47 protein-coding genes and 1 pseudogene (1 of these 48 running past the window's edge) are annotated in these 57671 nt (G+C 69.0%); 16 read left to right on the top strand and 32 right to left on the bottom strand.

The annotated features are described in order from the left end of the window. Positions 1-252, bottom strand: partial view of a peptide deformylase gene (gene def, locus HUA75_RS44925; RefSeq protein ID WP_141647652.1) — the 5' end (the start) only. Its footprint begins 258 nt before the window's first position; the window shows 252 of its 510 coding nt (coding positions 1-252); it begins with the start codon at positions 250-252; its stop codon lies beyond the left edge, outside the window. Positions 253-394: 142 nt separating this feature from the next. On the opposite strand from def, the gene HUA75_RS44920 reads away from it, so the two are divergent. Then, positions 395-877 carry a nuclear transport factor 2 family protein gene (locus tag HUA75_RS44920; protein WP_141647653.1) on the top strand — a complete coding sequence of 161 codons (483 nt, stop codon included), beginning with the start codon at positions 395-397 and terminating at the stop codon, positions 875-877. A gap of 4 nt (positions 878-881) precedes the next feature. Here HUA75_RS44920 and HUA75_RS44915 read toward each other — a convergent pair whose 3' ends face one another. Continuing rightward, positions 882-1337: a hypothetical protein gene (locus HUA75_RS44915; protein WP_174489960.1), complete on the bottom strand. Its 456-nt coding sequence runs from the start codon at positions 1335-1337 to the stop codon at positions 882-884. Beyond that, positions 1334-1792, bottom strand: coding sequence for a MarR family winged helix-turn-helix transcriptional regulator (locus HUA75_RS44910; RefSeq protein WP_141647655.1), 459 nt, complete (start codon positions 1790-1792; stop codon positions 1334-1336). The genes HUA75_RS44915 and HUA75_RS44910 overlap by 4 nt, the downstream gene beginning before the upstream one ends. Positions 1793-1899: 107 nt before the next feature. Between HUA75_RS44910 and HUA75_RS44905 the strand changes: the two genes are divergently transcribed. Continuing rightward, on the top strand, positions 1900-2550 hold the full coding sequence (locus HUA75_RS44905; RefSeq protein ID WP_246137690.1) for a hypothetical protein: 651 nt from the start codon (positions 1900-1902) through the stop codon (positions 2548-2550). Positions 2551-2620: 70 nt separating this feature from the next. Here HUA75_RS44905 and HUA75_RS44900 read toward each other — a convergent pair whose 3' ends face one another. From HUA75_RS44900 to HUA75_RS44890, 3 genes are all read right to left on the bottom strand, one after another. Beyond that, positions 2621-3205, bottom strand: a complete 585-nt coding sequence (locus HUA75_RS44900; RefSeq protein ID WP_246137691.1) for a hypothetical protein — start codon at positions 3203-3205, stop codon at positions 2621-2623. 131 nt (positions 3206-3336) lie between these two features. Beyond that, complete coding sequence (locus HUA75_RS44895) at positions 3337-3954, bottom strand: DUF2378 family protein (protein ID WP_141647656.1); 618 nt, start codon at positions 3952-3954, stop codon at positions 3337-3339. Between the two features lie 39 nt (positions 3955-3993). After that, positions 3994-5106, bottom strand: coding sequence for a 3-oxoacyl-ACP synthase III family protein (locus HUA75_RS44890; protein ID WP_141647657.1), 1113 nt, complete (start codon positions 5104-5106; stop codon positions 3994-3996). A gap of 530 nt (positions 5107-5636) precedes the next feature. On the opposite strand from HUA75_RS44890, the gene HUA75_RS44885 reads away from it, so the two are divergent. After that, the gene (locus tag HUA75_RS44885; protein WP_174489959.1) at positions 5637-7334 is read left to right on the top strand and encodes an MASE1 domain-containing protein; all 1698 of its coding nucleotides are present in this window, start codon (positions 5637-5639) and stop codon (positions 7332-7334) included. A gap of 198 nt (positions 7335-7532) precedes the next feature. Here the strand turns inward: HUA75_RS44885 and HUA75_RS44880 are convergent, their stop codons facing one another. The 3 genes from HUA75_RS44880 to HUA75_RS44870 form a co-directional block, all read right to left on the bottom strand. Further along, the gene (locus tag HUA75_RS44880; RefSeq protein WP_141647659.1) at positions 7533-8060 is read right to left on the bottom strand and encodes a hypothetical protein; all 528 of its coding nucleotides are present in this window, start codon (positions 8058-8060) and stop codon (positions 7533-7535) included. 665 nt (positions 8061-8725) lie between these two features. Beyond that, positions 8726-9346, bottom strand: a complete 621-nt coding sequence (locus HUA75_RS44875) for a vegetative protein (RefSeq protein WP_246137692.1) — start codon at positions 9344-9346, stop codon at positions 8726-8728. 161 nt (positions 9347-9507) lie between these two features. Then, on the bottom strand, positions 9508-9684 hold the full coding sequence (locus HUA75_RS44870; protein ID WP_174489958.1) for a hypothetical protein: 177 nt from the start codon (positions 9682-9684) through the stop codon (positions 9508-9510). Positions 9685-9882: 198 nt separating this feature from the next. On the opposite strand from HUA75_RS44870, the gene HUA75_RS44865 reads away from it, so the two are divergent. From HUA75_RS44865 to tkt, 3 genes are all read left to right on the top strand, one after another. After that, positions 9883-10731, top strand: coding sequence for a MoxR family ATPase (locus HUA75_RS44865; RefSeq protein WP_141647660.1), 849 nt, complete (start codon positions 9883-9885; stop codon positions 10729-10731). 5 nt (positions 10732-10736) lie between these two features. Next, positions 10737-11945: a VWA domain-containing protein gene (locus tag HUA75_RS44860; protein WP_174456217.1), complete on the top strand. Its 1209-nt coding sequence runs from the start codon at positions 10737-10739 to the stop codon at positions 11943-11945. 149 nt (positions 11946-12094) lie between these two features. Further along, positions 12095-14155, top strand: coding sequence for a transketolase (gene tkt / locus HUA75_RS44855; RefSeq protein ID WP_174489957.1), 2061 nt, complete (start codon positions 12095-12097; stop codon positions 14153-14155). Positions 14156-14808: 653 nt separating this feature from the next. On the opposite strand, the gene HUA75_RS44850 is transcribed toward tkt, so the two are convergent. From HUA75_RS44850 to HUA75_RS44815, 8 genes are all read right to left on the bottom strand, one after another. Continuing rightward, positions 14809-16260: a hypothetical protein gene (locus tag HUA75_RS44850; protein ID WP_174489956.1), complete on the bottom strand. Its 1452-nt coding sequence runs from the start codon at positions 16258-16260 to the stop codon at positions 14809-14811. Positions 16261-16489: 229 nt separating this feature from the next. Further along, positions 16490-17113, bottom strand: coding sequence for a GNAT family N-acetyltransferase (locus HUA75_RS44845; RefSeq protein ID WP_141648926.1), 624 nt, complete (start codon positions 17111-17113; stop codon positions 16490-16492). Positions 17114-17156: 43 nt separating this feature from the next. After that, positions 17157-18050: a tRNA pseudouridine(55) synthase TruB gene (gene truB, locus HUA75_RS44840; RefSeq protein WP_174489955.1), complete on the bottom strand. Its 894-nt coding sequence runs from the start codon at positions 18048-18050 to the stop codon at positions 17157-17159. Positions 18051-18095: 45 nt separating this feature from the next. Beyond that, positions 18096-19244, bottom strand: a complete 1149-nt coding sequence (locus HUA75_RS44835; RefSeq protein WP_174489954.1) for an AAA family ATPase — start codon at positions 19242-19244, stop codon at positions 18096-18098. 142 nt (positions 19245-19386) lie between these two features. Beyond that, positions 19387-20820 carry a S28 family serine protease gene (locus tag HUA75_RS44830; protein WP_174489953.1) on the bottom strand — a complete coding sequence of 478 codons (1434 nt, stop codon included), beginning with the start codon at positions 20818-20820 and terminating at the stop codon, positions 19387-19389. Between the two features lie 156 nt (positions 20821-20976). After that, positions 20977-23055 carry a M36 family metallopeptidase gene (locus HUA75_RS44825; protein ID WP_174489952.1) on the bottom strand — a complete coding sequence of 693 codons (2079 nt, stop codon included), beginning with the start codon at positions 23053-23055 and terminating at the stop codon, positions 20977-20979. A 124-nt stretch (positions 23056-23179) separates the two neighbouring features. Continuing rightward, positions 23180-23938 (bottom strand): hypothetical protein, encoded by a 759-nt coding sequence (locus HUA75_RS44820; RefSeq protein ID WP_174489951.1) that lies wholly within the window; start codon positions 23936-23938, stop codon positions 23180-23182. A gap of 69 nt (positions 23939-24007) precedes the next feature. Further along, positions 24008-26251 carry a DPP IV N-terminal domain-containing protein gene (locus HUA75_RS44815; RefSeq protein WP_174489950.1) on the bottom strand — a complete coding sequence of 748 codons (2244 nt, stop codon included), beginning with the start codon at positions 26249-26251 and terminating at the stop codon, positions 24008-24010. 76 nt (positions 26252-26327) lie between these two features. Here HUA75_RS44815 and HUA75_RS44810 point away from each other — a divergent pair, with 76 nt between their 5' ends. Beyond that, positions 26328-27233, top strand: a complete 906-nt coding sequence (locus HUA75_RS44810; protein ID WP_174489949.1) for a LysR family transcriptional regulator — start codon at positions 26328-26330, stop codon at positions 27231-27233. 35 nt (positions 27234-27268) lie between these two features. On the opposite strand, the gene HUA75_RS44805 is transcribed toward HUA75_RS44810, so the two are convergent. The 3 genes from HUA75_RS44805 to HUA75_RS44795 all read right to left on the bottom strand — a co-directional run bounded on the left by HUA75_RS44805 (position 27269) and on the right by HUA75_RS44795 (position 29529). Beyond that, entirely contained in the window at positions 27269-27541 is a 273-nt protein-coding gene (locus HUA75_RS44805) for a hypothetical protein (RefSeq protein ID WP_141647901.1), read from the bottom strand. Between the two features lie 135 nt (positions 27542-27676). Continuing rightward, entirely contained in the window at positions 27677-28561 is an 885-nt protein-coding gene (locus HUA75_RS44800) for an AraC family transcriptional regulator (RefSeq protein WP_174489948.1), read from the bottom strand. A gap of 32 nt (positions 28562-28593) precedes the next feature. Continuing rightward, the gene (locus HUA75_RS44795; RefSeq protein ID WP_174489947.1) at positions 28594-29529 is read right to left on the bottom strand and encodes an NAD(P)/FAD-dependent oxidoreductase; all 936 of its coding nucleotides are present in this window, start codon (positions 29527-29529) and stop codon (positions 28594-28596) included. Between the two features lie 291 nt (positions 29530-29820). Between HUA75_RS44795 and HUA75_RS44790 the strand changes: the two genes are divergently transcribed. Then, positions 29821-31392, top strand: a complete 1572-nt coding sequence (locus tag HUA75_RS44790) for an LVIVD repeat-containing protein (protein ID WP_174464293.1) — start codon at positions 29821-29823, stop codon at positions 31390-31392. Positions 31393-31416: 24 nt separating this feature from the next. On the opposite strand, the gene HUA75_RS44785 is transcribed toward HUA75_RS44790, so the two are convergent. The 3 genes from HUA75_RS44785 to HUA75_RS44775 are packed head-to-tail and all read right to left on the bottom strand — an operon-like array spanning position 31417 to position 36369. Then, on the bottom strand, positions 31417-32760 hold the full coding sequence (locus HUA75_RS44785; protein ID WP_174489946.1) for a hypothetical protein: 1344 nt from the start codon (positions 32758-32760) through the stop codon (positions 31417-31419). After that, the gene (locus tag HUA75_RS44780) at positions 32757-34931 is read right to left on the bottom strand and encodes a hypothetical protein (protein WP_174489963.1); all 2175 of its coding nucleotides are present in this window, start codon (positions 34929-34931) and stop codon (positions 32757-32759) included. Before HUA75_RS44780 ends, HUA75_RS44785 begins: the two co-directional genes overlap by 4 nt. After that, complete coding sequence (locus tag HUA75_RS44775; protein WP_174489945.1) at positions 34921-36369, bottom strand: hypothetical protein; 1449 nt, start codon at positions 36367-36369, stop codon at positions 34921-34923. Before HUA75_RS44775 ends, HUA75_RS44780 begins: the two co-directional genes overlap by 11 nt. Positions 36370-36704: 335 nt before the next feature. Between HUA75_RS44775 and HUA75_RS44770 the strand changes: the two genes are divergently transcribed. Then, positions 36705-38084, top strand: a complete 1380-nt coding sequence (locus tag HUA75_RS44770; RefSeq protein WP_174489944.1) for a hypothetical protein — start codon at positions 36705-36707, stop codon at positions 38082-38084. Positions 38085-38122: 38 nt separating this feature from the next. Here the strand turns inward: HUA75_RS44770 and HUA75_RS44765 are convergent, their stop codons facing one another. The 5 genes from HUA75_RS44765 to HUA75_RS44745 form a co-directional block, all read right to left on the bottom strand. Continuing rightward, a complete protein-coding gene (locus HUA75_RS44765) occupies positions 38123-40150 on the bottom strand; it encodes a response regulator (RefSeq protein ID WP_174489943.1) in 2028 nt (675 codons plus the stop codon). Next, the gene (locus HUA75_RS44760; RefSeq protein WP_174489942.1) at positions 40147-42702 is read right to left on the bottom strand and encodes a response regulator; all 2556 of its coding nucleotides are present in this window, start codon (positions 42700-42702) and stop codon (positions 40147-40149) included. The genes HUA75_RS44765 and HUA75_RS44760 overlap by 4 nt, the downstream gene beginning before the upstream one ends. After that, complete coding sequence (locus tag HUA75_RS44755; RefSeq protein WP_141647791.1) at positions 42699-43076, bottom strand: response regulator; 378 nt, start codon at positions 43074-43076, stop codon at positions 42699-42701. The genes HUA75_RS44760 and HUA75_RS44755 overlap by 4 nt, the downstream gene beginning before the upstream one ends. Before the next feature lie 145 nt (positions 43077-43221). Further along, positions 43222-43659 carry a helix-turn-helix domain-containing protein gene (locus tag HUA75_RS44750; protein ID WP_174456196.1) on the bottom strand — a complete coding sequence of 146 codons (438 nt, stop codon included), beginning with the start codon at positions 43657-43659 and terminating at the stop codon, positions 43222-43224. A 58-nt stretch (positions 43660-43717) separates the two neighbouring features. Continuing rightward, positions 43718-44089, bottom strand: coding sequence for a helix-turn-helix transcriptional regulator (locus HUA75_RS44745; protein WP_141647789.1), 372 nt, complete (start codon positions 44087-44089; stop codon positions 43718-43720). Between the two features lie 231 nt (positions 44090-44320). On the opposite strand from HUA75_RS44745, the gene HUA75_RS44740 reads away from it, so the two are divergent. Both HUA75_RS44740 and HUA75_RS44735 read left to right on the top strand, forming a co-directional pair. Further along, positions 44321-45499 (top strand): serine/threonine-protein kinase, encoded by a 1179-nt coding sequence (locus HUA75_RS44740; RefSeq protein ID WP_174489941.1) that lies wholly within the window; start codon positions 44321-44323, stop codon positions 45497-45499. A gap of 142 nt (positions 45500-45641) precedes the next feature. Further along, complete coding sequence (locus tag HUA75_RS44735; RefSeq protein ID WP_174489940.1) at positions 45642-47042, top strand: serine/threonine-protein kinase; 1401 nt, start codon at positions 45642-45644, stop codon at positions 47040-47042. A gap of 123 nt (positions 47043-47165) precedes the next feature. On the opposite strand, the gene HUA75_RS44730 is transcribed toward HUA75_RS44735, so the two are convergent. Together HUA75_RS44730 and HUA75_RS44725 are read right to left on the bottom strand one after the other, a co-directional pair. Beyond that, positions 47166-48140 carry a zinc ribbon domain-containing protein gene (locus tag HUA75_RS44730; protein ID WP_141647786.1) on the bottom strand — a complete coding sequence of 325 codons (975 nt, stop codon included), beginning with the start codon at positions 48138-48140 and terminating at the stop codon, positions 47166-47168. Continuing rightward, entirely contained in the window at positions 48137-49090 is a 954-nt protein-coding gene (locus HUA75_RS44725; RefSeq protein ID WP_174489939.1) for a hypothetical protein, read from the bottom strand. Before HUA75_RS44725 ends, HUA75_RS44730 begins: the two co-directional genes overlap by 4 nt. Before the next feature lie 136 nt (positions 49091-49226). Here HUA75_RS44725 and HUA75_RS44720 point away from each other — a divergent pair, with 136 nt between their 5' ends. The 4 genes from HUA75_RS44720 (at position 49227) to HUA75_RS47390 (ending at position 52701) form a co-directional block, all read left to right on the top strand. Then, positions 49227-49517 (top strand): hypothetical protein, encoded by a 291-nt coding sequence (locus HUA75_RS44720; protein WP_174467653.1) that lies wholly within the window; start codon positions 49227-49229, stop codon positions 49515-49517. A 137-nt stretch (positions 49518-49654) separates the two neighbouring features. Further along, complete coding sequence (locus HUA75_RS44715) at positions 49655-50338, top strand: hypothetical protein (protein WP_141647784.1); 684 nt, start codon at positions 49655-49657, stop codon at positions 50336-50338. 318 nt (positions 50339-50656) lie between these two features. Beyond that, complete coding sequence (locus HUA75_RS44710) at positions 50657-50830, top strand: hypothetical protein (protein ID WP_174456191.1); 174 nt, start codon at positions 50657-50659, stop codon at positions 50828-50830. 89 nt (positions 50831-50919) lie between these two features. Beyond that, positions 50920-52701 carry a CBS domain-containing protein gene (locus tag HUA75_RS47390; RefSeq protein WP_371746344.1) on the top strand — a complete coding sequence of 594 codons (1782 nt, stop codon included), beginning with the start codon at positions 50920-50922 and terminating at the stop codon, positions 52699-52701. Positions 52702-52716: 15 nt separating this feature from the next. Here HUA75_RS47390 and HUA75_RS47385 read toward each other — a convergent pair whose 3' ends face one another. Beyond that, a complete protein-coding gene (locus HUA75_RS47385) occupies positions 52717-54099 on the bottom strand; it encodes a PfkB family carbohydrate kinase (protein ID WP_371746343.1) in 1383 nt (460 codons plus the stop codon). Between the two features lie 157 nt (positions 54100-54256). On the opposite strand from HUA75_RS47385, the gene HUA75_RS44690 reads away from it, so the two are divergent. Further along, a complete protein-coding gene (locus HUA75_RS44690) occupies positions 54257-55450 on the top strand; it encodes a hypothetical protein (RefSeq protein WP_174489938.1) in 1194 nt (397 codons plus the stop codon). A 25-nt stretch (positions 55451-55475) separates the two neighbouring features. Here HUA75_RS44690 and HUA75_RS44685 read toward each other — a convergent pair. Further along, a pseudogene (locus tag HUA75_RS44685) lies at positions 55476-57671 on the bottom strand (hypothetical protein); the annotation flags it as partial.

Below are 57671 nucleotides of genomic sequence, written 5' to 3'. Positions count from 1 at the left end.
CAACGTGACGTTCTCCTTCCGCTCCAGGATTTGTGGGTTGACGATTTCGAAGGACGTCCCGTCCTCACGCCCCACCAGGGCCACGCGCAGCGACACGCCCACCTGATTGGCGGCGATGCCGATGCCTTCGGCTTCCTTCATGGATTCGGCCATCTCCTCCAGGAGCGTCTGGAGCGAGGGACCGAAGTCCGTCACGGGCTTCGTGGGCGAGGTGAGGACCTTGTGCGGCCAGATGACGATGTCGCGAGCCATGGGGCGCAATTTGCCATGTGCCCCCCACCCGGTGCCACGCCGGAAGGCTCCAGATGAGGTCTTCGCCACCTCGGCCGTCCCCTCCCGAAAACTCCCGGGACGCCCCAGCATGGGCGAGCACAGGTCTGGTAGACCTCCCCGCATGAATCCGCACTCCCAGCTCATCGTCGACTTCTACTCGGCGTTCCAGCGCCGTGACTCGAAGGCCATGAACGCCTGCTACCACCCGGACGTGGAGTTCTCCGACTCCGTCTTCATTGGCCTGCGCCACGGGAGCACCACCGCCATGTGGACCATGCTCTGCGAGCGCGGCAAGGACCTGCAGGTCACCTACCGCGACGTCCAGGCCGATGACCGCACCGGTCGCGCCCACTGGGATGCCCTCTACACCTTCGCCACCACCGGCCGGAAAGTCCTCAACCGCATCGACGCGGAGTTCGAGTTCCGCGACGGGAAGATTGTCCGCCACCAAGACCGCTTCGACTTCTGGACCTGGTCTCGTCAGGCACTCGGGCCCACGGGGCTCGTCCTCGGATGGACGCCCTTCCTCCGGAACAAGGTCCGCACCCAGGCCCGACGCACCCTGGACAAGTACATGCGCGACCACAACCTCACGGGCCCCTGACCCTCTACCGGAGCGCGCTCCCTCCGATTCCTCGAAGGGCGGCCCCTGCTCGCAGCGGCTTCAGGTCCGGTGCCACCCAGGAAGCTCGTGCCTCGGCCGAGTCCAGCGTCTCCTTCTGGTAGTGCCTCGCCAACAGCTTCGCGTCGGCCAGCTCCGGGGTCGTCTCCAACAAGGCCTCCAGGGACGCGCTCCCCGGTGACTCGTCCATCGCCCCCTGGACGAGCTCCGCCCAGCCCCGGGTCAGCGTCTCGTGATACTTGCCCGCCGCCCCGAGCGTCGTGGCGTAGCGCCGGATGAGGTCGCGCAGCCGCGCCAGCCCCGCCTCGAAGCCTTCCGCGCGCAGGCACAGCCAGGCCAGCCGCAGGTGCTCCCGGTGACGGAACCGCTCTCCCGGATAGGTGGCCGCCTCCACCGCCGCGAGAAAGTCCGCGTCCCCCAGGTCGCCCCCTTCCACGCTCACGGTTTCACCTTCGGCTTCGACTTGCGCTCCGGGCGGGCCACGTGGTCCACCTCGGCGAGCGCCTCGAGCCCCGTCGTCAGGCCCTCCACATCCTCGTCGCCCAGCCGCTCCAGCACCGCGGCCTCCAGGACTTCCAGCCGGCGGTGGACCCGCGTGGCCAACGCCCGGCCCGCTCCCGTCAGCAATACCTGGAACGAGCGACGGTCCTCGGGCCTCGCCTCCCGCTTCACCAGACGCTTCGCTTCCAACCGGTCCATGTAGCTGGTCAGCGTGGAGCGCTTGTGTGCGAAGGCCGCGTGCAGCTCGCTCAGCGAGGTGTCCCCCGCTTCCAACAAGTACGCCAAGAGGTGGGCCTCCCCCTGCGAGAGCCCCAAGGGAGGCTCGACCGCCTCCAGGAACAGGCCGATGCGGTGGGTGGCCCGGTGCACTTCCAGGACGAATCGGAGCCGCTTCATGGCGCTTCTCTAACAACCGCTCCGTTTTCGGAATTTCCGAAAACGAAATGAATCGTCCGGCAGCCAACCCGTGCCCAGCCCCCCACCCGATGCTCTATCCTCCAGGAATGCTCCCCGAGAACGCGCCCGTGGACCTCCTGGACCTCTGGCTCCTGGAGGCAGCCCTGGAGCTGCCGACGCCCCTTCAGCTGCTCGTGTCGCCGGACCCCGCGGGCTCACTCAACATGCGCGATGACCCTCGCTTCTCCCACGAGGAGCTGTGCGAGCGCCTGGCCGGACTCGCCGAGCGGGACCTCATCCGCATCCACGAACACCCGGACGGCATGGAGGAGCTCTTCACCCCCGAGGCGATTTCCCAGGCCATCCTCCGGCCCCGTCCGCGCTCCATCCAGGTCTATGAACTCACGCCCTCGGGAGGTGCGCTCTGGGAGACCCAGGCCCGGCCCGACTGGAGCCGCTACGTCAACGCCGGCGAGGAGCCCAGCGTCAACGACGCCCCGGAGTCCTGGGTCATCGAAGCCCTGAGTCTCGACATCGCCGAGGCGGAGTTTCGCTTCCACGAGGAGCTCGGCGATGGAAACCGCCCCGTTCCCGAGTCGAAGCGCGGCGAGGCGCTCACTCCCTGGAATGTGACGTACTGGAAGACGCTGCCGCGCGGCTATCGCCTCCACTACACCAGCGTCCCCCAGCCACCCGACCCGGTCCGCACCGCCGCCTCGCACCGCCGAGAGCCCTGGTACACCCCCGTCCGACTGTGACGAAGGGTGGACCCTTGCCTCTCAAGGGGCTCAACCCGGCACTCTCGACGCACGCGAGGGCGCGGGCGGCTCAGGGCGCGGGGGCCTTGGCTCCGGCGGCCTTCGGGGCCTCGGCCCGGTACACGTAGAGCGTGTAGTTCGAGCCCGTCGCATAGCCAGGCAGCTTCCCAGGGTTGAACACACTGGTGCTCGACACCGTGCCGCCCGCGTAGCCGCTCGGCGCCTCCACCAGCTTCAGCGCACACCCCGCCAGCACGAGCCCCGCCACCGGCACGTCGTTGCTCACGAGCGTGCACGTCCCAGAGGCCGTGAAGCTCCCTTCCGGCAGATTGAAACGCATGTGCGCCGGTATCTGCTGCCCCGCCGGAAAGCGCGTGTCGGTGATTCGCAGGCACGCCGTCGCCGACCCCACGCTCTTCTCTCCCCGGCTCACCCACTTGCCGTCGCGCTCGCGGCTCTTCGGCACGTAGATGCTCGCGCCCAGCTTCACCGTCGTCTCGAACGGCGCCGCCGCGCACACCGCCGCGTCCGGGGGCTTCGTCGGGTCCTCCTGCGTGCGGAACTGGTAGACCTCCTCCGCCGCTCGCGCCTCGGGGACTCCCGCCAGCATCACCCACGCACCCAGCACCACCGCACCACCGTGCCACCGCGACATAGGTTCCTCCTCTTGAGAGTCCTGGAGCCCGCACGCATCCGGGTCCCTGCCCGCCGACAGCCTCTACCCGTTGGCCCATGAGCCCCTGGCGCGCACGGCCCCTCCTTACCGCGCGCGCCTGGAGGCCGCTGCTACTGCCAGGACAGCGTGTACTCGGCGTCGAGCGGCCCCGTCTTCTTGCCGCTCACGTGCACCTGCGTTCCGCCCATCGCCTCGATGACCGCCTGGAGCACACCCTCGTGATAGGCCGGCGTCATGAAGTCGCGCTTCATCGTGAAGACGCCACTCGTATCGCTCGTCCACGTCACGCCGCGCTCACCGTAGCTCACCGCCGCCCGGTAGCCCGAGTGCAGGTTGCCCAGCATCCGCTTCGGGCTGTTCCCGGCCAACAACAGCAGCGTCTTGCCCGCCGCCGAGGACAGGAAGTCCGACGTCGCCTGTACGCCCATCCTCCGCAACGCCGGGTCGAACCCACCGAGCTGCGGCCCCATCACCTGCGCCGCCGTGAAAGACAGCCGCAGGAACGCCGCCACCGGGTAGTTGAAGAAATCGACGTACTTCTTTTCTCCCGCGACGGCGAGGCACTGCTGTACCGCGCTTTCGCCACCAAGCACCTTCACCGCGCCAAGCACGCCATTGAAAAACAATCCGCGCGCGGTGTCTTCGCGCGTCGCCAACGAGACTCGCTCCTCCAACTCGCGCGCGAGGTGGGGCTCGAGCACGTCCGACTTCTGCTTCATGTCTGTCATCAAACGGTGTCTCCACGGGGGGAAGGAGGCACTCGAAGTTTACAGCCGAATCAACTGCGCGCCGTAGTGGATATTCGCTCCAACGGCCGCCACCAACACAATGTCCCCCGCACCCAGTCGAACGCGACCCGCCTCCAGGTCCTCCGCCAGCAGGATGAGCATCCCCGCCGCCGACGTATTTCCATACAAGTCAACATTGCAAGCGACAGTCTCGGGCGAAAGCCCCGCGCGCGACACGAAGGCATCCATCACCCGCTTGTTGGGTTGGTGAAAGTAGTACCGCTTCACCTCACCCTTCAGCTCGGGTCTGGGATTCAACACCGTGTCCAGGCACTTCTGCATGTACTCCGGATAGCTGCGCGCCACGCGAAACCCATCCACCACGAAGGCCATGTCCGCCGGACGCGACCGCCCTGGCTGGTAGGGAAGCTTCAACACCCCGCCCCCCTTGCGGATGACCAGGTCCCCATGCGCGTTGCCCGAGAAGGAGGCGAGGATGCCCGCCCCCGCCGGCGCGTCCTGCTTCGTCTGGAGCACCACCGCGCCCGCCCCGTCCCCGAACACGTACATGGAGAGGTAGCCCTGGAGCGTCTTGGCCCGACCCGGCCCCGGAGGCAGCTCGTCCAGGTACACCTCCCGGTTCACCAGCGGCGACGTGAAGGCCGAGGCCACCACCGCCACCGTGCGGAAGCGGCCCCCGTCCATCATCTTCTTCACCAGGTCCAACACGTACGTCGTGCCACCACATCCGTCATCCACCACCAACGCGAAGGCGTCCTCCCGCAGCCCCAGCCGGTGGTGCAGCTGCATGGCGTCATGGTTGAAGTGCGGCGCGTCCGGCGTACACGTGACGACGAAGAGCGCGTCCAGCTCCCCCGCCTCCACGCCCGCGCCCGTCAGCGCCTTGCGCAGCGCCACCTCGCACATGTCCGTGTTCGTCGCGGGGTAGATGTGGCCGTCATCCTCCGGCGGAGGCACCGCGCGTCCCGTCGCCTCGTCGATGTCCCAGAGGAAGCGCCGCTCACGGATGCCCAGCTTCTCCTCGATGCGCTCCGCGGGCCACCCAGGAATGGCCCGGGCGATGCGCGCATTGCTCACCCGACGCGATGGAACGAAAGCCCCGGCTCCGACGACACAGACATTGGGTGTCATTTCATGGCCTCGTCTTTTCACCGCCACGCCGGATGGGAGGGATTCCCTGGCCTGTTCTGTCGAGCAGGATTCACGCCAGAAACGAAGCCCTTGAAATGACGGTGCACCGCGTCGGAAGCAGCTTCAGTCTTGAAGCTTCTTGCGCACATCCGACTCAGCAATCCCACGGATTTACTGAGAGGAGGCCCGTGCTTCAAAAATGAAGCGTTTCGCACCAAATCCGAAGCAAGCCCGGCGATACATTTACTTTCCGTGCGCGGATGCTCCACGCAAAGCGGGCGGTGACCTCAGGGAAACCCCTGTATTGCAAGTGATTGCGTACTCTGAGTGCCGAGACATCCTGGACCCACCCCACTGCTACGCGCGTGGAGGTCTCCTGATTTCCAGACCGAGCCGGAAGCCGTCCGCATCCAGGAGGTCGGGTGCTTCCCGGCGCAGGCAGGCCCATGCCAGTCTCCGTCGACCGAAAGGCGTCGGAACCCACCGCCTCGTCGCGACGCATGTCCCGAGCGAGGCCCGACGAATGGGACGTGCCCTCGTTCAAGTCCTATCCCCGTCGCTGGCAGCCCCTCCTCCGGCTCGTGCTCTTCACCGCGACCTATGCGCTCGGCGTGCGGCTGGGCGCGGTGCTGGCCTTCCCTCCCGAGTTGGTCTCCGCCATGTGGCCCCCCAGCGGCGTGGCGCTCGTGGGGCTCCTGCTCACGCGACACCGGGAGTGGCCGCTGCTCGCCCTCGCCGCCATCCTCGTGGAGCCGCTCGTCGTCGGCGACTCCCACGGACCCATCACCTCCACCAGCTTCGTCATCGCCGCCGGCAACCTGCTCGAGGCCATGGTGGGCGCCGTGCTCCTGCGGCGACTGGTGCGACTCCACCCGGCGATGGACCGCGTGCGGGACGTGCTGGGACTGGTGGGACTGGCCGCCCTCGGTAGCACGCTCATCAGCGCGACCCTGGGCATGGGGATGATGCTGTCGGCCCTGCGCCTGGCACCCAGTGACTTCTGGCCCTCGTGGCGGGTGTTCTGGGTGGGCAACGCCATGGGCGTGCTGCTGGTGGCGCCCCTGCTGCTCACCTGGCTCTCACGGGGACTCGACGGGTGGAACCGGCAACGACGGCTGGAACTGGCGGCCCTGCTGCTGCTGCTCGGCGTGACCACCCAGTGGGTGTTCAGCATGCCGCCCACCGCCGCGCCTCCCGCCACCTTCCACCCCGTCACCTACCTGTCCTTCCCCTTCCTGCTCTGGGCCGCCCTGCGCTTCGAGGCCCGGGGCACCACCATGGCCACCGCGGTGATGTCCTCGCTCGCCCTCTGGCACACCGCCCACGGCAACGGCCCCTTCGCCCAGTTCGCCTGGCACAACGACAGCCTCACCTTCCTCCAGTCCTTCCTCGCCGTGGCCAGCGTGTCCGGACTGCTCCTCGCCAGCGCCCTCAGCGAGCGCCGTCGCGCCCAGGAAGAGGTGAGCCACCTCAACCAGGAGCTGCGCCAGTCCCTGCAGACGCTCGCCGCCACCCAGGCCACCCTCGTGCGACGCGAGCGCATGGCCGCCCTCGGAGAGCTGAGCGCCACCGTGGCCCACGAGGTCCGCAATCCCCTGGGCGCCATCTCCAACGCGCTCGCCGCCATCCGCCGACTCGCGCCCCAGACGGCCCATGGGCCCGCGGGCACCTTGCTGGTCATCATGGATGAGGAAGTCCAGCGCCTGGACCTCATCGTCAATGACCTGCTCGACTTCACCCGCCCCATGGAGCCACGACTGCGGACCCAGGCGCTCGGCCCCGTGGTGGAGGGCGCCTTGAGCGCCTCACTGCGCTCGGGGCCCTCGGGCATCAACGTCTCGCGGACCCTGGACGAGCCGCTGCCTCCCATCGACCTGGATGCCCACCTGCTCCACGTCGCCCTCACCAACCTGTTCACCAATGCCGTGCAGGCCATGCCCTCGGGCGGCAGCCTCGTCACTCGCATCGAGCCGGAGACGCGCTCCGGGACTCTTCACGCCCGGCTCACCATCTCCGACACCGGGCACGGGATTGCTCCCGAGGTCCAACAGCGCATCTTCGAGCCCTTCTTCACCACTCGCGCCAGTGGCACCGGACTGGGACTCGCCATCGTCCGCCGCATCGTCGATGGACACCACGGAGAGGTCACCGTCGACAGCGCCGTCGGCCAGGGCACCACCTTCACCGTGTGGCTCCCGTGCGCCAGTGCACCCCAGGCCGCGGCCTGAGTGAGTGGCGGTCCACGTTGTCGTCGTGAGACCAGGCCACCGGGGCGCACCGCGCTCCTGCTCGACGGCCCTGCGCACGGCGCGGACGTCCTCACGCCTCCGTACTCCTGCTTGCGAGCCGGTCCGGACACCGTGTTTCGCACGGTGTCCGTGTCCCGACTCACGAGCGCCCCGTGACAGGGCGCCCGTCACTTCACTTCAGAACGGGATGTTGTCGTCATCGCTCGGCGGCGGAACGTCATCCTGGTAGCCGCCACCTCCACGGCTGCCGTAGCCGTCCCCGCCCCCACGATTGCCGTAGCCCTCGTTGCCACCACCACCGCCACCACCCTGCTGCCGGGCCATCTCCGCCTCGATGGCGCTCAGCAACTGGCGCTCCTTGTCGTGCCAGCGCGACTTGCTCGGGTCGTTCAGCGAGCGGCGCGCGCCGTTCGCATAGAACTCGAGGTCCTGCATGCTCGCGCCCGCGACCGGCGCGCCCTTGCTGCGGCCGTAGTTCGGGAAGACCATTCCGTCCCCGCCGCCACCACCGCCGCCGCCGCCACTGGGCGCCGCCGCGCGACGAGGCGCCGCCGACGCCGCATCCGGCGTTCCGCCGATGGACAGCTCGCCCATCCTCAGCGTGAAGCCTTCTTCATTCTTGAACGCCGTGCCGACTCGCACCTGTTCCACTCGCCCATCAGGGCGCCGCACCGCCACGGTGACTGGATAGCCTTGCTCACTCATGGCGCCCGAATCCCATCACGGGACCCTTACTGTCAACGGGAGCGCGCGCCCCGCTGTCCGCCATCCACACGCCCGCCTGGACGACGCTCTCCCGCCCTGAAGAAACAGGGGCTTCCCGGGGTGTTCGGCACACGCCGGCTCGCAGGGCAGGAGCGCGACACACCCATTCGCGTCCTCTCCCTTGCACCCGAGCACATCGCCTCACAGGGCGGCTCGCGGCTCAGGACGTCGGTGGGCCTGTCGGGCGTCGTGCTTGCGAGCACGCCTCCGCTCGGGCTGGGGGTGGACCGCCTCAGAACACGGCCGCGTCGCATGGACGGACGCGACCCGCGCGGCCTCGGCTCCGCTTGAGCCTGGGTGGACGCCTCAGGACACAACCGCGTCGTCTGGACGGGCGCGACCCGCGCGGCCTCGCCTCCATTCGGGGCGGGAGTGGACTGACTCAGGACGACAGCCGCGTCGCATGGACGGGCGCGACCCACGCGGCCTCGGCTCCGTCATTGTGGAACAGGCCCCACGGACCGGAAAAACTCACGGCCTGGATACACGCCTCGCGCAGCGGCCCTCCTCAGGGACACTCGAACGGGGCGGCGGGCTCCCTCACTTCAGGAGCCCACCTCGAATGGACAGCGAGTGGAGCGCGAACCTTCCGCGACTCCCCTCAGCTACGCCATCCTGCCCTTCTTGCCACGCGCCGCCGTCTTGGACCGGGACGCGCCACGCTTCGCGGCCACCGGCTGGGCCTCCTGCAGCGCCTTGCTCGCCGCACGACCGCGCGGCAGCTTCACGTCCTGCACCGACTGCGGCCGGGCGTCATCCACCCACGCCGTCGGACGACGGTCCGTGCGCATCAGCAACCGCAGCTTCTGGTAGTGCGCCGAGCAATACCCCTTCGAACGGCTGGGGCGCTTGCACCCGATGATGGCGCACGAACGCGAGCCATCCGCCGTCTTCGCTCCACGCGCCACCGCAACCGGCGCCTTCGCCGCCGCGCCACGCGTCGCCACCAACGGCAACTCCACCTGCGCCGTGGGACGACGTCCCGGCTTGCCACGCTTCACCGCCGGCGCCGGCAACACCGCCGCCTGCCGCGTCGTCGCCGCGGGACGCACTCCCGCCAGCGCTCCCAACCGGCTGGTCAGCGGCGCCAGGCGGAACGTCACTGAACGCAGCATGTCCAGGGCCTCAAGGCCCTCCTCCAACCGATTCACCGCCTGCTGCAAGGGCACTAGCTGGGACTGCAGCTCGCGCCGGAACATCTCTCCAAGCTCGTTCGCAATGGACATGTGACGGGAGGATATACGCCGTCCTGGGTTATCGGCGGGAAATCCGCTGCACGACGCGCGCCAACGGTCATCCCCCGAGCGATTTTCAGCCCCAGCCCCCTCCCCAGGGTCCTGCTCCGAGCAGAAGTCTCAGACCCGGGGGCCATCCTGAAACAGACGTATCAGCCTGGAACATGAGGCGACGGCACCGTCTCCACCACCGGCTTGGGCATCACCGAGGCCTGGGTCTCCACCGTCACGGGGCGCTCGGGCAGCAGGGCGGTCGCCGTCGGGCAGGAGCGCACCATCGAGGAGAGCGCCCACACAAACAACAACGTGACGACGAACGGGTGACCCACGACGGATGCCTCCAAGCACTCGGATTCCCACCAAGAACGCGACCCACCGCATTCCTTGGCCTTGCTGGGATACGAACGAGGATAGGGAAAGGGTCTGACGTGCCCCGGAGGGAGGGACAGCGGCCCGCCGAGCAGCCCCCTCCCAGGGATGGACCCGAGCCCCCGCGGCGACGTCGTGGATGTTAAAGGAGCCGGGACATGACTCCGGCCCCTCCTTCCGTCCGCTTCCGAGGCACCGATTCCTACCTGACCCACGAGGGCCTCCAGGCCGCCGTCAACTGTGCCCTCACCCTCCAGCGCCCCCTGCTGGTGAAAGGCGAGCCGGGCACCGGCAAGACGCTGCTGGCGGAGGCCATCGCCCAGGCCCTGGGCCACAAGCTGCTCACCTGGCACGTCAAGAGCACCACCCGCGCGCAGGACGGCCTGTACGTCTACGACACCGTGCAGCGCCTGTATGACTCGCGCTTCGGCGACGGCGACGTGCGAGACATCCGCCGATACATCCGCATGGGCCCCCTGGGCGAGGCGTTCTCCGCCCCCGAGCGCGTCGTGTTGCTCATCGACGAGGTCGACAAGGCGGACCTCGAGTTCCCCAACGACCTGCTCCACGAGCTGGACCGGATGCGCTTCCGCGTCACCGAGACGAACGACGAGGTGGCCGCGAAACACCGCCCCATCGTCGTCATTACGTCCAACAACGAGAAGGAGCTGCCGGACGCGTTCCTGCGCCGCTGCGTGTTCCACTTCATCGACTTCCCCGACGCGGAGCTGATGCGCCGCATCGTCGACGTGCACCACCCGGGGCTCGACGCCGCGCTCACCGACCAGGTCCTCAAGGTCTTCTACGAGCTGCGCGGCTTCACCCGCCTGCGCAAGCGCCCCTCCACCAGCGAGCTCATCGACTGGATTGCCGTGCTCAAGGCCCAGGGCATCAACGACTTGAAGCTGGACGAGAACCTGCCGTTCCTCGGCGCCCTGCTGAAGAAGGAGCAGGACCTGGTCTCCGTGGCCGAGGCCTTCGGACGCGGTCGGCGCTCGCGGGCCTGAAAGCCATGTTCCTGCCATTCTTCTACGAGCTGCGGCGACGGGGCGTGAAGGTGGGCGCGCAGGAGGCGCTCGCCCTGGCGGGAGCCCTGAAGGCGGGCCTCCATGACAGCAGCCTCGACGGCTTCTACCACGTGGCGCGCGCGCTCCTGGTCCACTCGGAGACGCAGCTCGACTCGTTCGACCAGGCGTTCCTCTCCCACTTCCAGGGCGTGGAGACCGCGGGCCTGGAGCTGACGCAGGAGCTGATGTCCTGGCTGGAGGAGGCGCGCGAGCGGCCCCAACTGACGCCCGAGGAGATGGCGCTCCTGGAGGCGCTGGACCCCGAGGAGATTCGTCGCCTGTTCGAGGAGCGCCTTCGCGAACAGAAAGAACGCCACGACGGCGGCAACCGGTGGATTGGCACCGGCGGCACGTCACCGTTCGGCAACAACGGCTTCTCGCGCGGCGGCATGCGCGTGGGGGGCAAGGCCGGCGGCAAGCAGGGCATGGCGATGATGCAGGCGGGAGCACGCAAGTACGCGGGGTATCGCGACGACCTGGTGCTCGACACGCGGCAGATGGCCGTGGCGCTGCGCAAGCTGCGCGCGTTCGCTCGAGACGGAGCGCCGGACGAGCTGGACATCGACGAGAGCATCTCCGCCACCGCTCGCAACGCGGGCGAGCTGGAGGTGGTGACGCGGCCTCCGCGCAGGCCCAACACCCGCGTGGTGCTGGCCATGGACGTGGGCGGCTCCATGGACCCTTACGCCGCGGTGATGAGCCGGCTGTTCTCCGTCGCGAGCCAGGCCACGCACTTCAAGGAATTGCGAACGTATTACTTTCACAACTGCGTCTACGGAAAGCTCTACGCCACGCCCCAGCTCACCGGCGGCATGACGGTGCCGGAGCTGGTGGCGCAGGTGGGACGGCACCACAAGCTCGTCCTGGTGGGCGATGCGTCCATGGCGCCGTACGAGCTGGCCATCCGCACGGACGCCGAGGGGCGCTACAAGGCGGACGGACAGGAAGGGCTGACGTGGCTGATGCAACTGGCCCAGCACTTCGAGCGCAACGTGTGGCTCAACCCGGAGCCGATGGGCTCGTGGCGCTCGGGCTCCATCGCGATGATTGCCCAGGTGTTCCCCATGTTCTCCCTCACCGTGGAGGGGCTGGGTGAGGCGGTGGCCCACCTGACTCGCGGACGCACCGTGAAGGGCGCGGCGGCGCGGCGCTGAAGTCGCTCGCCTCCCCCCTCCGGGGCGGGGAATTCCCGGGGCCCGTGGACTGAAGGACTGCGGGCGGCCAGGGGCGCTCGTTTCGTGCGGCGCCCCGGCGTCAGTTACGGCATGGTGCGCCGCGCGTGAGCCCGGAGCACGAGGACCTTATGACGACCGACAATCAGCAGGACGTGCTGAGCATCAACACCATCCGCACCCTGGCCATGGATGCGGTACAGCAAGCCCACTCGGGCCACCCGGGGGCTCCCATGTCCCTGGCCCCCGTCGCCTACCAGCTCTGGCAGCAAGAGCTCCGGTATGACCCGTCCCACCCCATCTGGCCGGACCGCGACAGGTTCATCCTCTCCAACGGCCACGCGTCCATGCTGCTGTACGCGCTGCTCCACCTGGCCGGCGTCAAGCGCGTCACCCGCGACTACAAGGTCGAGGAGGCCCTGAGCGTCTCGCTCGAGGACATCCAGAAGTTCCGCCAGCTGGACTCCGCCACCCCCGGCCACCCCGAGTACCGGTGGACCAGCGGCGTGGAGACCACCACGGGTCCCCTGGGCCAGGGCGTGGCCAACAGCGTGGGCATGGCCATCGCCAGCCGCTGGCTCGCCGGCCACTTCAACAAGCCCGGCTTCGAGATGTTCTCCCATGACGTCTACGCCATCTGCGGCGACGGCGACCTCATGGAAGGCGTCGCGTCCGAGGCCGCGTCCATCGCCGGCCACCTCCAGCTGCCCAACCTCTGCTGGCTCTACGACTCCAACCACATCTCCATCGACGGCAGCACCGACCTGGCCTTCACCGAGGACGTGGGCCGCCGCTTCGAGGGCTACGGCTGGCGCGTGCTGCGCGTGCCGGACGCCAACGATTTGACCGTCCTGGGCGAGGCCCTCCACACCTTCAAGACGCTGCGGGGCAAGCCCACCCTCATCATCGTCACCACCCAGATTGCCTACGGCGCCCCCAAGCTCCAGGGGTCGTCCAAGGCTCACGGCGAGCCGCTCGGCGACGAGGAAATCAAGGGCACCAAGCGCAACTACGGCTGGCCCGAGGACGCGAAGTTCCTGGTCCCCGAGGGCGTGCGCGAGCGCTTCCAGGACCGCATGGGCGCCCGCGGCAAGAAGCTGCGCGAGGCGTGGGATGCGCGCTTCGTCGAGTACCAGAAGCAGTTCCCCGAGCTGGCCGACGAGCTGACGCGCATGCAGCGCCGTGAAGCCCCCAAGGGCTGGGACTCCGAGCTGCCGACGTTCCCCACCGACGCCAAGGGCATGGCCACCCGCGAGTCCAGCGGCAAGGTGCTCAACGCCGTCGCGAAGAACTACCCGTGGCTGGTGGGTGGCTCGGCCGACCTCAACCCGTCCACGAAGACGTACATCACCGGCTCCGAGTCCATGAAGCCCGGCGAGCACGCCGGCCGCAACATCCACTTCGGCGTGCGCGAGCACGCGATGGGCTCCATCGTCAACGGCCTGTGCCTGAGCAAGGTGCGCGGCTACGGCGCCACGTTCCTCATCTTCAGTGAGTACGAGCGCCCCGCCATCCGCCTGTCCTCGCTGATGGAGCTGCCCGCGCTGCACATCTTCACGCACGACTCCATCGGCCTGGGCGAAGACGGCCCCACGCACCAGCCCGTGGAGCAGCTCGCCAGCCTGCGCGCCATCCCCGGCCTCATCGTGCTGCGTCCCGCCGACGCCAACGAAGTCGTCGAGGCGTGGCGGGTCATCGGCCAGCAGAAGAGCCACCCCGTCGTCCTCGTCCTCACCCGCCAGGCCGTGCCCACCGTGGACCGCACCAAGTACGGCGCGGCGTCTGGTGTCGCCAAGGGCGGCTACGTGCTGGCGGACGCGGAGGGCGGCAAGCCGGAGGTGGTGCTCATCGGCACCGGCAGCGAGGTGTCCCTGTGCCTGGACGCCCACGACAAGCTCACGGCCGAGGGCATCAAGTCCCGCGTCGTCAGCCTGCCCTCGTGGGAGCTGTTCGAGAGCCAGTCCCAGGAGTACCGCGACAGCGTGCTGCCTCCCACCGTGCGCGCGCGCGTCGCGGTGGAGAAGGGCGCGGCGTTCGGCTGGGAGCGCTGGGTCGGCTTCGAGGGCGGCATCGTCGCCATGCGCAGCTTCGGCGCGTCCGCCCCCATCAAGGCGCTCCAGCAGAAGTTCGGCTTCACCGTCGACAACGTGGTGAAGGTGGCCAAGGACACGCTGGCCAAGGCCAAGGCGTAGTCACCGTCACCCGCGCGCCCGACGCGCGACGCTGAAAAAGACGAGGGCCCCGGACCATCCCCCAACGGTCCGGGGCCCTTCTTGCTTCAGTCCTCGCCACTGTCCTTCCAAAAGAAAGGGACTCGGGCCATCCCCCAACAGCCCGAGCACCCGATGCCCCTCTTAAAGAGAGGCTCCGCATCAAGAAAAGGCCCCCGACTCATCCCCCAACAAATCGGGGAGCCCGAACAGCCACTCCCGTTGCCGCACGAGAGCCGCGTTGCTCAAATCATCGTGGGTTCACGGGAGCCCCTTGCCCGACTCGAAGCCCCCCGGCTCCGGTCGCTCCCACGTCCCACCCAAAAGTCCGCACCCCTTCGCCCCCCGTCCCCGCCTCACCCTGGTGCGGTCGTCGTGCCACGGTGCCGCTGACTCCCTGACTTCATTGCATCGTGCATGCCGAGCCTCGGTACACGCACTCGCGCCGCATCTCCCGGCGCCATCCCCTCCACCTCGCCCGGACACCTCGGGGCTCCCTCGGACCGAGGCCTGGCTTGTGCCTCGACAGGTCCAGGTGGTGGGTCGCTCCTTCCGACCACCTGGACTCCTCGGAGGCAGGGGCAACGGCGCGGCGGTTCTCGTCCGCGCCGCCGCGCCCGGACTTCGCTTCGGAATCAGGCAGTGATGAAGCGCGGGGGCGGGCGCACCACGCTGAGCTGCTCCATCTCCTTCACCATCTTCTGGAAGTCGGAGTTCGCGATGCCCGTCTCGCCCTTGGCCAGCGACTGGGTGGCGTACTTCTCGTAGGTGTCCACCACCTTGCGCGCGTCCGGGCTGAGGCGGTCGTAGTTCTGGCGCGCCCACTTCTGGAGGTCCGCGTACTCCAGCCCGGCGGCCTGGCCGTCGAGGTCACCGGCGCCCTTGCTGATGGCGTTGGTCAGGTCCCTGGCGGAGATCTTCCCGTTCTTCCCATCCAGCGTCTCCAGCGCGGTGCGCATGGACGCGTCGTGGAAGGTCTTGTGCTGCGAGGCGTCCTTCACCATCGCGTCGAAGCCCGGCTTGTCCAGGCCCTTGGGGCCCGCCGTCTTCGAGTGCTTCTCGTACGTCTCCATCACCTTCTGCGCCTCGGGCGTCAGCCGGTCCTTGTTCTTCGCCGCCCACTTCTGGAACTCGGCCAGCTCCTTGGTGGAGTTGCCGTCCGCGTCGCCCGCGCCCTGCTTGATGGCGCCGAGCAGGTCCTCACCGGAGATGGGCCCGTTCTCCTTGTCCAGCTTCGCCAGCGAGTCGCGAGCGCTCACGTCGCCCACGCTCTTGAAGTCCTTCATCATCTTGGACCACTCGGTGGAGCTCAGGTCCTTGTCGCCCGTGGCCATCGCCTTGGTCGCGTGCTTCTCGAACTTGCCCATCACTTCCTTGGCCTCGGGCGACAGCTTGTCGCCGTTCTTCTTGGCCCAGTCCTGGAAGGCCTTCAGCTCGTCCGCGGTGTTGTTGTCCGCGTCCTTCGTGCCGCTGCGGATGGCCTTCGCCATGTCATCGCCGGAGATGGGCTTGGGCAGCTTGTCCAGGCCCGCGAGCGCCTTCTCCGCGCCCTTGTCGCCCACGCCCTTCATGTCATTGATCATCTTCCGCCAGTCGCCGTCCTGGTGGCCGTTGGCCTTCCTTTCCGCGGCGAACTTGGAGAAGCGGTCCATCACCTGCTTCGCCTCGGGCGTGAGGCGGTCCTGGTTCTTCTCCGCCCACTCCGCGAACGCGCGGTACTCGCCCTTCGCCGCCTGGCCGTCGTGGTCACCCGTGCCGCGCTGAATGGCCTTGGTGAGCTGGTCCGCGGTGATGGGGCCCTTCGTCTGGTCCAGCTTGTTCGTCTCGCTCAGCGCGCCCAGGTCCAGCGGGCTCCACTCGTTCGGCAGCGGCTTGGACGGGAAGCACCCACCCTTGTCGAAGCTGTCGCCACCCGGACGGCCCGCCTGCTGGTGCGGCGCGTGGTGCTTCATCATGTGGCGCAGGTCCTTCAGCAGCTGGTGCTCCTTGACCAGCGCGCGCTCCAGCTTGCCCTCCAGCTTCTCGAGCTTCGACTCGGTGCGAGCCAGGGTCTTCTGAGCGGAGTTGAAGGAGGTGGCGACGGACATTTGGTTTCTCCGAAGTAAGTCGTTGTGAGCACCCCTATTGCTCGCGGCGTGCCACACATCTCCTCCGGTTACCCACCTTCACTTCCGGCCTGTATTCAAGGGGTTAGGCGGCACCAGCCCCTCCACGAGGGGTGGTGACAACTGTCACCACCGATGACAGTCGTCACCAGGGGGAAGGCCCCCCAGGTGGTGACCAGAGTCACCGGATCCCCCGAAGTGGTGACTGGAGTTACCGGATCCGCTTGCTCGCGGCTCGACGCGGCGCGCGCGCCGGCGAGGCCAGGGCCTTGCGCACGCGCTGCTTGCCCTGAGGCCGCTCGGCCACGAGCTCGAACCCCTGTTTTTCAAAGAACGGCACCGTGCCCGTGTACGCGGACGCATTGGATGTACGCGCGGACCCCTTGGGAGGTTTCACGGGATATCCCTCCACGGTGCGCGCGCCCCGCTGACGCATCACGTCCAGCGCGGCCTTCAGCAGCACCGTGGCGACGCCCTGGCCCCGGAAGTCCTTGTGGATGAAGAAGCAGGGCACCGACCAGACGTCGTCCGCGTCGTCACACCGGAGGCTCGGTGCGCGGTCCAGGCGCGGGAAGCTCCGGCGCGGCCCCAGCGTGAGCCAGCCCACGGGGTGTCCGTCCACGAAGGCCAGCAGGCCCTGCGCCTTGCCCTCGTCCACCAGTGCCTTCATCCGCTGCTTCGCGGGCGCGCCCTTCACGTCCGCGAAGCGCTCGCCTTCTTCCAGCCGCCAGAACATGCACCAGCAGCCCGCGCACGCGCCGTTCTTCCCGAACAGCGTCTCGAGCGCCGGCCACAGCTTCGGCGTCAGCTCCTGAATCTCGATGTCGAGGGACATGCGCGAGAAGGTAGTGGGCGCGAAGGCTCGCGGCACCCCTTCGTTACAGGCCGCCTCTCAGCTCTGTGTCGCTCCACAGAGCGCCCTCACGCTCGCGCAGCAGGAACGTGAGCCGGCCCTGATGGAAGCCTCGCACCGGGGCCTCGGGGTCGGGGAAGCCCGCCGGCAGGCGCCAGTCCGGAGGCAGCGTGCCGCTCAGGGGGATGGACCGCTCGCGACGCAGCTCGCCCACCTCCAGGTCCGTGAGGGGACGCACCCGCGCCCAGGGCAGCAGGGCCCGGCCCTGTGAGCCCACGCGCGTCCCCGGCGCCGGGTCCGTCCACGGCCCTATCGCCGTGCGCCGCAGCGTGGACAGGTGCGCGCCACAGCCGAGCGCACGCCCCACGTCCCTCGCGAGCGAGCGGACGTAGTAGCCCCCTCGACAGGTCAGCGTCAGGCGACTGGTGCGCGGCAGCTCGTGCGAGAGCCACCGGGCCGAGTGCAGGTACACGCGAGAGGGCGGCAGCTCCACCACCTCGCCCCGGTGGGCCTTGCGATACGCGGGCTCGCCTCCCACCTTCTTCGCGCTCGTGGCCGGTGGCACCTGCTCGTGCCAGCCCACGAAGGGCGCGAGCGCGGCATCGAGCAACCCGGGCGTCAGGCGAGACACGTCCCCCTGGAGCACGGGCTTGCCGTGCAGGTCTCCCGTGTCCGTCTCCGTGCCCCAGACCACGTCCGCTTCGTACGTCTTGGGCACCGCGTGCAGCAGCTCGAACAGTCGCGTCGTCTGCCCCACCAGCACCAGGAGCAGCCCTTCCGCGAACGGGTCCAACGTCCCACCGTGGCATATCGGCAGGCGCTTGCCCGGCACGGCCCGCGCCTCCTCCAGGAAGGACTGCACCACCGAGAAGCTCGTGGGCCCCACCGGTTTGTGCACACTGTAGAGGCCCGGCGTCATGCGTGCTCCCGATGGAGAACACGCGTCATGGACTCCGCGACGTGCTCAACCACCCCGGTCCTCTTCTTCCTCGTCCTCTTCCTCGACGAAGTCGGAGGAATCGCCATCCAGGGCTCCCTCCACCTGCGTGGCTCCGTCCCGCTTCACCAGATACACAGGCGAACAGCGTGAGGCCTGCGCCACCGTGCGCGCCAGGGGCTCCGCGTGCGTCGTCACCCAGACCTGGCTGTCCCTCGCCGCCCTCAGCACGAGCCGCCCCAGAGGCTCCAACAGGTCCGGATGCAGGCTCGTCTCCGGCTCGTTCAACGCGAGGAACGGCGGAGGGCGCGGACTCAAGAGCGCCGCCAGCAAGCAGAGGTAGCGCAACGTTCCATCGGACAGCTCGGACGCGGCCATGGGCCGGCTCAACCCCGGCATGTGCAGGAACAGACTGAAGCGTCCCTCACTGGAGCGAACCTCCAGCCGAGCTCCCGGGAACGCATCGTCGATGCCCTGCTCCAGACCGCGCGTGTCCCCAATCCGGAGGATGGTCAGCAGCGCCGCCGCCAGGTCCGCGCCGTCATGCGCCAGCACCGGCGTCCTCACGCCCACGCGCGGATGCCGCATGGCCGCGTCCGGGTCCGTGCGGAAGTGGTGATAGAAGCGCCACGCGGAGAACGTGCGCTGCACCTCCGACAAGCGCGGGAAACGGTGTGGCTCGCCCAACTGGTCCAGCACCGACTCCGAGTTCCAGAGCTGCGTGGGAAACGTCACCCGCTTCCCGTCGGCGTCCCGCATGAAGGCCGTGCGGTCCTTGCGCTCCATCAGCACCACCTTGCGCCCCCCGGACCAGGCCCACAGGTGCTCCGACTTCACCTCCGGGTCCAGCTTGAAGGGGTCCGTGGAGCGCGGGAGGTTGGGGACGATGCCGCAGCTCAGCTCGTACGCCAGCTCGCCCATCTCCACCTGCACCGTCAGCCGCACCGGCTGCTTCGCGCCCCGCGAACCCGCCCACAACACGCTCGGCGTGCCGCCCTCTTCCGCCAGGGTGCGCGCGAGCCTCCCCTCCGACGCCGCCACCAACAGGTACAGCGCGCGGTACAGGTTCGTCTTGCCACTGCCGTTGGCTCCGACAATGACATTCACCGGGCCCAGCTCCAGGGAGAGCTGACGCACCGAGCGGTATCCGGAAATCCGCAAGCGCTGGATGGGCATCGAGCACCCCACCCTAGCTCGCCCACCTCCCACCGCAACGGTGCTCTGGAGGTCCGTCACACTCGCGACGGACCGGGCACTCCACCCGAGGGAGCACGCCATGTGGACAGGTGCCCCTCGGGTCCTTCAGCCGGCGCGACGACTACCGACGACGCAGCAGCTTCTCGTAGCTCCGGCTCAGCTTGCCCGCGGTGACAGCGGGCACGTGCACCGGCGCATCCGCCCACTCGGCCAGCCGCTCGAAGTAGAAGGTGCGCTGCGGCTCGGGCAGCGCGGTCAGCGTCCCGTAGAAGCCGATGCCCGCCGGGTCCACGATGCGGTACGAGTCATTCCTGGAGCTCACGCCGAAGGCCGAGGCACTCCACGGGCTCAGCGCGCCGTCGACGATGAGCACGCGCCGGGCATGCAGCCGCGTCCACAGCTCCAGCTTGAGCAGCGGCACCGGGTTGTAGACCTTCACCACGCCCGCGGGCGGCAGCGCCGTGGGCACCTGCCCGCCCGGGTAGCGCAGCAGCGGACGCAGCTCCAACTCCGGGAACAGCGGCGCGCCCAGCTCCGTGGCGCACTGGTAGCTCTCCGGCTCAATCGCGCTGTACAGCGACTGGTCTGAGAAGGTGTACGCGGGGCCCGCCACCAGGTCCACGAAGGCGAACAGCTCCTCGGCCGACACCGTGGGCTCCGGAATCGTGTCGCAGTCGTACGGCGCCAGCCCCATGTACTCCCAGAAGTTGAACGGCAGCCGCACCACGCTGAACTCAAACGCCTTGTCCACGCCCAGCGTCTCGAAGGTGAAGCCCCACTCCACCTGCGCCGCCAGCAGCGGCGTCAGCTCCTCGCGCCGCTCCAGCGCCGCCCGCTGCACCGCCTTCAACCTGTCGCGGCACGTCGCGTCGCCCACGGTGGCCAGGAAGTGCGGCGTGCGGACATCCTGCAACCCCAGGCTGTGCCGCTCCGCGTAGGGAATCGTTGCCTCCACGTCGTTCGGATAGAAGTAGCGGTGCAGGAGGGCCGCCGTGCCGCCCCGGAACACCCCCGTGGACAGCCAGCGCGCGCCGTAAATCGTCTTGAAGACCTCCACCACGCGGTGCGCGTCCGCCGCGGACTGCCAGACGTCCAGGAGCTTCCAGTCACGCGAGGCCGGCGTCGAGGTGCCGTAGAAGCGGTGCTCCACCGTCACCTGGTTGCCCTTCAAGAGGTCCACCGGCTCCGCGGCGATGGGCTCCGCGAAGATTTCCGCGCCCTCCGTGTCGATGACCATCGGCGCCGTCACCGAGCGGTGGAACAGCGTCATGCGCTGAAGGAACTTCTCACCCTCCGGATGGCGGTGGTCCGCGGGTTGCTCGAAGTCGAGCGTGAAGAAGCGAAAGTCATCAATCTGCTCGTCCCCCAGAATCGTGACGCCCGGGAGCGCCTCCAGCCGCGCGCGGATGTCGTCGTCGATGGCTCGCGCCTCCGACAGCGTCTCTCCCGAAGGCGCGCCCTCGCGTCCCGCCTCCGACGTGTCGCCACAGGCCGCCAGCAGCGATACCGCCAGCGCCCCCACCACGCCTCGAAACCGATACGTCACTCCCCACATGTCCCGCTCCTCTCGATGAACAACGTCACTCGGGTTCAGTCAGGAACCAGCCCGGACATTCTCACAATTCGAGAATTATAGGCTACCCATGAAAATACACTCCGGGTGTGGAGCACCGAAGGACCTCGGGAGAGGTCCTCCGGCGGGACGGCGTGGCTACGGGGTGGGTGGCGTCTCCGGACGGCCCAGGATGAGGCCGCACGAGGGGGGCACGGCGAAGCCATTCCTGGCGGAGTCGACGGCATTCGTCGCGTTGGAGCCCAGGCCGATGGCGGCGAACGCGTTCCACATCCGGCAGACGTCTTCCCCACCATGCAGGGTGGTGGCGGCGCTGATGATGCCGTCGCGTGTCTGGAGGAAGGTGGGGTTGCAGGCGGTGCGCTTCAGGCCCTCGGTGAAGTACAGCAGCATGCGCTGGTTCCCCGCGTTGCCCGTGGCGTCGTAGAGGTCCGTGCTGAAGCCCCACTGCGTCACCAGCGCCCAGTACACCTCCCACAGCGCCTGGGCGAACACGGAGCCCACGCCGTGCGGGACGGTCATCGTGTTGATGCTCTCGAAGGTCCAGGTGTTGACGAGCGCGGACGTGCTGTAGCGCTGGGTGCGAAGGCCCGGGCCGGTGATGGCCTGGTTCAGCACGTACGTCCCGATGCCACGTCCCTGCGGGCCGGTGTCCGACGCGCGCGCGGTGTAGACGAGCGCCAGGAAGTCGCTGAGGCCCTCGCCCGGCTGCTGCCGGTTGGTCAGGCACGACACGTTGCTGGGGCCGCCGACGAGGCGGTTGGAGATGCCGTGGCCGTACTCGTGGACGATGACGCCGCTGTCCAGGTCGCCATCCTTGTCCGGCGTGGGCGCCGTCCAGAGGTACATCTGCATGCGCGGGCGGAAGCCATCCGGAGGCGTGAGGAAGTTGGCGTTGTCGACGCCACCACTGTCCTGCGCCTCGGCGCGCACGTCGTCATTGCCGAGCCCGCCTCGGGCGTAGTTGTTGACCTGGAAGTTGCCGGCCAGCTCGTCGAAGCCGTACTGGTACTGCACGTCGTGGACGAGGTTGTTCCAGTAGAAGAGGTTGGCGACCGCGGCGGCGAAGGACGTGCTCGGCGCGCCCGTCAGGTTGATGGCGAAGTCGCACGCCAGCCCGGCGCCGCAGTTCGGGTCGCTCGCGGGCGGCTGACCATTGTTGTCCCGGTCCTCGTAGGCGTGGACGTTGTTGCCGCGGGGGGCGAGGAACTCGGCGCCCGTGACTCCGTTGGTGTCATGCCAGCCGAAGGGCGAGGCCAGCGAGTGGGCGGGGTTGGTGACGAGCGTGCGCCCATCCGCGGGAGGAACCGGCGTGACGTGGTGCGGGCTCTCGGCGGGCCTCGGGTACACGCGGTACGAATCCCCCGCCACCCAGTCGAAGCGCGTCCAGACCTCGCCCGTGCCCGCGTCCACCGTCAAGTCAAAGGCGTGCCGGGCATCCAGCGTGTGGACCTGGAAGCGCCAGACCAGACGCGACTCTCCACGACGCAGCGGCAGCACCGCCAGCGACGCGTCGATGGGCTCGCTCGACAGCCCCCGCGCCTCCACGCGAGTGCGCCGCGTGGGACCGGGCTCGGCCTTCAGCTCGCGGGGCGCCGCGAATCCCTGGAGGCCCAGGTGCCGCGCCGCGCTCGCCACCGCGTCGGCCGCGCCAATCCGAGGCTCCACGCTGGAGAGCGTGGACTCCAGCGCGGGCTGGAAGTCGCTGTGCACCGCGAGCACGCGCCCTTCCCGGTCCACGTTGACCTGGAGCTGCGCGTTGTAGACGGGCAGGTCCCGGTATCGCTGTCGCAGATACAAATGCGTGGCACCACTGAGGCGTGAGTAGACGCGGTCGGTCACCTCCAGGTTGGCCAGGTCGGACAGCTCCAGGCCCAGGGCCTCGCGATGTCGTTGGACGAAGTCCAGGCCCACCGCCAGCGCGTCTCCGCTCGCGGGACCCGAGAGCGCGCCCACCAGGTTGATGAGCGAGCGCACCCGCCCGTTGGACGCATCCACCTCCACGCGCAGCTCCGGCACGGACTGGCGCAGCGCCGCTTCCGCCGCCTGCTGCGTCGGCGCGAAGGTGAAGCGCGTCCGGGCGTTGTAGGAGAGGCGCGCGTCGTGGTGCCGCTCTCCCTGGGGCTCCGGCACCACGGCCAGGGCGAGGGGGGACAGCAGCGCCCCCGTGAGAGCTACCGCGTGGAAGAGGCAGCGTCGGGCGTGTCTTGGGGACATGTCGTGCTCCTGCGTCACGGACCACCCCGGGATGGGGCGTCACGCGGAACAAGGACACGGCCCGTCGACCTGACTCAACAGGGGGACCGGGCGAGACCATCGACTTCCGAGCGCGCGCTACGGCTCAATCGCCGCTGAGGTCGCTCCATTGGTCATCACGCGTCTCGGGTTTGCCCTTGGGGCGGAGGTGCGCGAAGGACAGTGTCATCTCCACGGCGAACTCGCGCTTCTCCGGCGGCTTGCCCAGGTAGATGTACTTGGTGCGGTTCGTGATGCAGGCATCCAACATCTTCACCGAGGTGATGGGGGTCACCTTCCCCTTGACGCCCTCCCCGTTTGCGTCGAACCGCGCCCGCAGCCGGAAAATCCGGGGGATGCCGCCGTCGCGGAGGATGGCCTCCCTGCCGCAGTAGTCGTAGTCGCGCAGGTGCTTGCTCAGCATGACCGCGCCCCACGCCTCATTCGTCTTGGGCAGCGGCGGGCGCTTGATGGGCTTCTCCACCATGGGCGGCAGCGGGGGCTGCGTCACGATGGGCGGGGGCTCCGGAGGCCGCGGAATGGGGGGCGGGGTGATAGTGGGAGGCGGCGGCCTGGGCCGCTCCGTCACGCGCGCGGGAATGGGCTCCGTCGCATACACCAGGAACGCCACGCCCACCCCGCCGAGCAACATGAAGACCGAGAAGATGCCCGCCACGACCATCGCGGCGTGATTCCGTTTGGCCGCCTCCTGCTGCGCGGAGGGGACTTCCTTCCACCCTGGCTGAAGGGGAATGCCGGTGGGTTTGGTCCTCTCCGCGCCGCAATGGGTGCAGAGAGGCTCGCGCTCCACCGCCTTGAGGAAGGGGGCGCCACAGTTCAGACATTTCGGACGGGGTCTGGCCACGGTCCGGAGTCTAGTCGCTCCGCCGACACCTGGGGCGACGACATGCGCTCAAGTGGGCAAAAGTAGGCGTCACCGGGGCGCGCCCAGGGTCCGGAGGAAGAACAGGCCCACGTCGTCCTGGTAGTAGCGACCCGCGGCCCCCTGCGGGGAGTGCGGCTCGCCGGGCATGATGAGCAGCTCGAAGTGCTTGCCCGCCCGGATGAGCGCGTCCGCCATCCGCATCGTCACGGAGAGCGTGGCGTTCACATCGCTGGTGCCGTGCATCAGCCGCAGGTGGCCCTTCAGCTTGCCCGCGAGCGGGAGGTTGTCACCCACCGCGTAGCCCTGGGGATTGGCGCTCGGCAGGTTGAGGTAGGGCTCGTTGATGATGGCCTCTTCCGTCAGCGCCCCCGGTGCCGCGGCATACCCCGCCTTGAAGAAGTCCGGTGCCGTCAGCATGCCGCGCAGCGCGAAGTAGCCGCCCCAGGAGTGGCCATAGAGGCCCACCCGCTCCAGGTCCATCCACGGACGCGTGGACGCGGCCTGCTTCAAGCCCGTCACGTAGTCGGGAATCTCCGTCTGGCCCACGCGGCCATAGTTCGCGTCCTGGAAGGCCTTGCTCCGCCCAGGTCCTCCGCGAGGGTCCACCAGCACCGTGACGAAGCCGAGCTGCGCCAGGCCGCTGGCGGTCAACGACATCGAGTTTCCGATGTAGCTCCATGGCAAAAGATTGAAGAACGGGCCGCCGTAGATATAGGCGAGCACCGGGTAGCGCTTCGCGGGGTCGAAGTCGCGCGGCTTGTAGAGCACGCCGTGCAGGGGCGTGACGCCGTCGGCGGCCTTGACGATGAACGGCTCCGGGCGCACGTCACCGAGGGCCTCGATTTCACTCGCGTCCGCCGTGGTGAGGCGCACGCGCTTGCCGCCCTCCATGGATACCAGCTCCCGCAGCCGGGGCTGCGCGCGGGAGGACCACGCGTCCACGTAGTGCTGGCCCGAGGGCGACAGCGTGATTCGGTGCATCCCCGAGCCCGAGGACAGCCGCTTCAATGCGCCGCCCTTCAGGCTGCCCCGGTAGAAGAGCTGCTCGTACGGCGCGCCGCTTTCGGCCGAGGCCAGCACGTAGAGGGTATCCCCCTGTGGCGCCACGCCCACCACTTCGTGCACGGGAAAGGCGCCGCGCGTGAGCTGCCGCAGGAGCTTCCCCGCGCGGTCATACGCATACACATGTCGCCAGCCATCGCGCTCCGACATCCAGAGGTAGCCACGTCCTCCCGGCAGCGCCGTCACCTGCTTCGCCCAGCCGCCCACCGCGAAGTCCAGGCCGGCGACGAAGGTCTCCGGACGCTCCTCGCGCAGCACGTGCCGACGCTGTCCCGTCCCCGGTGTCACCGCGGTGAGGTCCAGGCGCTTCGCGTCACGAGAGAGGTGGAGGCACAGCGCCTCCGTGCCCTCGGGGTTCCAGCCCGCGAAAAAGTCATACGTCTCGCCCTCCACGGGAGGAATGCGCGTCACGCGGCCCGTGGCCACCTCCACGACGTGCAGCTCCGAGCGCGGCAGCGGCGTCCCCGTCTTCGCGTACGGCACCGTCGTCACCTTCTCCAGCGCGTCCGAGTAGTCCACCACGGGCACCTGATGCACGGCGCGCAGGTCGTCGCGCCACACCACCAGGAAGCGTCCATCCGGCGACCAGGGGCGCTCCGGAATCCGCCAGTCCAGGCGCTCCTCTCCCGCGCGCTCCACCACGGTGGCACCGTCCGCGCCCAGCACCGCGAAGCCGCCCTTGCGCTGCACCGCGAGCGCTCCTCCGCGCGGCGCGAGGAAGTGGTCCGGAGACAGCGTCAGCGCGGCCCGGTCCTCCGGCGACAGCAACGTGACGCGGCCTCCCGTCAGCCCCAGGCCGAAGGTCTTCCCCTCCAGCCGGAAGACAATGCCCTGCTCATCTGGAGCGAGCGCGACGTCGAAGAAGCGAGGCGCCGTGACGGGCTTGCCCAGCAACGCCGAGAGCTGCTCGCGCAGTTGCTCACCCGACAGGAGCGGCTTCAGCTCCCCCGTCTTCGCGTGCGCCAGCACCCACGTCCCGCCGTCCTTCCCCTCGCGGGACCAGAAGACCAGGCGGTCTTGGTCTCGCATCCACCTGGGCGGGACGAGGCTGTCGCGCAGGAGTTCCACCCGACGGTTGAACTGGTTCGCCAGGTCCAGCTTCGCCTGGACCTTCGCATCCGGCGTGGACCCGGAAGCGACGGCGGAAGGTGACTCACCGTCGAGCGCCAGGACGGGAGCCCCCGTCAACGCCGTGAGCAGCAGACCCAGGGGAACGCAGGGGAATCGCATGCACCGATGGTAGGAAACGGCATTCTTCACCACCAATATATCTTTCGAGGCGCATTGAGACGGTTAACGTCTCGATATGGAATTCCGTCAGCTCCAGCTCTTCGTCGCGGTGGCGGAGGAGCTGCACTTCGGACGCGCCGCCGCGCGCATCGGCATGGCCCAGCCGCCGTTCAGTCAGCAGATTCGCCGGCTGGAGACCGAGCTGGGAGTCGAGCTGCTCACGCGCACCAGCCGCCGCGTGGCCCTCACCGCCGCTGGGGCTCGACTGCTGGAGGAGGCGCGAGCGCTGCTGACCCGACGGGGGGATGTCATCCACTCCGTGCAGCAGGCGGCAAGCGGAGAGACGGGCACGCTGCGCGTCGGCTTCGCCGCGTCGTCGGCCTTCGGCGTCCTGCCGGACATCGTGCTGCGCTTCCGCACGCGCTTCCCGAAAGTGAAGTTGGAGCTGGATGACAGCGCGACCCTGAACGTCGGCGCCGCGCTCACCTCCGGGGAGCTGGACATCGCCATCATCCGGGCGCCCTTCCGTCACGAGGGGCTCACCGTCGAGCGCCTGCTCCGGGAGCGCTTCGTGCTCGCGCTGCCGGCACGGCACCCTCGCGCCCGTCAGCAAGTCATCGCGCTGTCCTCGCTGGCGAGCGAACCCTTCGTGCTGTTCCCCCGCCACTCCGCGCCCGGCATGCATGACCTGGTGACGAGCATGTGCCTGGCCGCGGGCTTCTCTCCGAACATCCTCCAGGAAGCCAGCTCGTGGCCCTCCGTCGTCGGCATGGTGGAGGCGGGGCTGGGACTGACCATCGCTCCCGCGTCCTCCCAGGCCCTGTGCCCCAAGGGCGTCGTGTTCCGCCCCCTGAGCGGCGCTCCCGGCCACGCGGAGCTGGTGGTGGCCTTCCCCGGGCCTCGGCCCTCACCCGCCGCTCAGCACTTCCGCGTCCTCGCGCATGAAGCGGTGTCCCGCTCGGGGAGGGGCGCCTCGGACTGAAGCGGGGTTTGGGCCCTGCGGCCGTGACTCCCCGCTCAGGACGGTGTGGGCTTCTTGCTCCGTCGCGCCTTCGTGCTCGCGGGTGGCTCCGAGTCGTTCGCCGCCACCTGCGGCCCCAGGTTGAACCAGAAGGGACAGAGCAACGGTGGCGCTCCTCCTGCTTCCGGCGGTGTCGACACCTCGCGCGGCCCTCGCCAGAGCGGACGCACCTCGCCACCCCGTCTGCTTCGTCTCGCTCGCGTCGCCATCAGCGGCACCGTCCACTGCACCGCCACCACGAATCCCCCATCCCGTTGAAGCGTGGGCACGACAATGCGCCTCGGGGAGCGGGCCTGAAGCGGCTCGCTCCCGACGATTCCCTCATCGGCGTCGGCATGCGCACGAACTACCGAGATGACAGTTTCCTGTCAATTCAAACGGGCAACAAAATACAGAACACCCGTTCAGCGCACTCCTGCCTCCATTCGCCTCCTCCATGCGGCAGGTGTCACACCATGCACGCGGCGAAAGAGGCGGATGAAGTGTGTGACGTCCGCATAGCCCACACGGTCCGCGACGATGTCCACCCGCTCGTCCGTGTGACGCAGGCGGCTGCGCGCCTCGGCCATCCTGCACTCGAGAATCCACTCCCCCACCGAGCGCCCCGTCTCCTGCCGCACCACGGCGGCGACGTGCGGCGCCGAGCGCCCCAGCTCCCGCGCCACCTTCGCGAGCGACAGCGGCTCCAGGCAGTGGGTCTCGATGTACGTCAGGGCCCGGCGACTCAGGCCCATCGAGGAGGACTCCGGCACGACGTCGGGGAACGCCATCCGCTCCAGCTCCACCAGCACCAGCCGGAGCAGCGAGAGGCTGGCCTCGTCACTGCCCCGCTCCTGTCGCGTCTGCTCTTCTTCCATCAGCCGCATCCACCGCAACAGGCGCCGACGCTGCACGGGCGTGGGCCGCAGCACCGGGTGACAGCCGCCGCGCACGCGCAGCAGCGGCCCCAGCCGTGACGCGCGCTCCTCCGCGTCCGAGGACAGCGCCTCCGGATAGAAGCCGAGCCCCATGCACTCCGCATCCGAGTGCTCGCGGCCATGCGCGTCTCCGGGCGGAATGAGGTGCACGTCCCCAGCGCGCAGCACCAGGTCGCCCGCGTGCCGCACCTTCGTCTCCCCGCGCAGCACCAGCATCACCACGGCGTACGAGTGCACCGTGGAGTGGGCCCGCGAGTGCTGCGCGGTCAGGGGCCGCTGCGGGCCTACCCAGGTGAGACGCCGCTTCTCCTCGAAGTCCCGTTGGATTGCGGGCCACGCGTGGCTGTGTCCTTCGATGGATGCGGGGGCCATGGGGCCTTCGTAGCGCGGGGCTCGACCCGGCGTCACTTCGCGTGGCCCGCGCCCAGCGCCTCCATGTTGAGCTGGTGGTTCATCACGTAGGCGGACTGCGCACCGGCCGCCGCCGCTATCAGCGCGCCCTGCAAGCGCGTGGTGAGGTCTCCCGCCGCGGAGATGCCGGGCACGGAGGTCTGCTGCATCGGGTCCACCTTCACGAAGCCCATTTCGTCCAGCGCGAGCCCCAGCCCCTCCACCAGCGCCACATGCCGCTGCGGCGGTCGGGTGAAGATGTACTCCTGCCGCACGCGCGTCCCGTCCTCCAGCTCCACCGCCTCCAGCGCGTTCCCATCCGCGGACGCGATGAGGCGCCGCACCGGGCCCTCCACCAGTCGCACCTCGGCCCGCTGAAGCTGCGCGCGCCGCTCGGCCGACACCTGGAAGCCACCCAGGGTGTACAGCGTGACGTCCGCCGACCAGCCCTTCAGGAAGAAGGCGAAGTCCAGGTACAGCTCCGCCTCGGGGCCCGCGAACACGCCCCAGGCCTTGTCCTGGATTTCCCAGCCGTGGCAGTAGGGACACTGGAAGACGGCCTTGCCCCACAGCTCGCGGTAGCCCGGCAGGTCCGGCAGCACGTCCACCATGCCCGTGGCCAGCAGCACGCGGCGGGACTCCACGACGACTCCGCCCTCCAGCGTCACGCGGAAGCGCGCGTCACCCAGGCGCTCGATGCCGCTCACCCGCACGTCGCGAATGTCGACCTCGTAGGGACGCAACTGCTCCCGGCCGATGGCGCGGAACTCCCGGGGGGGCGTGCCGTCGCGGGTGACGAAGCCCTGGATGTGCTCGGCCGCCGCGTTGCGGGGCGAACCCGCGTCGCACAGCAGTACCTTCTTGCGGCCACGGCCCAGCACCAGCGCGGCGCTCAGGCCCGCGGGGCCGCCGCCCACAATCACCACGTCCTTCGCGAGAATGTCGTTCATGGTGAAGAACTAAACGCCGGCGATTCCTCGCGGGAGAGCGGGGCTTCGGGCGGAATCGGCGCATCGGCGGGTGGGGGCAGCGGACCCGGGCGAGCAGGCGGACGCTCGACGAGGACGACCGGCCAGGTATGGCGCCCTTTGAGCAGGTGGGAACAGTCGGCACATGCCACGGGACGTGCGCCGTTGACCAAAAGTGCGAAGGGTCGGCTTCCCGAAGGGGAAGCAGCGTTCCTACACTGCGAGTCAGGAGCCTCAAGGCCGGAGTGCGGCTCCCCACCCAGGAGGTATGCGATGCAGCCCGCGCGTCTCGCGTTGACGGTCCTGCTCGCCTGCGCTGCGTCCGGCTGTTCCTCTTTGGAGGACGCTCCGTGGGACGGACGCTACACACCGCTCGAGGAGCGGGGCGACTGGATGGACTCAGGCCCCTTGTCCGTCTGTCACGTGCTGGAGGGTGCCGACGCGGCCTGTGGCAGCCTGGAGTCGTTCGACTTGTCCGGCTGCAAACGTCGCTCGCTGGAGGCCCTGGAGCGCGAGGGGGTGTACCGCAGCGAACTGCGCTTCGACGCGCGGGGCACTCAGGCGGCCCGGGCGGCCCCTTTCGGCGGAGGCTTCAAGCTGAGCTCCACGGGCGTCCCCGAGCAGGTCCTCGGAGCGACCGCCGTGGCCGGAGTGTGGGACGCGCGGACGTTCCTCGTCTCCAGCCAGTCCCCGGACGGACTGTTCACCTTCGCGGGCTGCAACGCGGTGGGCCCGCGCGCGCTGACAGGCTGCTTCTCGCGGTGTCGCGATGGCGTGTTAGTGGAGTCGGGGACCTTCCGCGCCGAGCGCGTGGCGCGCTTCAAGGGAGAGCACGAGGTCTCCGGCGGGCTGAAGCTGGTCTCCGAGCGCTGGGTGGACCTGGGCATGCCCGTGGACGTGCAAGTCATCGGTGAGCATGCCTATGTCGTCTCTCAGAAGCGGGAGGGACAGCGTGGGGGGCTCACCGTCTTCGACGTGAGCCAACCCGAGGCGCCGGTGCGCGTGGCGCGGATGAGCCTTCCGGAGGACTCGGACTGGCGGGGCGCGACGTTCAAGGGCGGGGTGCTCTATGTCGCGAGCGCGAGCTCGGGCGTGGTGGTGCTCGATATCTCCCAGCCCTCCGCGCCGGTGTTCGTGCGCAGGGTGCCGGAGAAGCCTGTCAGCGTCGGGCTGGTGAGCGTGGACGGGGACAGGTTGTACGCGGTGGGGACGGAGCCCTCCGCGGGCACGCTGATGTTCGACATCTCCACGCCCTCCGAGCCCCGGCTGCTCCAGCACATCGTCTCCGGCTCACGCATCGCGGAGAACCCCTCGTCGCGAGGCCCGGTGAGCTACGAGGGCCGCCTCTATGTGAACCATCTGCGTGACGGGCTGCAGGTGGTCGACGCGCGCTCGGGCGGAGGGGTCCAGTTGTTGGGGCGGTACACGTACCCGTATGCGAACAGCCGCGCGAGCGCGGTGGGCACGTTCGGCGGGCGCATCGTGGCGTTCGAGAGCAGCCTGGGCGTGGGGGCGCGGCTGCGCGCGCTGGATGTCAGCGAGCCGCGCAACATCGTGAAGATTGGCGAGTATGGCTTGCGCGGAGTCGTGTCACCGCGGGCGCTGGAGCTGCGCGGCTCGCGGCTGTACGTGACGTATCACCAGGAGGGGCTGCGCGTGCTGGACGTGAGCAATCCCACACAGCCGCGCGAGGTGGCGTACTTCAACAGCTTCAGAGAGACGGACCCGGGACGCGGGGACGCGCTAGAAGAGGGCGCCACGGGGCTCCAGGTGCCCGGAGATGGCTATGTGTATGTCGTGGATACGTCCCGTGGATTGCTGGTGCTGACCGAGCCGCCACAGTGAGATGTAGCGTCCACGAACGCGGAGTCATGCGTTCTCGCCAGCGTTTCCCTTGGCTGCATCTTTAAAAAGCTGCGTGAGCGAGTAGTCCAGCAGCGACTGGCGGGACTGCATGTACCGGCGGGCGCGGAGGAAGGGCAGCCACACGCGATGGCCCACGCGCACCTGGGACTCTTCCCTCTTCTGTCGCGGCACCCACGTTCCACCCAATCGCCGCACCAGCACTTCACCCAGGTAGGCCCCTAGCGTCGGTGCGGTGTGCGCGTCGATGAGTTCGCGCGTGTACCGCTCGGGGAAATTCTCCCTCCAGAAGTAGAAGTCCAGGTCCGTGAGAGACTCGGGCGTCTCGTCCATGATGGACGGCACCTGGGTGTGGAGCGCCGCCACGAGTCCTTCGGACAGGACTCCGTAGTCAGCGAGGACACGCTCCGGATTTTCCACGTCCGAGGGAAGGGCGGCTGGGAGCCACTCCTCCGGCGATGGAGGCCGGAAGGCGTTGAGTTCGGCGATCTTCCGTTGCCGCTCGCCGATGGAGAACTCATCTGGCAACCGCGCGAGGAACGGCGCCACATCAGGGTGGAAGCGAGGCTCGACGGGTACGAATGCGGCACTGCGCTCTCTCAGCGTGCTCAGCACCGTGTCGAAGTCGAGGTCCGGCCGCAGGTGGACATGGGCGCGGGCCTGGACGACCCGCGCTTCCTCACTGGCGAAATCGGCGGCGGTGGGCCACAGCACCAGGAGGACGGAGCCGTTGGGCAGCTCCTCCACGAGGTGCGCGGGAGTCGAGAGCATCCGCTCGCGACCCACCATCTCCACCAGCTTCGGTCCAAAGACATTCAGCCAGAATACCTCATAAATCGTGTCAAACCCATCCTTGCGCGAGATCCTTCCATCACGACCGAAGTAGGGAGCCCCCGCGAGCTGCCGATCCGCCAGGCCATGGGCCATGGCGTAGTCCACGAGATAGTGCGCAGCCAGGGTCCTGACCATCTCTACAAACCTGAGACACCGCCCCCGCTCTGAAAACAGCGAGAGTGGCTGAACACTCAGGCTACAGCTCAACTGAGTTGCTGATGGAGGGAGATCGAGGTCGAGCGTCAACTCGACTGAGGGCTGTGCACGGTAGAATGCGACGGATATTCCATGCTCATCGCGCCGCTCCTCCAATGCCTTCTTGATGGAAGCGCGCGAGTATTTTCGCCGTTTCGACCCCTTCACGACCTCCGGCATCCAGCCTTCAGCGTGAGCCTCCAGCGCCTCGAGGAAGGGCGTGAGTTCGCTGTCCGACTCGACCCGATGGCCAAGTGCCCCATCCAGCAGGAATCGCAGGCTATCGCCAACTTTCGGCTCGAGCGAACTCATTGCCTTCATTGAAACAGCACCTCCACTCCCTTTGCCCTGGTCTCAGCTCTATTCACGGCACGGTCAAGGGCATCAGAATTCAATGGCTTCGAGGTCTTTTCGTAAATCAGACGGACCCTCTTGATTTGCACAGTCTGTTCGAGCCCAGGCCTCCGTATGTTCAACGTCTCGCCGTAATACCTCAGTGCGGCTCTTGCGTCCTCAACCACTTGAGCAGCGAGAGCATCCCCATCAAGGCCAAGAAACTCACGGCTCTTGAAGCTGAACGTCTCCACGCGGGCCGTCGGGCCACCAGCGGGCCCCTCTTCGATGACGAGGACATCCACGAAGCGCAGGTCCGCCTTCGCGACACCCACGTGCGTTTCGATGCGAGGCTTCTCGAAGTCCCCGAGCCATCGCCGCTGCGCCCGTGGCAGGGCCGCATCCGCCACCAGGATGACGACCATGTCCCTCTCGAAGGCCAGGCCCCGGGCATACCGCTCGCGTACAAGCTGGTAGCTGGACCACGGCAGCGGTCCCCTGGAGGCGATGCCCTGCTCGATTTCCGCGGCCCTCTTCTCCAGGTAGGACAGGTAATCGAGCCAGAGCGGATGCACGTCGGCGCCAGGAGGCGCGGTTCTCAGGAGCGCCTCGCGATGCTTCTTCAGGGCAGCCACATCCGTCGATAGCCGGGCGCCCCCAGCCTCGGCCTCCACCTGCCGGAACTTCGCCTCGGCCACCTCCGCGGGGATGCCGGCCGACTCGGGTGGAGGCGAGGGCCTGCCACCGCTCTTCCCTGCTCCGCCCTTCGTTGACGTGCCGCTCGGAGGCTCGCCATGCCGCATCGCCAACGTGGCCTGCGCTCGAGCCAGATTGCCGCGTGCTTCGTGAAGGGCCAGCGCGCCGGCCTCACCCCACTCCGCCACCAGGAGCGCCGCCTCCCGACTCTGCTGGAAGTGGCGAGCCAACTCCGCCACGGAGCCCGCCCCCGCCCGCGCCTCCAACCTGTCGAGCACGGCCTTCAGCGCCTCTACGCGCGGCACTGTCGCCTGGAGCCGTGACCTCTCCTTCCTGGCGAGACCCGCTTCACGGAAGGCGCGCGCACCCGCTCCTCCGGAGTACAGGCCCACCATGAGGGCCGCGGGCGCCAACCGCCGCGTGGCCTCCTCGTACTCGCCCTTCGAGAGGGAGACCCCGCCTTGCACCTTCCCGGCCGCCAGGAAGTAGAAGCCCAGGGGTACGCCGAAGGTGAGGTGGTCGAACGAGGCCAAGGCCACGTTGCCCGGTGCGAAGGCCCCCAGGTACTGCGCCTTCTCCACCTCCCAGTACGCCGCACGGTACGGGGGCGGTAGCTGCCGAGGCGGCAAGGAGGCCTCCACGCTTCGGCTTCCACCCACGAGGGGAATGGAGGAGGCGACATCATCCGTGGCCTTCCCCAACCCTCGCGCGAGGTCGCTGGCGAGGAAGCCCCTCTCCGGGAAGTCCTCCGGGTCGAGCCCCCTCGCCGACAACTCCGCATGGACGCTCGCCATGCCCCTCAGGGCGCGCTTCAGCAGCCTGTCCTCGGCCAGCAGGCGCAGCACGTCTCGCGCCTCATCGTCGAAGGTGGTGTGGAAGACGAAGAGAGCAAGGACTTCCGCCTGCCCTGGCCCGTACTTCTCGGCGGCGGTGGAGAGGAAGACGACGCGCTTCTTGAGAAGGACGCTGGCCGCTTCGGCTTCCAACGGGCCCAGGGCGCCCAGCCGGACGGCATTCCAGGCCGAGAGGGACTCCACCAGCCGGGGCATGTCCACCGTGCGCTGGAAGGCCAGGAAGGCCGCTGGAGTGAGGCACTCCAGGAAGGGCGCCAGCACTTCCTCATCCGTGGACAAGCGCGGCCAGCCAGAGGGCACGTCTCCGCAAGCGGCCATGAGGTCGACGATGGGCAAGGGCGCCGTCTCACCTCCGTTGCGACCCGCGCCCGGGGTCGCTGACGGAGCTCGACGGCGATGCAGCAGCGGCCCGACTTCGGCCGCGAGGTCGGAGGTGTCCTCGGGCGCGACGGCGTTGTTCCCCAGCGCCAACATGCGCGCCCGACCCGAGCGGGATTCAAGGGTGGCTCCAGAATCAGCCCGAGTGGGCCGCGAGGCACACCCCGAGGTGAGGAGCACCAGGGCCAGCGCCAGACAGGCTCCGCCCCACGGCAGCCGCTCAGCGCTCATCATCCACCCCCACTCCCAAGGCCGCGAAGGCCCCTGGCCGAAGCGTCCCCTCCGGGGAAGGAAACAGCAGCGTGCCGCCCTGCCCCACCGCGAACAGCCGCCCTCCGAGAAAACGCCACCGGGCTTCCCCCGAGACGAGGTAGCGCGCGCCCGGCTGGCCCATGCCTGTCGCCAGTCCCCCCACGCCCAGACTCAAGTCCTGGTGGAAGAGGTGTGTCTCCACACGCCCATCCACATCCACCCGGCCCCAGGTGAAGGCTTCCACGCCCAGGGAGACAAAGAGGTGTCGCCGCCGCAGGCCATCCAGGCGCACCGCATCCCAGCCGAGAATCACCTCACCGTAGGCCGAAGCCCCCTTCGGAAAGGACGCCTCCGCCAGTGGCACCGAGGACGCGCCCGCCACCTGGAAGCGCGCCAGCTCGTGGTCCGGGCCGAAGGCGCCCTGCCGAAAGCCTCCGCGCTGCAGGCGTCCCTCCAGGCGCGCTCGCACGTCCAGCATCGGCGACACCGCCTCCACTCCCAGGCCCGCCACCGCGCCCCACGCGCCGCCTTCACCAGGACGCCCGCCCCAACCTCCCAGCAGGTGCAGCTCCAGGCCCGAGTCCCTGCTCCGACGCCGCATCACCACGGCGGTACCGTCCAGGTGCGCCAGCGTCAGGGGTTTCGAGGTGCCTCCCCCCTTCCCCCAGTCATGCGCCGCCGACAGCGCCAGCGTGTAGCGCCCGGAAACAGGCGGGCGGCCGAAGAGGACATGCTGCAGGTCCAGGGCGACTTCCGCACCCATCAGACGAGCGCCCAGCAGGTCCGAAACGAAAGCCTCCGCGTACACCGGACCCAGCGTCCCCGTCCCCACCACTCCGGCCGGGTGATAGTCGGGGTTGGCTCGGTTGCTGTAGCGCCGTACCAGGTGCCCCGACAGCAGGGAGTAGCCTTCCAGCATCCCCACCCACACGGAGTCGGGTGTGTCACCGCCCACCGAGAAGAGGCGCACCACCTGGCCCCAATCGGACAGCGTGTCCCAGTCCTCCTTCCTCACGATGCCCGCCCCTTCGCCGCCACCCCACAGCCGCAGCCGCACCGGGGCTCCGAGGTTGAGACGAAACGACTCGCCCTTGTCGAAGACAAACCCGGGCTCCACCTGCACGAAGCCTTCGTCGCCGCCCGCACCTCTTCGAGGGAGCAAGGTCCACGTCGTGGCCTCCATGCGCAGCGCGTTCGTCCACCGCGATATCGAGTCGGGTGCGGGCGGTGGCATGGACTCCTCCTCGGGCTGAGCCTCCGCGCCCCCGCTGGAAGACTCGGGCGTCAGGGCCTGCTCCAGTTCGCGGATGGCGGCTTCCCTTTGCTTCCAGTGCCCAGGAGCGACCTCCTCCTCGGCCCACCCCACCCCGGGTAGCAGCAGCGGCAACACGACGGCCCAACTCCGACGCGCGAACATCGACGCCTCCCATGAACGCCCCGGCGGGGGATGGAGAAGGGCAGAGGTTCCCAGCCCGGTCCGACACGCTGGGGCCACGAGGGACGAGCCCGTGGTGTGCCCAGGTCCTGCTCCCGGGCCTGGGGCGGCCACGGGAGAGAAAAACGCGACGGGAATGCGCCACCTGCTCCGCGAGGGCCTCTTCCCCTTGGAGAGCCCATCCCCCACGTCCCCCCAGGAGAACCCCCACCATGTCTTGGTACGACAGCGTTCGACGTCAGGCCCCCGTGGTCGCACAGCCCCTGAAGACCGAGCCCCCGGCCCCGCCTCCGCCACAGGAACCCCCGCCAGGTCCCGTGCAAGGTCCGACCGGGATGCCCACGCGCGACGAGTTCGTGACCGCGCCAGGGAAGGGGCCCAACATCCTCCCGCTGGATATCCCCCCGCTCGCGCAACAGCATGCGCAGCAGGTGTCGGACGCATACCGCACGGGAGGCGCGAAGGCGGCCACGACGAAGTTGCAAGAGCTGGTGCAGGCGCAACCGGCGCTGGACACGGCGTATGTGAATGAGCTCATTCGCATGACGCAGCCCACGCTTCAGCAGGTGGGAGTGGAGCTGGGCGTCCGGGTCAGCAAGGACAAGGATGACAGCAAGAAGAACGGCATCACCCGCGACAGCTTGAACGCGCTGGCGGCGGTGGCGGAGCGGGCGGGGCCGGAGGGGCAGCAGGCCCTGGGCAAGGCGCTGGCCGATGGCCTCCCCAACAGCGGTCAGCTCAACCAGTTCGACGATGTGCTGCAGGACATGAAGACCCAGAACCCCATTGGCGCGGTCTTGCTAGGCGGGGCGACCGTCACCGAGCTTCAGGCGTCCGGTAAGGACAAGGCCGCGAAGGAGCTCCAAAGGGAGCACAAGCCGCTGGACTATCAGGGGCAATGGAAACCAGGCCAGAAGCTCTCCGAGGCCAACAACGCCCACGCGACGAACACGCAGCATGACTTCAACAAGGCCGTGGAGGAGGGGAAGAACTGGGTCGAGGGGGATCTCCAGACGAAGAAAGACGGCGGCATGGAGATGAACCATGACGAATCCGGCCCCAAGCTCTCCTTTCAGGAATGGCTCGCGAAAGGAAAGGCACTGGGGGTGGGCGTGAAGGTAGACGTCAAGCTCGATGCCTTCAAGAATGACCCGGTAAAGAAGGAAGCCGCCGTGAAGGAGATGGTGAAGCAGGTCGTGGACTCCGGCATCCCGGGCGAGCGGTTGATGTTCAGCGTGAACCCGACCGAGGCGAGGTGGATTCGGGAGGCCCTGGGCGACAAGCTCCCCACTGCCACCATGGGCATCAACGCTCCTGACGGAGCGCTGACGAGCGATACCGCGGCGGCGATGCAACAACACATCACCGACAATGCCCCGAGGCCGGTGTCCTTCATCACGAGATACAAGGACATCAAGGACGCCTCTCCGGAGGTCATCCAGGCCTTGAAGAATGGAAAGGCAACCGTCTCTGTCTGGAACGACCCGGGGGACATGTCACCGTTGATTGAACAGGCCGATGACGTGGTCAGTGAGACGAAGAAGCTGAAGGAGCGCGGAGTGGATGGGATGGTGGACATCCGAGAGAGCACCACTTTGGCGATCACCGGCGGCAAGCTCAAGGACACAGCCGGCGACGTGAAGGACTCCGTGGTCAGTAGCTTCAAGGGCGCCGTCTCCTTCGGGAAGTGGAAGTAGACGTCGCGACCTGAGCGCGGGTGCCCCGGGCACCCCGCTCACACCTCGATGCGGTTGCGCCCGTTCGCCTTCGCGCGGGTCAGCCGCGCATCCGCCGCGCGCAGCAGCTCCTCCATCGTCGCTCCGTCTCCGGGCGCCTCGGCGATGCCTCCGCTCACCGTAATCCCGAAGGACTCTCCCCCGTCGCCGTCGAAGGTCATCTCCGCCACCTCCGCCAGCGTCCGCGACAGAATCGCCTTCGCGCGCTCCTTCGTCTCCCCCAACAACCCCACCACGAACTCCTCCCCGCCCCACCGCCCTCGCACGTCCTCCCTCCGGAAGCGCGCCCCCAACAACCGCCCCAGCCGCGTCAGCACCCTGTCCCCCGCCAGGTGCCCATACCGGTCATTCACCCGCTTGAAGTGGTCCACATCCAGGAAACACAACGCCAACGGGCGCTGCTGACGCTGGGCCTCCGACAGCCTCGCCCTCAGCCCCTCGATGAACGGCCGCCTCAACAACAACCCCGTCAACGCATCCCGCTCCGCCCGCTCCCGCGACAGCCGCGCCCGCTCCAGCCGCGCCTGCACCCTCGCCCTCAACTCCTCCTTCAACACCGGCTTGGAGATGTAGTCGTCCGCCCCCGCCTGGAACGCCGCCAGCCGGAACTCCAACCCCAGGTGCGCCGTAATCAACAACACCGGCAACTCCTGCCACGCCGGCGTCGACCGCAGGATGCGACACAAATCAAACCCGCTCGGCCCCGGCATCTGAACGTCCAACAACAACAGGTCCGGCCGATGCTCCGCCAACGCCTCCATCAACTGGTGCGCATCCCCCAACCCCACTACTTCCACCTGCTCGCTCGCCAGCGAGTGCACCAGCGCCGCAATCGCCTCCGGGTCGTCGTCCACCACCAACACCCTCGCGCGCTCCGGCCGCCGCGCCGCCACCATCCGCTCCGCCGCCGCCGCGAAGTCCTGCGCCGTGAAGGGCCTCGGCAGGAACAACGACGCCCCCGCATGCGCCGCCGCCACCCGGTCCTCCAACCCTCCCGCCGTCTCCGTGAAACCCAGGGGCAATGAACCCAGGCCCTCCACCGACCGCAATTGATGCGCCGCCTGGATGCCCCCCATCTCCCCACCCAGATGCATGTGGATGAGCACCCCATCCACCCACTGCTTGCGAGCCACCGCCACCGCCTCACTCGCCGTCCGCGCCGGCAACACCCGCACCACGTGCGCACGCCCCAACCGCTCCGCCTCCGCCAACACCCGCGCGTCCTCGTCCACCACCAACAACACACCCTCCGTCGGCAACACCGCCGCGGGGCCCTCCTTGCGCGCGGACTTCACCGGCACCGACGCCGTCCTCGCCAGCTCCCGGAACGCCGCGTCCACCACGCCCCAGTCCAACCGCGAGACGTCCTTCGCCGACCGCAGCACGTCCTCCAGCCGCCCCGCCGACAGGCTCACCTCCGTGAACCCATAGCTGCCCGCCGTCCCATGCAGCTTGTGCACGACGAGCGTCGCCTCCTCCAACGCCTCCCGCCGCCCCACCCGCGCCTCGCCCAGCAGCACCTCCAGCCCCCCCACCTTGTCCTTCAGCCGCGAGCCGTACTCCTGATTCAACGCCACCAGGCTCGCCGCCAGCTCGTCACGCACCAGGTCCACGTCCGCCAACGCCCGAAGCCCCGGCGGCGCGGGCGGCAACGCCTTGGTGAAGAGCTGATTCACCCAGAGGTACAGCTCCTCCGGCCGGTAGGGCTTGTGGATGATGCGCGCCACCCGCAACTGCCGCGTGAGCAGCTCGTGGCTCTTCAAGTCCTTCCAGAACGCCGAGGCGAACAACACCGGCAGGTCCGGCTGCGTCTTGCGCAGCTCCCGGATGAAGTCCGCCCCCGTCACCCCCGGCAACAACCCGTCAACTATCGCCGCGTCCACCGGCATCTTCGCAAGCAACGTGCGCGCCTCCGCCGCCGTGCGCGCCGACTCCACCCGGAACCCCTTCTCCCGCAGGAACGCGCAGACCAGCGTCTGCAAGTCCTTGTCGTCCTCGAGGAACAGGAGCGTCTTGGCGTCGTTCATGACACAGCCCTTTTCTCCAGGCCGCCGTCCTTGTGGGACAGCAGCTCATGAAGCAGCTCGCGCACCGAGGCCACCAGCTCCTCCTCCGACGAGCGCGCCTTGCTCAGATGCCGCGTAATCCCCAGCGTCAACTGCCGCTGGTCCGCGCGCGACAAATCCCGCCCCGTGAAGACGATGAGCGGCGTGGCCCGCCCCCGCCCCTGTCTCAAGATATCCACCACCTCGAACCCGTCCAGCCCCGGCAACCCCACGTCCAACACGATGAGGTCCGGCGGCGTCTCGCGCGCCAACGCCACCGCGCTCTCCCCATCCGCCGCCTCGAACACCTGCACCGTCCCCAGCCGCTCCAGCCGCGCGCAAATCACCCGCCGCGTGGCCACGTCGTCGTCCACCACCAGCACCCTCGCCTGCCCCGGCCGCCGCATCGCGTGCCGCAGCGCGCTGAGCAGCCGCGACTCCTCCAAGGGCTGCGACATCCAGTCCACCCACAGCGGCGTCCCCACCCCCTCGCCCTCCGCCGAGCGTCCCGACACCGCCAGCACCGGCAGCTCGTGCGTGCGCGGCTGCTCGCGCAGGCTCCGCACCCAGTCCAGCGCCTGCCCATCCGGCATCTGCGTGTCCAGCACCACCGCGTCCGGAGGCGTCTCCTCCAGCACCTTCGCCGCCTCGGCGAGGCTCGCGGCCCGCACCACCCGGTAACCCTCTTGCGACAGCAACCCACGCAACAACGCGGACAACTCCGTGTCCGCCGTGGCCACCAGCACGTTGTACCGGGAGGAGTCCTTCACCGACGCGCCCACCACCGGATGCGAGCCCGACACCGAGCGCGCCGCGTCCAGCGTGAAGGTGAACATGGAGCCCGTTCCGAGCGCGCTCTCCACCTCGATGCTCCCGCCATGCTGGTTCACGATGGCCTGGGAGATGGCCAGCCCCAGCCCCGTACCGCCCTTGGAGCGAGTGTCCGAGCCGTCGAGCTGATGGAAGCGCGCGAACAACTGCCCCCGCTGCACCTCGGGGATGCCCGGCCCCCGGTCCACGACGCTGAAGCGCACCCGGCCTGGCGCCTCCAGTCGCACGTGCACCGCGACCTCCGCCCCGCGCGGGGAGAACTTCACCGCGTTGGACACCAGGTTCGTCAGCACCTGGATGAGCCTGTCCCTGTCCCCCTTCACCCGGGGCGCATCCTCCACCACCGCGCGCAGCGACACCCCCGCCGCGTCCGCCACGCCGCGCAGGCCGCTGAATGTCGCCTCCACCAGCTCCAGCCCCTCCAGCGGCGCCAGCTTCAACTCCAGCTTGCCCGCCTCCATCTTCTCCAGGTCCAGGATGTCGTTGATGAGGCGGATGAGGCGCTCGGTGTTGGAGCGGGCGATGCGCACCATGTCCAGCGCCTGCTCCGGCATCTCCCCGACGATGCCGCCCTCCAACAGCCCCAGCGAGCCCCGGATGGACGTCAGCGGCGTGCGCAGTTCGTGGCTCACCGTGGAGACGAACTCGTTCTTCATCCGCTCCACCTCCTTGCGCTCGGTGATGTCGCGCACGAAGGCGGTGAAGCGCGCCGGGCCCTCTCCCGGCACCCGCGCCAGCGTCAGCTCCGCGGGGAACATGCTCCCGTCCGCGCGCAGGCACGGCGACTCCAACCGCGTGGCGTTGCCCGACGCCTCGCGCAGCGCCGCCGCCACGTCCTCGCGCTTGCCGGCCGGCAGTGACGCGGGCAGCGCCAGCGCCAGGAAGTCCCGCCCCACCGCCTCTGACGCCTTCAGCCGGAAGACGCGCTCCGCCGTGGGGTTCAACTCCAACAGCCGCCCCGCCTCGTCCACCAGCAGGATGCCGTCCGGCGCCGCCTCCAGGATGGCCGCCTTGCGCGCCTCCGTGGTGCGCTGCTCCTCGCCCGCCAGCAGCAGCGCCTGGCCGCGCTCCTCCACCCGCTTCTCCAGGACTTCGTTGAGCGTGGCCAGCTCGCCGGAAGCGCGCGACAGCCGCACCAGCACCACCACCACGTACGCGCCCAGCACCAGCGACACCGCGAAGAAGACGACACGCGAGCGCTCGTTGCTCAACTGCGCCCGCTCATGCAGTTGGAGGAACGTGGTGACCAGCCGCTCGGCCTGCGCGCTGGCGGAGCGCTCCAGCAACGCCTGCACCGCCACGTCCGCCTCGCGCCGCTCACCCCTCGCCTGCGCCTGCCGCGAGCGCACGAGCAGCGCCCGGTTGTCCTCCAGCGCGCGCAGGTATGCCTCCAGCGAGGCCGCCATCACCCGCCGCTCCTCCTCGGAGAGGAAGGATGGGACGTCGCGCAGCGTCTCGGCGCGGGCCTTCAGCGCCTCGAAGGCGGAGCCCTCCGAGCCATGCAGCTCCGGCAGCCCCAACCGCGCGCGCAGCACGTCCTGCTCCAGCTCCGCGCTGGCGAGACGGAGCTGCTGCAGCCGCGTGCGATAGCCGTCGCTCTCCGCCATCCCCCACGGACGGCCCACCACGAACAGGGCGCACAGCGTGAGCAGCGCCCCCACCGCCAGCGCCACCGAGCGCTTGGACAGGCGGGAGCCCCTCATTCCGGCACCAGCTTGCGAATCTCCTTGGGCAGCGTCATCGGGTCGAACGGCTTGCCGATGACCCCCACCGCCCCCAGCTCCAGGTAGCGGGCCACCTCCTGCTTCTGCACCTTCGCCGTCATGAAGATGATGGGCGTGCGCGACGTCGCGTCCTGCTCGCGCAGCTTGTTGAACGTGGTGGGCCCATCCATGCCGGGCATCATCACATCCAGCAGGATGAGGTCGGGCTGCTCCGCCGCGGCCTTCGTCAACGCCTCGTTCCCCGACGCGGCCAGCACCGTGTCCCACCCCCCCACCCGGCTCAGACTCAGCTTGCCGATGGCGCGGATGTCCTCCTCATCGTCCACCAGCATCACCTTGCGCAGCGTCGTCACGGGCGGGCCTCCTGGAATGAATGGCGGTGGTACCGCACGTGAGGGGTGCGGGGGACTGGACGTCCGTCCAAGGCCCTGACGGATGACGGCCCGACCAGGATTCAACACCCGGCCCCACCGCATTCCCAGCCCCGTGGACGGCTGCCTAGCCGGTGGCCTTGCGGCGGCGCACCGCGCGCACGGGCTTCGCCGGCGCCACGGGCGGCATCACCGCGACGACGGCGTTGACCACGCGCGACACCGCCCGGAGCTGAGACGGCTCCAGCTCCCGCAGCTTGCGCGTCATCCGGCGCAGCTCCAGTGGGTCCTCCCGCTCGGGCTTCCGGGAGGCCACGGGCGTGAGCGAGGCACCGCCCCGCCCCACACCCAGCAGCGTATCCGAGGAGACCTGGAGGACGTCACACAGCCGCTTGAGCGTTTGGGTACGGGGCAACATTCGCCCCCGCTCCAGCCGACTGTAGACCTCCATGGCCATGCCCACGCGCTCGGCCACGTCGCTCTGGGTCAGGCCCAATCGCAGGCGGGCGACGCGAGCCGCTCCTCCCAGGATGGCCGCGAGCTTGTGGTCGACGGGCTCACGCATGATGGCCGGGAGCGTCGCACGGCCGCTCCCTGGCGCAAGTTTCCCGTCCCCCCGGGATTCAGCGGCGCAGCAACCCCAGCGCGCCGTGGACGAGCTGGACCACGGCCCGGAGTTCGTCCGGCCCCAGCGCGCGCAGCGCCCTCACCAGCCGACGCAGGGCGGGCGGGTCCTCGGAGCGCGTCGCCACGGACGGGCCGGGCGCCACCGGCAGGCCCTCCGCCAATCCCAGCAGCGCGTTCGCGTCCATGCGCAATACCAGACACAACCGCCGCAGCGTGGTGACGCTGGGCAGCACCCGCCCCCGCTCCATGCGGCTGTAGACCTCCATCGCGATGCCCACCCGTTCGGCCACGTCCGCCTGGGTGAGCCCCAGCCGGGCCCGCGCCGCCCTCGCCGCCGCGCCCACGGTGATGGCCAGTTCCTGGTTCATCGTCCTCGCGCCTCTCTTCGAGTCTCCCTACCACGTCACCTGTCCCGGACCCTACCCCACACGGCAGGAGACTACCCGAAAAGGCGTCCGCCGTGCTAATGACCTCCAAGGTCCAATCCATAGGCCACACATGCACCTCCCGTTTCGAATCCGCCGTCTGGAGCTCAACCTTGAAGGTCCTTCACTCCGCGCACCTCACGCGGGTCGGTCCAGCCAGGGGAGGACGGGGCGATGAGCGACCTCGAATCGACGCACCCGTTGCTGCTGCAGCCCTTTGAAGAGCTGGGCGCCCTGCGCATCATCCGGAGGCTGGCCACCGGCGGTTATGGGGCCATCTTCCTGGCGGAAACCCAGACGCGCGGCACGGTGGCGCTGAAGTTCGCGCTGGAGGGCCCCTCCGAGAACGACGAGGCCCGGGTGGACGCGCGCACCCAGCGGGAGGCCCGGCTGCTGATGCACCTGGACCATCCCAACGTGGTGGAGCTGCTCGGCTACCTGCGGTGGCCGGACCTGCACCGCGGCTACCTCTACCTCATCATGGACTACGTGGAGGGCCCCACCCTGTCGCGGTGGGCGTCCAGTCCCCAGGCCACGCCGCGCCGGGCCACGGAGGTGTTCGCCTCGCTGGCCCTCACGCTGGACGCCATCCACCGCGCGGGCGTCGTCCACCGAGACCTCAAGGGCAGCAACATCATCGTCCGCGCCTCGGATGGTCAGCCGGTGCTGGTGGACTTCGGCTCGGGGGACCATGCGTGCGCGCCGTCGCTGACGGAGGACCGGCTGCCTCCGGGCACGCCCAGCTATCGCAGCCCGGAGGCGCTGCGCTTCTGGCTGGGGCCTCGCATCCCGGGCTCGCGCTATCGCTTCGTGCCCACCGATGACCTGTACTCCCTGGGCCTGGTCTTCCATGAGGTGCTGACGGGCGTCTTCCCCTACCGCGCCCACCTGCCGCCCTCCGCGCTGCTGGCCAGCATCGAGTCCGCCGAACTCAAGCCGCCCTCCGGCCTCAACCCGCGCGTCCCTCCGGTGCTGGATGCCATCGTGCTGCGCCTGTTGAGCAAGTACGGCGCGGGCCGCTACCCCACGGGCGCGGAGCTGTGTGGGGCGCTGAGCGCGGCGCTGGAGCAGGCGGACAGCGCCTGGGACGAGCCGCTGTTTCCGCCCCGCCCTCCCCACGAGGCCGTCACCGAGGAGGACGAGGCGCTCTTCGACGGAGACGAGGAGGCGCGGGAGTTTCGCCAGTGGATGCGCCGGGAGGACAGGCCCGGGGCGGGCTCGGACTCGGGTCCTCCAGGCACACCTCCCACGGAGCCCGCGGCCCCGACGTCCGTCCCCTGGCGGTCCTGGCTGCGCAGGCGGATGCACGTCCTGAGCGGCGCGCTGCGGCCCTGGCGCAAGCGGGACGACTGAGGCGCTCCCCCGTCTCTTGGGCATCCAACTCCAGAGGTCTATCGACTGTCAGTCAACCTCTGACATTCCACATGGGTTGCCTTTCGTGTTACCTCAGGCATCCTGTAGTAGTCCCACCACTTCCCAGGTTCAAAGGCAGGCCATGACGACGCCCGACACGACGACGGAGGATCTTCCCGGAGGACCGCGCCGGCCCCGGGTGCTGTTCAACGTGGGCGGCACGGTGTTCGAGTTCGTCCGCAAGCTGGAGGTCCGCTCCACCGGAGAGCTGCTGATGCTGGCCCGCCGCCGCTACCGGGGCGGGCAGAGCGGGCTCGTGGTGGTGAAGCGGCTGCGCAGCCCGGCCACCTTCGTGGAGCGGCGCCGGCTGGTGGAGGAGGTGAGCCTGACGTTCCGCTTCAAGCACCCCAACATCGCGCAGGTGCACCAGATGAAGCTGTACCGGGGGGCGCCACACGTCGTCATGGAGTACGTGGAGGGGCGCTCGCTGGACACGCTGCTGAACCTGACGGCGATGCGGCGCAGGCCGGTGTCGGCGCCGCTGGCCGCGTTCGTGGTGGCGGAGGTGGCGGACGCGCTCCACCACGCGCATGGCGCGGTGGATGACTGGAACCGGCCGCTGGGCATCGTCCATCGCGATGTGAGCCCGCGCAACATCCGCGTGGGGACCCATGGGGATGTGAAGCTGACGAACTTCACGGTGGCCGCGTCGCGGCTGGAGGGACGCGAGGAGACGAGCCGTCCCCTGGTGAAGGGCGACATCGCGTATGCGTCACCGGAGGCCCTGGTGCGGGCGCCGGTGGATGCCCGTTCGGACATCTTCTCGCTGGGGTTGGTGTTGCTGGAGCTGCTGACGGGGCGGCACCCGCTGGCGGTGGAGGACACGGCGCCCCCGCCGCTGCCCGAGGGGCTCGAGTTGGAGGCGCAGGGCCCCACGTGGATGCCGGTGGAGGAAGTGGCCGCGCGGATGCAGAGCCTGGAGCCGGAGCAGGTGGCGCGGCTCGTGGAGGATGTGCCGGAGGGACTGGCGGCGGTGGTGCTGCGCGCGCTGCGCAGGGAGCCTGCGGAGCGGTTCCAGACGGCGGATGAGATGGGCGGGGTGCTGCGTGGGTGGCTGAGCATCCATGCGCCGGGGCAGGGGCGGCACGCGACGGCCGAGGAGGTGGCCCGCGTGGCGATGGAGGCGACGAGCCGGCGCAATCAGGCGGAGCTGCTCGAGGGCGGCCTGCATCCGGAGGACCTGACGGCGGAGGAGGCGTCCGTGTCACTGGAGCCGGGTGTGGCGGCTTCGGTGCCGCCCTCCGGGCCCGAGGAGGTCGATGCCGCTGGAGCGCTGGCGGAGGAGGCGGCGCGGGTGTTCGGCGTGCCGGGGCTTCGGGGCGTGACTCGCTCGTTCGCGGAGGAGGCGGACGGGCGGCGGGACTCACGCACGGACGACATGACCGATGACTCTTCGCACGATGAAGACAGCTCGGACCTCGCCTCTCGCGATGACGACAGTTCCGACGATGCCTCGCGCGACGACGACAGTTCCGAGCAGTGAGCCCTCGCGCGAGGGCACTTCCGACGCATCCTCGCGCGACGACTCTTCCGAGCAGTGAGCCCTCGCGCTCCACTCCGCAGGTGACCTGTCGGCTGGACCTCCGTGGTCCAGCCCGTTCACCCGCTAAGACAGCCCTCCCGTGAAGAACAGCAGCGCCGCCATAAAGGCGAGGAACGCCACTACGACACCCAGCACGCGCCATTTGGAGAGGGGCGTCTCTCCGAACACGAGCTCCGCATCCTGTCCGTGCACCAGCACCCGGTACGGATTGCCGCGATAGCGATAGGCCAGCACATACACAGGCAGCGCCCACCGCGTGGTGCGCAGACTGGAGAGCGCCACCGCCACATGGACATTCCGGAAGCGGCTCCCGGGGATGTCTCCGCTCTCCTGGACATGCTCCCTCGCGAGCCGCTCCACCGCCGCCAGCACCGTCTTTCGCGCTCCCGAGCGAGTCGCCTCGAAGCGCTCGACGCTGGCCTCCTCCGGCCCGCGCCCCTCGTTCTCCGCCAGCTCGAACCGATAGCGCGGCGTCAGCGTGTCGCACTCGCTCACCTTCAGCCCTCGCGACGCCGGCACCAGGATGTTGGTGAAATCCAGGCGCGTACGTCCCGCATGCGGTGCCCAATCCGAGCGCCGCGCCCCCGCGTCCGAGTCCGCCGTCCAGCTCACCGCCACACCCGCCTGGAACACCCACGCCGGCCACCACAGCGGACGCATCGACTCCAGCGACGCCTCCTTCGCCAGGCCCGACGGCCGGAAGAACGCCTTGTGCCCCAGGAAGCGCCCCAGCGCCTCGCTCGCGGCCTTCGGGTCCACGGTGAAGGGCAACCACCCTTGCGCCTGGTCCACCGGGTCCACCGTCATCTCCACATGCGTCACCGCGCCGCAGTAGGCACACCGTGGCGCCCGCGCCTCCACGGAGTACTCCACCGCGGCCCCACAGCTCTCGCAGCGCACCACCCGCGCCCGCTCGCGCGTCGCCACCGCTCGCTCCGGAGGCGGCGTCGCCAGTCCACAGATGGGACAGCGCAGGTCCTCCGCCTCCAGCTCGCACGCGCACCGCTCACACGCTGCCACCCGCGCGGCCTCGCTCATCCGACGCCTCCCCCCACGTACAGCACGACCCCCAACACCAGCAGGATTCCCACCAGCACCGCGGCCAATACCTTCCACGTCGAGAGAGGCGCCTTCCCATGCACCTCCCCCGTCTGCCCGTTCACGAGCACTCGCAGGGGCTCCTCCCCTTCCGCGTAGCGCACGGGCAACACCCAGACGGGCAACAGACACACGTCCAGCGACTCCCAATCCAACCGCGTGTCGTGGCTCACATCCCGGTGCGTGTCCCCCGGCATCAGCGCCCCGAGCCTGTTCAACATCAGCTCGCCCACCTCCTGGCGCGCGCCCTCCAGACAAGCGTCCCTCGTCAGCGAGGGCTCCTCCGCCACCCACCCGGACACGAGCGCCGGCGTGTAGCGGGCCAGCGCGCGAAAGTCGAAGGGCTCCAGCGCCTCCAGCTCCTCGTTGCGCAAGCCATTCGACGCAGTGACGAGCACGTCCGCCACGTAGCCCTCCAGCTCACCCTGCAAGGGCCGCCACTCGGTGCGCGTCACCGTGCGCGTGCGCGTCACCGTCTTCCCGTTCTCCGTCGTCGTGTAGCTCTCCCGCTCCTGGTAGTGCTCGCCGATGGTCGCCTGGAAGCTCGACTTCGCCAGCGCGCTGTAGAGGAACGCGGGCACGTAGAGGCCATGCACGTCCCCCGGCTCCGCGCTCCGGATGCCGTTGCGGGTGAAGCGACTGCGCGAGCGCAACCACCGGGACACCTTCTCCCGCGCCGCCGCGTGCGTCAGCGCGAAGCCAAGCGCGAAGGCGGGCTCCGGCACCCCGGGCCGCGGCGGCCGCTCCACCACGGACGGCGCCGCGCAGTAGGGACACCGCGTGGTGCGCAGCGACGGCTCCAACACCAACTGGGCCCCACAGGACTGGCACCCCAGGTGGAGCCGAGGCTCCGTCAACGTCGCGGTCGGCTCGTCACGCCTCTCGGGCATCGGCACCCTCCTCTTCCTTCAAGGGGAGCGCGCTCCTCGCGCCTGCTCGCCTGCCCCCCGGACTCCGGCCCGGAACGATAGCCGGGTTGCGGTACGCATTCCCCGTCACGACCGTATCCAGGCGGAGGATTCCACCATGGCGCAGGACAAGCGACGACAGCCCGCTCCCCAACCCGCCGAGGACTACTACGGGCGCCCCACCGGGCCCCGCCACCAGGACGCGCCAGGGGAGGACTCGGCGCCTGACCGCGACACTCCGGACAAGGACCGGCGCGCCCAACCCATGGACCCGACGGAGAGGACCCCGGGCGCCATCCTCGACGACATCCCGGACGGTGACGGCCCTCGCAGCGACGCCGGCACCAACCCGCTCCCCGACCTCTACTGGACCGCCTTCCCCGGCAGCCTGGAGGAAGAGAAGGACTGACGTCTGGGCCAGCCCTCACCGCGACGGCCCTACGTGCGCGGTGAGGCCCCTGTTTTCAATCACTCACGCCAGCAACGGAATGTCAGCCCCCCTCTGTACTGTGTGCTCATTCGCCAGCATCCAGGGGGAGGAACTCCATGGCGGAAGTCCGTGAGCTGCCGCGTGTGTCCGTGAACAAGCTGGGTGAGTACCTCATCGCGACCCCCGCTCGTCGCAAGCGCATCATCTACGACCAGAAGCATCCACCCGAGCAGCAGTACCTGCGCTATCCCGAGGCGTCTCACGCGATTACCGACTTCCTCTGTCGTGATTTGGACCCCGCCATCCTCCGCGACCACCAGCGCCGCTTCGCGTGCAGCGTGCCGCAGTCGGAGTTCGAGGCGCAGCGGCTCCACCTCTGTTCCGAGGCGCTGGAGCGCTTCGCGGACGTGGTGCCGTGGCTCGGTCTGGAGGACACCATCGTCAGCGCCGTGGGCGCCGAGCCGCCTGTCCTGGAGATGGCGGGCGTCACCATCAGCGTGCGCCCCGAGGTCATCCTCCAGCGCATGGACCGCCACGGCAACCCGCGCGTGGGGTTGATGAAGCTCTACTTCTCCAAGCACCACCCGCTGGATGAGCGCTCGGGGCAGTACATCGGGACGATGTTGCAGCGCTTCGCGGAGCAGCACCTGTGCCAGCTGGGTCCGTCGGACCACCGCATGGTGCAGGTGGTGGATGTGTTCGCGGGCACCATCTTCACCGCGCCTCGAGCGCACATCCGCCGGCTCACGGACGTGGTGCTCGCCTGTGAGGAGATCGCCGAGCGCTGGGCGGTCCACTGACGCCGTCGTGAAGACAGACATGCTCCGGGCCGTCTGACTTTCAGGACGCGCGCGGGCCCGAGGGGCTGGGGCGTGTGCTCGTCCGGAGCCCGGGAGGGCCGTCGAGCGATGACGCGAGGCGCCTTCCGGTGTGACAATGCGAGCGCGTCGCGCTGTGTCATGCACTGGTGAGCTGGAACATTTCAGTGTCTCCGCGTGGGCGCTGAGACACGGTGCAGCGTGAAACACGAGACACTTCCCGCGCTCCGTGGCGAGACCTAGGCTGACGTCGCCGGCCGGTTTCGGCGGCCGGCTTCACACCTCGACGGGAGATGCATCATGAAGAGCCACAAGGTGAAGACCCTGAAGGAGCTGTTCGTGAAGGACCTCGCTCGCATCCACGGAGGCGATGGAGCGGCGACGTCCACGTCCTCCACCGAGACGCAGAGCACGGCGCCCCAGGTCTCCACCACGCAGGCCTGTTGCGAGGAGAAGAACGACCCCTGCTGCTGAGAGCGGTCGCCCTTCGTGTCGCTGTACCGGCGCGTGTCCTCATCCGAGGGCACGCGTTTTTCGTTGCGGGGTGTCGGGTTCGAGGCGGGGTGGATGTTCGCTCGTGGGCGCTCGCGGCGGCGGGGCTGCCAGGGAGCGAACAGTCCTCGCCCTTGGGGCACCTGGGTTGGTTGGTGGGGACCGGGGGCGTCTCCAGCCTTCGCGGCATGGCGCATCGAAGCTTGGACAACGGCAAGGGTGAGACGCTGGGGCCTTCTCGGCCTGGACTGGGGACGGAGCCGGCTCGGGCAGCCGATGCGGCGCCTCCTGGCTCGCGGGAGCGGGGCGAGTCGGATGTTTCGGGCTGGAACCCGGCGCGGGACGAGTCGCCCTCCGTGCGCGAGGGACGCTTCTACCGGGGCGCCTCGCAGCGCATGGCGCAGCCTCGGACCGATGTGGAGGACCGGGGTGGCGCGGCCTGGGCGAGTGGCGGGGTGCGGGGTGGGCCGTACGGGCGCGATGACCGCGACGACCGCTATGCCACGGGCATCGGACCACGGCCGCGGATGGGGGAACACGACCGGGAGCTGGCGCCCCAGCCCGCGGAGTACCGCGCGTGGGACCGCACCGGGTACGGCGGACAGGCGTGGGATGATGAGGACCGGGCCCGGCGTGAGGCTCGCTCCCGGAGGGAGTTGAGCGAGCGCTCGGGTAGGGAGCCGCTGGTGGAGAGCGGCGAGGACCGCGCGTGGCGGGAGGAACAGGCACGTCGGGAGCGCGGTGGCTTCGAGGACCGCCCGCGAAGGGAGTCGCGAACGCAGCGGGAGTTCAGCCCGCCCGAGGACTATTCGTCGAGGGATGTGACACCGGACCAGGATTTCCGCTTCGAGGCTCGCTCGCGCAGAAGCACTCCGTCACGCGAGGAGACTGCCGCTCCCGAGGTGCGCTCGCGGAGGGAAGTCTCTCAGGGCGAGGAGTTCAACTTCGAGGCTCGCTCGCGCGGAAGCACTCCGTCACGCAAGGAGACTGCCGCTCCCGAGGTTCGCTCGCGGAGGGAAGTCTCGCCGGGCGAGGAGTTCAGCTTCGATGCTCGTTCGCGCGGAAGCACTCCATCACGCGAGGAGCCTGTCGCTCCCGAGGTGCGCTCGCGGAGGGAAGTCTCGCCGGGTGAGGAGTTCAACTTCGAGGCTCGTTCGCGCGGAAGCACTCCGTCACGCACGGAGCCTGTCGCTCCCGAGGTGCGCTCGCGGAGGGAAGTCTCACCGGGCGAGGAGTTCGACTTCGAGGCCCGTCCACGGAGGGCTCCGTCCGATGAGCGTTCGCGCCAGGGCGAGCGACAGCGTGAAGAGCGCACGCGCGCCGCCGACCACATTCGCGAGGACCGCAGCCAGGACTTCCGAGCGTCACCTCTGGCCGAGACCGAGCGGAGGAGGTGGCAACGCGAGCCGTTGACCGCTCGCGAGGTGATGACTCGCAACGTGCGCACCGCGCGACGTGACAGCTCGCTGCGCGAGGTCGCTCGGCTGATGAAGGAAGAGGACTGTGGCGTCATCCCCATCGTCAACGAGCACGGCCGCCTCGAAGGCATCGTCACCGACAGGGACATCGCCATCCAGGCCTTCTCGGGTGGACAGCCCCCCGAGCAACTGCGCGCCTCGGATGTGATGACGGACGACGTCCCGGCCGCCACACCCGACGAGACGCTTCACACCCTCGTCGACATCATGGCCCGCGAACAGATTCGCCGTGTCCCCGTCGTCGAACGCGATGACCGCCTCATCGGCATCGTCACCATGGGTGACATCGCGAAACACGCCGACTCCGACGAGGAGCTTCAGCGCGCACTGGAGCGCATCTCCTCGCGTCGCTCCTTCTGGTCCCGACTGCGCTGACCTCCGCTCGCCTCGTCATGAAGCCATGAGGCGACGCAGGTCCTCATCCCTGAGCCACCACGCGCTCGTGACGGGAATGACGTAGAACCCCTTCTCAGCCAGCGTGAGCAAGGCAGGCGGCACCCAGCCGTAGATGATGCCGCCCATCTCTCCTGTTTCCTGGTGCGCGAACCACGTGTCCCAGCCAGGAACGTCGTAGTCATCCAGGAAGCCATTCGAGGGTGCCGTCGCGGCGCCACAGATGTCGGTGTTGAAGTCCGTCGCGAACACCCATCCACCGGCGAGATCTCCGAGCGGAGGCAGCGGCATGTTCATCCGCGCCAGTGCCTCACGGCGTCTCTCGGTGATGAAGCCCACCGCCTCCCTGGGGACATCCGGAGTCTTGAGCACCAGGTCCAAGAAGGTGTCTCCATCATGGCCGCAGACCGGCGGCATCAGCTCCGCCGTGCGCGTCGTGCCCCCCGCCCGAGCCGCCTCGGCGCGAGGCAGGCACCACGCGATGGTCTCCGCCAGACGCAGCTTGAACTCGGTCGGCAGCACGCCGCTCAGGTTCACCGGCACCGTCGTGTACTTCGTCCACGGCGCCCCCTCGGGGCGAGGCAGCAGCCCCGTGAAGAGCTCCGACTGTCCCCGCTTGAAGTCGCTCGACATCGATCCCTTCAGGTCCACCTGGCGGACAATGCTCTCTGACCACGGCGGCAACTCCTCTTCGGGCAGCGGACCCAACCACGCCCAGGCCTTGTCCAGAAGCCGCTTGAAGTCGCTCGACATCCCTCCATCTTCAGTCACGCCCGCGCCCATGCTCAAGCCGGCGCCTGGAGGAAGTCGATAAAGGCTCTCAGCGCCGTCGGGAGCTGACGCCGGCTCGGGGAGTACAGGAAGAACCCCACGGAGGGGACACCCGTCCTCCAGCACTCGCACTCGTCGCCCCTGCTCCAGGAGCGACGTCACCCGCTCCTCAAAGACATCCGCGAGCCCCACGCCCGCCAGCGCCGCGTCCACCATCAATCCCTGGTCATGCAGCGACAGCGGCCCGTCCGCCTCGACGAGCACCTCCTCACCGTCCCGCTCGAACTCCCAGCGGGAGTACTGGCCGCTCGCGAACCGGAAACGGATGCAGGGCAGGCAGGCCCCGCAAGTCCTGGGGCGTCCGGGGCACCGCGTGGCGCGAGCTGGCCCTGTCCACGGAAGGCTTCGGAGAGAGCGCGCGGGATCGGGAAGTCGCGTCACCTCCAGCCTGGGCACGCCGACCTGGGTCACCGCCTGCGCGCCGAACCCGTTGGCGAGCTCCGCGCAGCGCGCCAGCGGCCAGGCCCTGAGCAGGCCCAGGGTAAAGCCCGCGAGGAAGCAGTCTCCCGCGCCCGCCGGGTCCACTTCCGTGATGGGCCAGGACGGCACCTCGAGAGTGTCTCGTGCGGCCAGCACCGGCCTCGCGTCACCACCAGACACGTCTTCGCGCGCATCGCCGTTCTTGTGAGGGGGGCGTACGATGGGCGGGAAAGGCCGCCGCTGAGTGAAGGGCGGCGCCCGATGTCCGGAGCCCTGAGGAGCGCCCATGTCCGATGACGGCTGGAGGGGTGGCACGCGCTGGTGGGGCCCTCTGCGGGTCATCCTGGGCTGCGTCCTGCTGAGCACGGGGGCCTGGGGGCAGTCCACCGACGCGGGGCGGACGGAGGCCGGAGGGCTGGGCCCATCCGGCGCTCCTGACGCCGGGCAGGCCGTTTCGGGCGGCCTGGGCCCATCCGAGCCCGCCGACGCGGGGCAGGCCGCTTCGGCCGCACCAGTCCCCGCGGAGACTCCCGACGCCGGGCCGTCGGATGCAACGCGGGTGGAGGTGAAGCTGCATGGCGTGTCCGTCACTGTGACGGCGTCATCGGTGCTGGTGGACGCGAGGGAGCCCGGTCGCTATGGGCCGGCGAACCTGCTGGACGAGGACCCCGGCACTCTCTGGGCGGAAGGGGCGAAGGGCAGCGGAGCCGGGGAGTGGGTGGAGCTGAGCTTCCCACCGGACACGCCGGTGCATTCCTTCCTGGTGACGCCGGGCAACCCAAAGTCCGCGAAGCTCTACAAGGCCAACGCGCGTCCGAGGAAAGCGCGGCTGGAGCTGAAGTTCGCCGAGGGGCGCAAGCTGGACTACGTGCTGGACTTCCCCCGCGACTTCCCGGCGGGCGGGGCCCTTTACGTCCAGTACCGGCGCCAGTTCGCCGTGAAGTCCGCGCGGCTGACGGTGCTGACGGTATGGCCTGGGAGCAGGTACCGCGACCTGTGCCTGGGCGGCTTCGTCCCGGTGTTCCGAGGGCCCGAAGAGCGCTTCTTGCCGACGTTCCTGGGGACGCACCGCGAACTGGCGCCCACCTTGGCGGAGTTCATGGCCAAGACGCTCCTGGTGTTCAAGCTTCTACCGCCTGAAAAAAGCGGGGTACCGGCTCGGCTGCGCGCCTACTCGCGGGTGCCCCACAACGGGCCACTGCCCCCGCCCGAGGAGGAGTTCGACATGCATCACGTCACGGGCGATTGGAGTCGCTTTGGCCGAGACCTTTCCCGGAATACCGCCGGCGCGAGCGTGCAGAGCGACCTGTTCCGTCTCGTCCCGGCACCCGGCGCAAAGGGCTATGTGTTCGACCCCATCGCTCCTCCGGAGAGACCGGACTCGTACTCCAACTTCCGGGTCCACTGGGCACGTGTCGAGGACGGGTGGTACGTCGTGGGGGTGGATGTGCTGTACCGGGAGCAGACCGCCGATGATTGAGTCTCTCGCGGTCCGGGGGGCAGGGCTACTTGGGTGCGCCGGCCGAGGGGGGAGGGGGCTTGCCCTTCTTCCCTGCTGACTTGGAGGGAGCCTGCTTCTTGGGCTTGGGGGATGGAGGTGGCGGGAGGGGCGCATCCTCGGGGAAGAGCGCATTCCAGTCCCGGCCACCCAGCTTCGACACGAAGGCTTCCATGTTGGCCCGGGTTGTCTCGGCCAGCATGTAGTCGAACCTGAAGCCGCACGCGCCGAAGTCACAGGGCTCAAGCCCATCCTTCAGGTACTCCGCGTGCCTTCTATTGATCTGCAGGGTGTGTTCGGCCTTCGCCCAGGCGTCCTTGGTCTCCGTGAGCTTCGTTCGAAGGTTCTCCAGGCCAGTCTCGGTAGCCTTTTTGAAGGTCTTTTCCAGTGCCTTCTCGAAAGCCCTGGCTTCTTTCGGCTCTGGGGGCGGGCCCTCGACGGCTTTCTGGACGTTCTCCTCGGGGAGCAGCCCGGCGAGCACCTTTTCTCGCGTGTAGCTCTTCAAGAGCGCGAAGTTCTTGGGGTTCTCGTACTTCTTGTTCGGGAAGACCTTCAAGAAGGTCGCTCGCACCTCCTTGTCGAAGTCCTTGTAGGAACGGCTCTCATCCAGGAGCTTCTCGACCGCCGCCACGAACAGTGGGTCGGGCGCGGGCGGTGGAACGATGGCCTTCGGGTCGGGCGCGGGCGGTGGAACGACGGCCTTCGGGTCGAGCGCGGTGGCTGATGCGGCGGCCCCGGGCTCCGGTGGTGTCTTGGTGAGAGGAGGCGGGGGCGGCGGTCGGGTGAAGGCCATCATGATTGCGTCGCTCGCAGGTTCGGCGAAGTCACTGGGACACTTGCCGATGAACTCCGTCATCTTCGGGCCGATGGCCTTCTCGACGTCCTCCACCGTGAGCTTCTCGCAACAGCTCGCCTCGCGGAATGGGCAGTGCGCACGCTTGGACAGCATGGCCATCCGCATGAAGTCGCGGAAGTCATCGGGCGAGCGGAAGACCTGACACCCCTCGGAGAAGTCGTTCACCTCGCGTCCCCGTCTCCAGGAGCCGTTCTCCCCGGCGACCGAGCGGTGGATGTTGGTGGCGCCGGCGGTGCCGAAGACGACAAGCACATTGCGCTCCGTCAGTCGCAGGGTCCTGGGCGGAGGAGGGGGAGCCGGCTCGGCGGGAAGTCCCGGAGCGCTGGTGGGAACCGGAGGCGTGGGGACCGCGGTTGACGCAGGGGGCATGACGGGAGGAGGAGGCGGGGCCTTGAAGACGAGTTGGAGGCCCACCTTCATGGGCGCCTCGTCATCCTCCACGACCTCCAGGTGGGACAACTGATTGTCTTTCGCCTCGAAGTTCTGCGTCTCCGCGCCGCTGGCGTCCTCGAGCCGGATGAACCTCTCGCTGGCGTCAATCTTTCGCTTCACCTTCAGCGCTTCGGAGCCATTGACCCACGCGTCGAGCATCTCCCGGGCCTGCTGCTTCCGGTGCTCGGCAATCCGGGGCTTGTAGTACTCGCGGTTCCGCGCTTCGAGCGCCGCCTCCACCGCCCGCTCGAAGGCCACTTTCTGCCGGGCCTTCTTCCGCGGCAGCTTCTCGCCGAGCTTCGCCTCGAGCTCCGCGCGGGCCTTCTTCTGCTCCTCCTCGTCGTCTTCGGCGAACTTCGCGCGGAAGTCCTCGTCCCGGCCGCTGTCGTGCGCGGCCTGCGCGGCGTTCAGGAAGTCGGAGACGGGAAAGCGCCGCCGGGCGGGGATGGAGGGCGCGGCGAACTGGAGCGCGGCGTAGGAGGTGGGCGGGTTGCTCGCGCCCTTGTGGAGACCCACCCGGTAATACCCCGTGTAGATACCGGGAGCGATGGCCCCCACGTCGTTCGGGAGCAGGGTGTAGTTGTCGAAGTCGGGGAGCGTGTTGCCCTTGTCGTCCTTCAGGGCGGGCTTGTCCTTGTCATAGCCGGGCTCGGTGGTGATGGGTAGGACGGCCACCCGCCAGTGCTTGCACTGCGGACACGAGACATCCACGCCGGGATGCGGCCAGTGCTTCGGGACCGGCCACTTCGTCTCCGCGAGCACGGCATCCACATACGCCTGCGCGTCCGTCAGGTTCTCCGCGCGGAGCCCCTCGGCTTCGAGGACGGTCTTCTCTCCTTCCTTCAACAGGGCCGGGTCGTAGAGCACGACGAGCAGGTCGTCGAACCGGTTGGACAGGGAGCGCTCCCGGCGCAG

Source organism: Myxococcus sp. CA040A (assembly GCF_013336725.1).
Classification (GTDB): domain Bacteria; phylum Myxococcota; class Myxococcia; order Myxococcales; family Myxococcaceae; genus Myxococcus; species Myxococcus llanfairpwllgwyngyllgogerychwyrndrobwllllantysiliogogogochensis.
This window is presented reverse-complemented; position numbering and strand designations above follow the sequence as displayed.

Bases quoted from the DNA above. Each gene is read 5' to 3' on its own strand.
- HUA75_RS44795 (WP_174489947.1), bottom strand. From the start codon at position 29,529: ATGAACGACATTCTCGCGAAGGACGTGGTGATTGTGGGCGGCGGCCCC.
- HUA75_RS44800 (WP_174489948.1), bottom strand. From the start codon at position 28,561: ATGGCCCCCGCATCCATCGAAGGACACAGCCACGCGTGGCCCGCAATC.
- HUA75_RS44790 (WP_174464293.1), top strand. From the start codon at position 29,821: ATGCAGCCCGCGCGTCTCGCGTTGACGGTCCTGCTCGCCTGCGCTGCG.
- HUA75_RS44850 (WP_174489956.1), bottom strand. From the start codon at position 16,260: ATGTCCGTCGCCACCTCCTTCAACTCCGCTCAGAAGACCCTGGCTCGC.
- HUA75_RS44690 (WP_174489938.1), top strand. From the start codon at position 54,257: ATGTCCGATGACGGCTGGAGGGGTGGCACGCGCTGGTGGGGCCCTCTG.
- HUA75_RS44825 (WP_174489952.1), bottom strand. From the start codon at position 23,055: ATGTCCCCAAGACACGCCCGACGCTGCCTCTTCCACGCGGTAGCTCTC.
- HUA75_RS44745 (WP_141647789.1), bottom strand. From the start codon at position 44,089: ATGAACCAGGAACTGGCCATCACCGTGGGCGCGGCGGCGAGGGCGGCG.
- HUA75_RS44775 (WP_174489945.1), bottom strand. From the start codon at position 36,369: ATGTTCGCGCGTCGGAGTTGGGCCGTCGTGTTGCCGCTGCTGCTACCC.
- HUA75_RS44880 (WP_141647659.1), bottom strand. From the start codon at position 8,060: ATGAGTGAGCAAGGCTATCCAGTCACCGTGGCGGTGCGGCGCCCTGAT.
- HUA75_RS44910 (WP_141647655.1), bottom strand. From the start codon at position 1,792: ATGAAGCGGCTCCGATTCGTCCTGGAAGTGCACCGGGCCACCCACCGC.
- HUA75_RS44720 (WP_174467653.1), top strand. From the start codon at position 49,227: ATGGCGCAGGACAAGCGACGACAGCCCGCTCCCCAACCCGCCGAGGAC.
- HUA75_RS44785 (WP_174489946.1), bottom strand. From the start codon at position 32,760: ATGAAGGCAATGAGTTCGCTCGAGCCGAAAGTTGGCGATAGCCTGCGA.
- HUA75_RS44780 (WP_174489963.1), bottom strand. From the start codon at position 34,931: ATGAGCGCTGAGCGGCTGCCGTGGGGCGGAGCCTGTCTGGCGCTGGCC.
- HUA75_RS44740 (WP_174489941.1), top strand. From the start codon at position 44,321: ATGAGCGACCTCGAATCGACGCACCCGTTGCTGCTGCAGCCCTTTGAA.
- HUA75_RS44765 (WP_174489943.1), bottom strand. From the start codon at position 40,150: ATGAACGACGCCAAGACGCTCCTGTTCCTCGAGGACGACAAGGACTTG.
- truB (WP_174489955.1), bottom strand. From the start codon at position 18,050: ATGACGCCGGGCCTCTACAGTGTGCACAAACCGGTGGGGCCCACGAGC.
- HUA75_RS44715 (WP_141647784.1), top strand. From the start codon at position 49,655: ATGGCGGAAGTCCGTGAGCTGCCGCGTGTGTCCGTGAACAAGCTGGGT.
- HUA75_RS44730 (WP_141647786.1), bottom strand. From the start codon at position 48,140: ATGAGCGAGGCCGCGCGGGTGGCAGCGTGTGAGCGGTGCGCGTGCGAG.
- HUA75_RS44815 (WP_174489950.1), bottom strand. From the start codon at position 26,251: ATGCGATTCCCCTGCGTTCCCCTGGGTCTGCTGCTCACGGCGTTGACG.
- HUA75_RS44865 (WP_141647660.1), top strand. From the start codon at position 9,883: ATGACTCCGGCCCCTCCTTCCGTCCGCTTCCGAGGCACCGATTCCTAC.
- HUA75_RS44890 (WP_141647657.1), bottom strand. From the start codon at position 5,106: ATGACACCCAATGTCTGTGTCGTCGGAGCCGGGGCTTTCGTTCCATCG.
- HUA75_RS44835 (WP_174489954.1), bottom strand. From the start codon at position 19,244: ATGCCCATCCAGCGCTTGCGGATTTCCGGATACCGCTCGGTGCGTCAG.
- HUA75_RS44710 (WP_174456191.1), top strand. From the start codon at position 50,657: ATGAAGAGCCACAAGGTGAAGACCCTGAAGGAGCTGTTCGTGAAGGAC.
- HUA75_RS44760 (WP_174489942.1), bottom strand. From the start codon at position 42,702: ATGAGGGGCTCCCGCCTGTCCAAGCGCTCGGTGGCGCTGGCGGTGGGG.
- HUA75_RS44725 (WP_174489939.1), bottom strand. From the start codon at position 49,090: ATGCCCGAGAGGCGTGACGAGCCGACCGCGACGTTGACGGAGCCTCGG.
- HUA75_RS44875 (WP_246137692.1), bottom strand. From the start codon at position 9,346: ATGTCCATTGCGAACGAGCTTGGAGAGATGTTCCGGCGCGAGCTGCAG.
- HUA75_RS44900 (WP_246137691.1), bottom strand. From the start codon at position 3,205: ATGTCGCGGTGGCACGGTGGTGCGGTGGTGCTGGGTGCGTGGGTGATG.
- HUA75_RS44860 (WP_174456217.1), top strand. From the start codon at position 10,737: ATGTTCCTGCCATTCTTCTACGAGCTGCGGCGACGGGGCGTGAAGGTG.
- HUA75_RS44735 (WP_174489940.1), top strand. From the start codon at position 45,642: ATGACGACGCCCGACACGACGACGGAGGATCTTCCCGGAGGACCGCGC.
- HUA75_RS44830 (WP_174489953.1), bottom strand. From the start codon at position 20,820: ATGTGGGGAGTGACGTATCGGTTTCGAGGCGTGGTGGGGGCGCTGGCG.
- HUA75_RS44845 (WP_141648926.1), bottom strand. From the start codon at position 17,113: ATGTCCCTCGACATCGAGATTCAGGAGCTGACGCCGAAGCTGTGGCCG.
- HUA75_RS44920 (WP_141647653.1), top strand. From the start codon at position 395: ATGAATCCGCACTCCCAGCTCATCGTCGACTTCTACTCGGCGTTCCAG.
- tkt (WP_174489957.1), top strand. From the start codon at position 12,095: ATGACGACCGACAATCAGCAGGACGTGCTGAGCATCAACACCATCCGC.
- HUA75_RS44750 (WP_174456196.1), bottom strand. From the start codon at position 43,659: ATGCGTGAGCCCGTCGACCACAAGCTCGCGGCCATCCTGGGAGGAGCG.
- HUA75_RS44895 (WP_141647656.1), bottom strand. From the start codon at position 3,954: ATGACAGACATGAAGCAGAAGTCGGACGTGCTCGAGCCCCACCTCGCG.
- HUA75_RS44905 (WP_246137690.1), top strand. From the start codon at position 1,900: ATGCTCCCCGAGAACGCGCCCGTGGACCTCCTGGACCTCTGGCTCCTG.
- HUA75_RS44810 (WP_174489949.1), top strand. From the start codon at position 26,328: ATGGAATTCCGTCAGCTCCAGCTCTTCGTCGCGGTGGCGGAGGAGCTG.